Source organism: Psychromonas sp. B3M02 (genome assembly GCF_003318165.1).
Taxonomy (GTDB): Bacteria; Pseudomonadota; Gammaproteobacteria; order Enterobacterales; family Psychromonadaceae; genus Psychromonas.
In genome coordinates this window covers 1-46,351 of sequence record NZ_QOCB01000034.1, presented here as the reverse complement: position 1 = coordinate 46,351, position 46,351 = coordinate 1, and the positions used below count along the sequence as shown (strand labels likewise).

Sequence of the window (46,351 nt, the reverse complement as noted above, 5' to 3'; positions counted from 1 at the left end):
ACTCAGGATGTAATTTCTTTAATATTATTAAGATTAATAGACTTAAAATACTCATTCTTTTAGTTGTAGTAATTTTATATGAATCGAGAGCTAAAAGTATTTTTTTTACTTCTCTAAGAGATGATATTCCATGGTAAATCAAAACCATTTCAATTAGGGATACAACATATTCATGATTCAGTATATTGTCTTGAATTGGAAAGTTGGGGTAATCCAATTCAGATAAATTAACTCGTATATACTCTTTCAATACAGGTGAAGGTAAAGTTACAGAGAGGTCAAAGAATCGACTTAAATAAAGATTAGCATCAAATCCATTACCATAAACCGCCTTTATTGAATGTTGTAGTTGCTCTGAATCTGTTGCAATCACAAATACGAAGTTTTTAGTATTAAAAAAATGTTTAACGCTTTCTATTACTTCTATTGAATAATTCGGTCTACACCGGTCTAGTTCATCAATTAAAATATAAACAGGGTATTTTTTGGGATGATCACCGGATTTGCTGACGTCAATAAAGGCTTCTGCTATAGCTTCTAAGGCAATTTTGAAATCTTTAATACCATTCATTTTTTGACGTTGTTCTAAAACTGTTTTTAATACTTCTTTAAGTGCATCTCCACATTCTTTCTCAGCTATATTTATGCCAAAAGTTGAAGAGATATCTTCAATTAGAGATTCATCGTCAGGGATACCTGTCTTATGTTTTAGATACCCAATTGCTAATGAGGGGATAGATTTCTTTACAAAATGAGTTCCTTTTTCAAAGAAATTTCTAATTAGTGCATTGTTGTCAGATATAGGGTTAGCAAGTTGAGAATGAAAGCAATCGATGAGAGCAGTCATTGGGTCATGGCTAAAATCAGACTTCCAAGCGTCAAAATAAATGACAGGATGATTATGTTTTAATTGATTGTACCAACATTTTAAAAAGGTAGTTTTACCTGCTCCCCACTCCGAATTTAGATTAAGTACGTAGCCTTCAGGCCCTTTAGGAGTTAAAAAAGTTGTTAAATAATCTGCATAAGGTTTACGTTGAATTATTGGATATCTTTCAAATGTTTCTTCTGCACTGATAATTTCTGCCATAGATTTTCTCAATTAATTATTTTTATGTTGTAAATATTATCTGATAGTTACATGCAATGCATAATAAACAATTAAATGTATTAATTAGTTATATTGCATTTCTAGACTCGGAAGTAGCTAGTAGTGCATCACTCAATGTGGTTACTACATCTTCACAGTTGAGTTTTTTGAAGCCATGAAATAGTTTTAGTAAAACTAAATAGGATGTTTGGATTAGCTGGTATGGGGGGATGGAGTGATTTATTCAGTAGCATAGTTATATAAGCGAACTGAGCTCTGTGTCCTCTCTGCAGTCCGAAACGGTAAGTTTAAAATAGAGAAAGTGGCTCGCCGATAAACCGAAACCGCTGTTTGTAAATGTTAATAAAGTAGAGTGAGCGGAGACGACTCTGTCTCAGGATGATTGAGTTCATACATTATCACTAATGCTTAATGTTGTAATCTCGCCTCGTCCTTCAATGAACTCTTTTTGCTAAAGAGGGTCATAACCAACCTGAGTAGATGCTTTATTAATTTAAACGTTAAGTCTTAATAATTTGCATCTTTACTTTCCATTAATTAGCAACGCTGTTTTGTAAAAAATTAATGTCTAATTAATCGATACAATAAAAATTAAGGTAAAAAATGAGTAAAACAACTAAAACGTTAGCGGGTTCCCTGTTATTAGCGACTTTATCTGCGTCTGTATTAGCCGCTCCACAAACAAACTCATCGGCATCAAGTATTAAAGCGGGTGTGGCTTTTGACCAAGGTTTTGGTGTTACCGCTCAATTCAATAATAAAATTAATGCCTTTATAGGTAACGATGGAGTATCAGCTGATTACCTTTTTAAGCAAGGCGCTTTCAACTCTGATATTCCTATTAATTGGTATGTAGGTGTTGGTGGGGCTATTAATTGGGATGATCATGACCACGATAATTCCTATGCTGTCCGTGTGCCGTTAGGTGCTTCAATCCCTTTTGCAAAAAGCTGGGACGTTTATGGACAAGTTGCTCCTGACCTGGCATTTAAAGATAGACATAATGATAACAACGACTTTACATTTGGTGTCGATGTTGCTTTAGGTGTACGTTACGGTTTTTAATTGCTTGATATATGTCTTGTAAAATAGAGGTGGGATGAGGTCCTACCTTTATCTATCCCTTAATAATCAAGCTATACTAATGTGCCCTTGCTTTTTAGATGGCTTAAAAAGAAAGTCGTCTACTATACCAATCACATTAAGTAACTGATCTATTTTACTTGTTAAAATAACTGACTCCCTCGTTGTAATTTTCGCAAATAGAAAAGCTATTTAAGAATTAACATTTTTTAGTTAATTGTCGAGAGGTTTAAATTACGTTTTGAACCAAGCGATTTTTCCTGAGCAAAATGTAGATCACTTATTTAATACAACTGGTATTACTAGCCAAACGTATTATTAGTTTTGGCTATATATTTTAGTTTTCTAGCCATACTGACCGTAAATTACGAAATAGGTTTTGAACTTAGACGCTAAGCGAATTAGTCGCATTTGCTTTATGGCTCCGCTTTATCCAGCTTGTTTTTACTTTGCTTCGGAAGTTGTCAATTATATCTTGGTCTATTTTGTATTTTGTTATGAATGAAGGAAACGAATAAGAATGTGATCTTGATCTTTAATTCAAAAGAGAGATGTTATTTACTGTTATTTTTTTATGGTTATTGCTGATACAAAAAAGTTCAATATTTCATCATGTTTTTTGTGAAAAAATGGAAAAATGATGGATTTAACACTTATTTAGCATTTTGCTTTGATTAAATAATGAGATGTATGTCACATTAAGATTCTTTTTTGTCAAATAATTTGTGACGTCTCGTCATATAAGTGTGTTTGCTATTTCAGCCTTGAGAATTGTGTGGTAATTTTATTTTGCGCTTAAAGAGTTGTAATGCGTTGTTAACATTACATGACTTAAGTATCTAAAGGACTCAATTAAAATTAATAGCCACAAGGTGATGGAAAATGAAAAAAACAATTTTAGCAACAATGCTGACTTCTCTATTCGCAGCAACAGCAGCACACAGCGCAACAGTTTATGAAGCTGATGGCGTAACATTAGATGTTTTCGGTGATATCGAAGTACAAGCTGCAAAGGGCACTGGCGACGACGATCCTAAGATGATCAACCTAGACGATGCTGATTTTGGTATTCAAGCTGGTTACGCATTAACTGAAGATCTAAGTGCAGTTGGTAAAATTTCTGTAACTGGTGAAGATGAAGATATTGATGAAGTTGATGGCGATGTTACTACTACTCCAGAAGTTAACTTAGATGAAGCTTTTGTAGGTTTAAGCTCTGCTCAATGGGGTACGTTAACTGTTGGTCAACAATACATGATTTCTGATGACATCGGCATCGGTAATGATTACGCATTCGGTATTGCAAACTCATACGCTGGTGGTTACTACGACGGTCGTCAAGTTCTAAAATACTCTTTAGATAAAGGTAACTACTACTTTGGTCTATCTTACCTATTAAACACAGATTCTCCTTCTGATAACGTAGAGTCTATCGATGCTAAATTAGGTGTACGTCTTGACGCACTTGATTTAACTGCTTATTTAGGTAAAACAGACGTTGCTGATCAATCATCAACTACTGTTATCTTAGAAGCACGTTACACTATTGATAACCTAGCTTTAGAGGCTGCTGTAGGTAGTGCAGATGGTTACTCTTCTGATGAAGATAATACTTCATTTGGTGTTGCAGCTGCATACACTGTTGATAAAGTAACTTACTCTGGTGGTTACTCAATCTTCGACCAAGATGGCGCTGATGATAAAGTTAACAACTACTTCGTAAATGCTGCATACGCATTCAACAGTAATGTAACTGTATACGCTGAGCTTGGTGGTGACGATACTGATGATTCTGAATTAGGTTACGCTGCTGGTATGGCTGTAACATTCTAATTTAGTTTTTATTAAATAAAGTGTTCTTTTTGTTCTAAACAAAATAAATACTAACTATTTAATAAACAATAAAACTGCTTACTTGTGCAAACAGGTAAGCAGTTTTTTTATGGGTGATCCTTATAAAAGTGAATCACTTATAGAGTGACTATCTAGGTTAGTAACTGTTTTTTGAATAATACCAATCACACTAAGTAACTGATCTATTTTACTTGTTAAAAGAACTGACTGCTTCGTTGTCATTTTTGCCAATAGAACAACTATTCAAGCATTAACATTTTTTAGTTAATTCTTCGCCAGACTATTAACGAAGTTAATTATCGAGAGGTTTACATTACGCCTTGAATTAAGCTATTTTTCCTACACAAAATTTAGATCACTTATTTAATGGATCTAACACATAGATATTATTATTATAAATTTGATATTAAACGCACATTAATACCCATTAGTGGTTATTTGTGGAGTTTGCCATGGGTACAATAGGTTAGTGTCTTTAGAAAAATAAACGAAGATATGGAAGGACCTTTGAAAGTGGGAGGTATCAGTGCCTACTTATTGTTATTAGAGTAAATAATTTGAGGAAGTAATATGTTAGAGCAAGTTGAAAAGGTCATTATGGCGCCACAGGGACCCGCTTTTTCTAAATTAGTACAAGGTTACTGGCGTTTAGGGAGCTGGAATATGTCTGCTCAGCAACGCTTAACCTTCTTAAAACAACATATTGAACTAGGTATCACAACTGTTGATAATGCGGCTATTTATGGTGATAGTGAGGTGTTATTTGGGGAGGCGTTAGCGCTCGATCCACAAGTAAAAGAGCAGATTCAAATTGTGTCTAAATTTGGCATTAATGGTATCGAAGCATCTATAAATGAAAAGCGAGTTTCCCATTACGATAGTAGCAAGTCGGCCATTATTCGCTCAGCTGAGAATTCATTAAAGCGTTTAGGGGTTGAACAACTTGACGCATTACTAGTACATCGACCTGATTATTTGATGGATGCTGACCAAGTTGAAGAGGCATTTTCTGAATTAAAAAAATCTGGAAAAGTGGCTCATTTTGGAGTGTCTAATTTTACACCTTCACAATTTGATTTATTACAATCACGTTTGAACCAACCTTTGATTACTAATCAAGTAGAAATTAATCCTATCAATCTATCTGCACTTGAAGATGGCGTACTGGATCAATTACAGCAATACCGTATTCGTCCGATGGCATGGTCATGTCTAGCTGGTGGTAATATTTTCCAGCATTCAGATTTACAAAATGCGCGCCTACGTGCTTGTTTGGAGCAAATAGCTGAAGAAATTGGCGCGATTTCAATGACTCAAGTTATTTTTGCTTGGGTATTAAAGCATCCTTCAAAAGCAGTTGCTTTACTGGGGACTGGTCAAATAGAAAGGGTGAAAGAAACCGTTGGCGCTTTATCATTAAAAATGAATACCGAGCAGTGGTATCGCATCTTAGTGGCCTCTAAAGGCCAGCCTGTTCCTTAGGGGGATTGTTTAAATAATTGTGCAGCAAGGTGCTTGTTTATGATCTCCTTACTGCACAACTTGAATTATTTCTTATATTAAGCTGAAGAAGAGTTCCCCTGCAAAGATTAATAGTATTCCTCCCATGACACGTTCAAACCAATAGCCTTGTTTTACAAAACGTTGGCGGACGCTCTCTTTGGAGAATAAAAAAGAGACGAGGCTAAACCACGCGGCTGTTGTTAGCACAATCCATATACCATAAATTGATTGGATTGCGATGGGGGTGTTTGGACTGACGATGGTAGTGAAGATCGCTAGAAAAAATAAGGTGGCTTTAGGGTTAAAGACATTGGTCATGAAACCAATGCTAAATGCTTTCTGTTGATCTTTTTTATTACTGTTTGTGTCGAGCGGATTCGCTTGGTTTGTGGTGGCTTTACTACTCAGTAAGTTAATACCTAAGTAGGTCAGATAGGCAGCCCCTAGGACTTTTGCCGATAGCATTAAATAAGAGGATTGTGAGATCAATAAACCTATACCCAATACAGTATATATAACATGAATTGCAATACCTGCACCTATTCCTAAACTGGTAATAATCGCGGTCTTTCGTCCAAAGCTAATGCTTTGCCTAAGTACAATGGCGAAATCAGGTCCAGGGCTGATGACGGCGAGAAAATGAATGAGCGTTAACATTAAAAATTCGTGTAAGTAATGCATATTGTCCTTTCAAAGATAAAGTGAATGAAGAAATAAAACAGATTAAGCTTAGCCATACTTAACCAATACAGTACCAAAGCTAAGTGTTTGAACTAGCTAAATAAACTGGTTTCTATGTTAATTTATTTAAGGCTAAAGACAATAGCGCCTGCTGACTATTTTCAGGTAAAGGATGTCGACCTTTGCCGAGTAAATAGTTTTCTTTAAAGGTATTAAACAGAAGGTGCATGATTTCAGCATTTTCAAACTCTTTTAAGCTGGCTAAGACTAAACTCGCTACTTCAGCAGTGGCTAGTTGGTTGTCTTTTGTTGCTTTGCGTACAAGGTATTCTGATAATTTTTCTGGTGAAAAAGATAACACTGGAAAGTTGTTTAAATAAGGACTTTTACGAAACATTTTTTTTGCTTGTGCCCACGTTCCATCTAATAAGATAAATAGAGGACGTTTATTTTGTATTAACTCTGGAAGTGTTGCTTGTTCGATTATCTGTCGATTTACCTCTGCATACTCCGAAGGAAAAACAACAATCGGCATCCACTTTGTATCCCTTAATAGATTTAACATCTCTGCTTGAGGCTTAGTACGAGACCAAATATAAGCGTAAGTATCGTCAATAAGATCGGCAATCAGTCGACCAGTATTACTGGGTTTCAAAATTTCATCATCATACATCAATAATAAAAATGCACTTTGGCTACTGACGGTTTGTTTAATCTCACATAAGCACAGGTAGGGTAATAGCATACAGTGCTTACAACGGTTAATACTGCCTCCTCTCGCTAGGAAAGGACGGGTGCTTTGACTTAAACGATAATCATATAATGTGTGAACTGCATGGATCCGCATAGTGAACTCTTTGATTGTAAAATGATCCCATTTAATTTTTTATACAACAGCGATGGATTTGTTACTATACGCGAATAGGGCAATATTATTCTAACAATTCCCCTTAAAACCTATTATTAATTATTTTACTGAGAATATAATGGCTGAAAAAAAACGTATTTATATCGCTTACACTGGCGGCACAATCGGTATGAAACCTTCGAAAAATGGCTATATTCCTGTTGCAGGTTATTTATCTGAAACGATTAAAAATATGCCGGAGTTTTTTCATGAAGATATGCCAGATTTTGAAATTCATGAATATGAGCCATTGATTGACTCTGCTGATATCTCTCCACAAGCATGGCAAATATTAGCCAACGACATTCAGCAAAGATACCATGACTTTGATGGTTTCATTATATTGCATGGCACAGACACCATGTCTTATACTGCGTCGGCGTTATCGTTTATTTTTGAAAGTTTAAGTAAACCGGTCATTATTACCGGATCTCAAATTCCGCTTTCCCAGCTTCGTTCTGATGCGCGTGCTAACTTGTTGAACTCTTTATATATTGCGGCTCATCATCCGATTAATGAAGTGTGTTTATTCTTTAATAACCAACTATTCCGAGGTAACAGAACCACTAAACAACATGCAGATGGTTTTAGTGCTTTTGTTTCACCAAACTACCCTGTGTTGTTGGAAGCCGGTATTGATATTAAAAATATCGCAGGAAAGAGGCAGCGTACAGTTAATACTCGTCTCACCATTGGCCAAATCGAAAAACAGTCGATAGCCATACTGCATCTATTTCCTGGATTAGATTGGCAGGTATTGGATAATTTATTAAAAAGCCCATTACAGGCATTAGTACTTTTAACTTATGGTGTGGGTAATGCCCAGCAAGATCCTGAGTTATTGAATACATTAAAAGAAGCCAGTGATCGTGGCATTTTAATTGTTAACTGTAGCCAGTGTTTAAAAGGCAGTGTGAATATGGATGGTTATGCCACAGGGCATGCGTTAAGTGAAGCAGGGGTGATCGGTGGTATTGATATGACAACCGAAGCAGTGATTGCTAAATTACACTATTTATTGAGCCAAGATCTGAGCCATAAAGTAGTGAAGGAGTTATTAACGACTGATTTACGTGGTGAGTTGAGCACTTCTTTTTAAAAAATTTATTTAAAATGCCTCGTTATTTATTAACGAAGCATTTTGATATTCACCTTATTCAGTTGTTAAAATCAATCCAGCATCATCTGCTAAGCTGCTTGCTATTGTAGAGCGCTCTGTTAATTTTTGGTATTGATCAGATAAAATCGTATCAACAAAGTGCCATTCACTTTCTACTTTTTCTGGTGTAAAAGTCAGTGTTAAGAAGCCACGGTCTTTAACATTAACATACTGTAAACCCTCGACTAACGAAATAAAGCCGGCTTCAGTTGCCTCAACAACGGTATTACTAATGCCTAAGTAATATTCAAGCCCTGGCGAGGAAATCGATGGTGCTGCAAATTCAACACCCACAATTGCGTCCTCTGTATTAGATAAGTTATTCGCCCAAGCGTTATGGGTATCACCTGCAACCACAACTAAGTTTTTGTCATTATTATTAAAGATGTCTAATACTTTATCGCGCTCGGTAGCGTACCCATCCCATGCATCCAGGTTGTAGGGAAGTGTTGGGAAAGATAGTTGGCTCAATACCTCGGTTGTTAACTTATCTGCATTCTCTGCGTAATAAGTTTGTTCTGCTGTTGTTAAGGTAGGGTCGCTAGCTTCGATTCGGGCGGCTAGTAATGCTAATCCACCTAACTCTTCGTAATCACTGGTGCTCATTGCATTTAATGCTATCGCACCTGGTAATTTCATCTCACCCATTAAGACTTGTTGTCCCAATAACTGCCAACGGCCTGTATTGGTTATTACGCTATCTTCAAGCCACTGTAATTGCTCTGCACCTAGCATGGTGCGTTCTGTTTCATATAAATCTTGATTAAATGTTTCTTCATCAAAAAACAGGCTACCATCATAGTAATCTGCATAATCTAATTGTTGGTCACGTGCTAATACACGTGTGTCTAACATGTAAAGATCGATGAGATCACCAAAAGCAAAGTGGCGGTAAATTTCTTCATTATTACCTTCACTCCATGGGCGAATCGGTAACCATTCAAAATAAGCTTGTAGGGCGGCGAGTTTTCGCTCTTCGAAACTACCTTCTCCATCATTATGATTACCTGCGCCGTCTCGCCAAGTATCATCAGCAACTTCATGGTCATCCCAGACAGTAATAAAAGGCACTTTACTATGTAGTAATTGTAAATCAGGATCACTGTGATATTGGGCGTATCGAGTCCGATAATCACTTAAGCTAAATAACTCTGTTGCAGGTAATACTTCACGGTCGAGTGCTTCTGCGTTTTCACTTGCATATTCATCTCGCGCATATTCATAAATGTAATCACCTAAGTGTAATACGGCATCTAACGATTCTTGCTGGGCTGCTAAGTTATACACATTAAAAAAGCCTGCAGGGTAATTTGCGCAAGACATTACAGCTAATTTTACAGAATCAGGGGAACCATCACTGATCGTTTTAGTGGTGCCTATGGTCGATGTTACACCATGACTAATAAAACGATAATAATAGGTGGTGTCTGCTTCTAGGCCGATCACATCTATTTTCATCGTATAATCTTTTGCTGCATTGGTGGTGCTGTTGCCTGTGCTGATTAATGTTGTAAAGGTTTGATCTTTTGATACTTCCCATGAAACAGTCAATTCTGCTTCAATATCGGGTGTAATGCGTGTCCATAAAATGACTGAATTAGCCAAGGGGTCACCACTGGCTATTCCATGATTGAAACTAACATTAGCAACGCTCACTTCACTTTCATCTTCTTCGCTAGCACAACCCATCAAACCATAAGAAACAACTGCTGCACCAGCACCTCTCGCCGTCAAGATCAGAAAGTCGCGGCGTGATATAGAACCTTTCATAAAACTATCCCTATTTTAAAAATTAATAGTGTATGGTGCTTTTATGACAACTGAGTTGTTAATTGATTGCTTTTTATTTGATAAATTATAGAAATATATTTAAGTGCACTATGTTGAATAGATAGCTCTGTATTGAATTGTTCGATTAAACTCTAAGTGAGTTTAAGATTAATACCAATTGCATTAAGCAGGGGGATGGCAAAACGATAGGCGGCTTTAGCAAATTGCATGTGGAAAAAGACGCAAAGTAGTGTCATCTACTTAGCATCTTTCATTTTATATACTCATCATTGCAATAATTAGTTACCTAACTCGATATTTTCTGCTCTTTGGAAGGCTGGGTGAGTGGCAAGTTGTTTAGCATAAGCTGATATATGCGGAAAATTAGCTAGTTGACCGCTATTCGCGACCAGTTCAACAATGAACGACATCATAATGTCTGCTCCTGTTAATTTATCAGCAACTAAATAGCGTTTGTCAGCTAGTGAATCATTAAAGTAGCTGATCACTTTGAAGGTTTCTGTATCTGCATAATCTGCTAAAAAGTTAGTGTCACAGCCATCCTTGTTCACAAACATTTTTAATAATAAAGGTAAAATGGCTGAGCTTTCGGCAAAGTGAATCCATTGGCTATATTCAATTTCGTCTGTTGTTGATTTTTCTGGAGCCAGTTGGCCGTTCGAATATTTATTAATCAGGTATTCTGTAATAGCACCTGATTCTGCAATGATTAAACCATCATCTTCAATCACCGGTGATTTCCCTAATGGATGAATGGCTTTTAACTCTGGAGGCGCTAGGAAGGTTTGATTATCTCTTTGGTATTCAATAATACTATAATTCACGCCAAGTTCTTCAAGTAACCAAATAATACGTTTTGATCGAGATTTATTCAGATGGTGTAGTTTAATCATATTTATATGCCTTATTTCGAGGACTACTCTTGCAAGTTATCACACATTTTGTCGCAGCTTTCTTTTAAACTTAATAGTTCTTCAATGGGTAGCTTAGATTTACATAACATCTCATTGGGCACCGCTTCTGCTAGGGATTTTAATTGAGCACCTTGTGCTGTTAAAAATATTTCTCGAACTCGCTCATCTTCTAATCCACGTCGTCGGACAAGTAGTTGCTTGTTTTCAAGTCTTTTTAACAACGGAGTTAGCGTACCTGAGTCTAAATGTAATTTAGTACCTAACGACTTTACGTTAATACCATCATGGCTCCACAGCACTATCATAACCAGATACTGAGGGTAAGTTAAATCTAATGCATTGAGCATTGGGCGATACGCTCTGATGATTGCATTTGCCGCACTATAAAGAGAGAAACAAACTTGTTTTTCGATCACGAGATCTGATGTATCGGATGCCATATTAGTATCTTGTTTTAGTGTGTTGCTAGCCATATTCAATCCTTTAAATAATTATATTGCGCACAATATACTTGCGTTATTGCTTTTATGAGGCATATAATAACGGCCAATTAGATTGTGCGCAATTTATTTTATTGATGTGTTGATCGCTATCTTAGACTGATTCATATTCGATCATCACTTTTTAAAATAGTTAACTAATAATCTATTCTCATCAGATCATATTTTATTAAAACAGCTTAAATAAGCTGTTCTCTAGGAGTCTTCAATGAACAATTTCAGTTACAAAAACACCACAGAAATTCATTTCGGCCAAGGTCAAATTACCGCGATCACTAATAGTATTCCTAAAGATAAAAAAATATTAGTGACTTACGGTGGTGGCTCTATTAAGGGCAATGGTGTTTATGATCAAGTCGTTGCGGCACTGGCTGAGCATAATTGGGACGAGTTTTCAGGCATTGAACCAAATCCACAATATGACACATTAATGAAAGCTGTTGAACGCATTCGTGCTGAAGGGTTTGATTACTTATTGGCTGTTGGTGGTGGATCTGTTGTGGATGGGACTAAATTTATTGCAGCGGCTGTCAACTTCGAAGGTGAAGAGCCCTGGGATATTCTTGCTAAACAAGGCGAGATTAAAACTGCATTACCATTAGGTTGTATTTTAACCCTACCAGCGACGGGGTCAGAAACAAATGCAGGTGCTGTGGTTACTCGTGGTAAAGAAAAATTAGCATTTGGTAATCCGCTTGTACGTCCTCAGTTTGCAGTACTTGACCCACAAACCACGTTAAGCTTGTCTGAACGCCAAACATCTAATGGTGTTGTTGATGCCTTTGTTCATGTAATGGAGCAATACTTAACGTACCCAGTTAATGCAAAAATACAAGATCGATTTGCAGAAGGCATTCTATTAACATTAGTTGAAGAAGGGCCAAAACTGATTGATGATTTACAAGATATGGAAGCGCGTACCAACGTAATGTGGGCTGCGACTCAAGCATTAAGTGGTTTAATCGGTGTTGGTGTTCCTCAAGATTGGGCAACACACATGATTGGTCATGAACTTACGGGTAATTTTGGTGTTGATCATGGTCGTAGTTTGACTATTGTTTTACCTGCTATCATGCAAGTCTGCCGTGAAGAGAAAAAAGTAAAATTATTACAATACGCTGAGCGTATTTGGAACATCACTGAAGGTTCAGATGATGCTCGTATCGACGCCGCTATCGAGCAAACGAAAGTCTTTTTCTCAGCGATGAAAACACCAGTATCGTTAAGTGAAATCGACTTAACTCAAGCAGATATTGATACAGCAATGGTAAGTTTAGAAGCACATGGTATGACTAAGCTTGGTGAAAATGGAACAATAGATTTAGCACGTTCGCGTCAAATTTTAGCAACTGCACTTTAAGTTAAGCGATTGTTTAAATAGTTAGTTTAATGATTGCTTTAAAACCTCATTAGTGGGACTAATGAGGTTTTTTTATTTGTCTGCTCACAACCTTAGCTCAGGTCTATCACTTGGTCACAACATTTCCCAATTAAGACCGGATCATGGCTAACAATCAATAATGCACACTTTTGTTCGCGCGCTAAATTAATTAATAACTCGGTAATTTCTTTTGCGATAAAAGGATCCAAGCGAGAAGTAGGTTCATCTGCAAAGAGAAACACAGGCTCAAGCAATAAAGCCCGCAAAATTGAAAAGCGTTGTAGTTCACCACCAGACACATTTTTTGCACTGCGTTCTAGTAGCGATGAAGTTAAATTAAGCCTTTGCATCAACGGCTTAATTTTATCTACATTAATTTTATGTAGCTTTACCAAGTCATCGAGTAAGGTTTGTAGTTTGACATGCTGACTTAAACTCGATGGAGGATCTTGAAATAGCTTTAACCATTGGCATGTTTTGGTATTGGTCAGTAATTTACTTACCTTTCCCTGTAGCGGTGGGAGCAATCCTAATAGCGTATCACCTAGTGTGCTTTTACCACAGCCACTGTCACCAACAACACCAATAATCTCTCCTGCATGGCAAGTTAGGTTGAGCTGGGATGCAAGTATTTGCGTGCCACGACCTATGCTTAAGCCATTTGTTTCTAAAATTGCTCTTCCAAGCGGTTGCTTAGGTTTATCAATTTGCCAATATTTGGGATCTGCATAAACTAAAGATTGTGTATATTTAGTTTGTGGAGCCTTGAGTACAGCTGCAGACTCTCCGGTTTCGATCATCTCGCCATCCTTTAAAACTAATATATCGCCACCTAACTGCTGAGCGACTTCAATATCATGTGTGATGGTTAATAGGCTGCCACCTAATGTACTTTTTTGTAGTAATTTAACAATGTCATTACGGCGACTAATATCTAAACCTTTAGTTGGTTCATCAGCAATGATCAGATTCGCGCCTGCTGCCGTTGCACTTGCAATCGCTAGGCGCTGCGCCATGCCACCTGAAAGTTCGCTAGGGCGTTGTAATGCTTTATCTTTTAAACCAAGGTGATTTAAGTCCTCGATACTATGTTCAAAAGCTTGTTCGTTATCTAACCCTTGAACCAGTTCATACACTTCAGCGATTTGTTCATAATTAGGCATAAGTGGGTCAAGTGAGTGCCAAGGCTCCTGAGGCAGCATACTAACCTGCTTGCCCCACAAGTTAGCACTATCAGCCGGAGTGACATGATTTCCAAATATTTCGATACTGCCAGAAACGCTTAACGTGTCGGGTAATAATCCCATAATTGCTTTTGCAATTAAGGTTTTACCTGATCCTGTTTGCCCTAATATGGTTAAGGGGCGTCTTTGATATACCGTTAAAGAAATATTATTGAGCAAGCATTTCTGTCCTGCTTTTACCGTTAGTCCTGTGACTTTAATGAGTACTGTCATTTTTATTTCCTGATAAAAGGTGAAAGCCAAAAACGAGTGTTGCAATAGCAATTAACGGCTGAATTAAAATCCAAGGGGCTTGAGCATAATAGGGAAATAACTCTACGCTCATTGGAGGTTTTTCACTTACAGCCAATGTCTATGGCCATGCAGATAAACATTCAATCAATGATGATGCACTGGCGGAGGCAAGTGAAATAGTCAGTTGTACGCTTGAGAATGGTCAGGCATCCGAGTGTGCCAATTATGTTGTAAAGTACCTTCCAGACAGCCTAGAGGTTGGCCCATTTTGCCCATCAATGTTAGATGAGAAAGGCGGAGTTTGGCATTGGGATGGTGACGAAGCGGGTTTGTATCGAATCGATGGCGACTTTTTAAAAATGCTTTCCACCCAAGGTTATACTTTTTACAATGAGGCGGGCGAAGTTTATTCCTTTGATATTCGTACAGAAGGGCCTACAACCTCCAACGAATGTATTCAAGCTACCGTTGATTCTGACGTGAAAATGACGGTGCTTATTCCTATTAATCCAGTGATGGCAGACAAGCTAACAAGCCTAGAAACCGTTTCTCAAGTCGGTATTGCTTTAGATGGTGTACCTATTTTTGGTGATGCACCATCCGTATTGGATACAGGGCATATGCCAGCGCTAGATACTTGTGGCGGGCATATTGATCCGGGGGGGGTATCTTGGCATGCGACAGCGACAGACGTTAATGCTATCTACAAGGCAGAAGGTGTAGACGCAAAGTGTTCAAATGTGACTCAAGATCAAACCGCTCAATTTGGTTATGCATTTGATGGCTTTGCCATGTATGGAACACTCAATTACGACGGTTCTGTACCTGATGATCTTGATCAGTGTGGCGGTCATGTTGGTCTGACGGAAAAAGGCGGTGAAGCGGTTTACCATTACCATGCCCGTGATAGTTTCCCTAACTTGCCAACTTGTTTAGTGGGGGTGGTTGCAAAGGATAACTTTTCTACTAATGCCAGTGGCGGTCTTGGTTCATCTCATGGCGGTGGCGGACCAGGTGGGCCTGGACCAGATTTTGATTCAGTCGCGGAAGCGCTAGGTGTGGATGCTGATCTTCTAGAGCAAGCGATAAAAGAGGCCGGTGGTCGCGATGCAGATTTAAGCCAGGTGGCAGAAGCGTTGAGGGTTTCAGTTGATGCGTTACAAAAAGCAATGCCCAACCCTAAAAAGTAACACCGAGTGGTTTTAAAGAATCATTTGTGTGTTACCTGATAGGTTTCGTAACTAGATAATACTATTGAACCTCAATACTGGATAAGAAAAGCGAGTCAACACCGCTATTTATAGGGATTACTGCGTTAAATTATTGCTCAATAATTTGCCTTGAACTACGCACAACTAGCAGTATTTTCTATTACATGATTTAACTATCTAATTTTATATGATGTTTCGCTTCCATTAACCAGAACTGAGGTTATTGAATAATAAAAATATACTAACTTTAATCTAGATAACAAAGCGCTGCTGCTGGATACGTTTCCTGCACAAAATTTAGAACTCTTATTTAATGCAATTGGTATTACCTTAATTGGTATGGCCTCGTGGTCAAAAATAAACTCACTAAATCCAAGAGATAAAAAAACCTAGCATCGCTAGGTTTTTAACTATGTTTTACTTCTTAAATTATTATTTAGCAAATCGTCTTCCAACAAGTTACTACAAAATAACTCTACTCTAAAAGGGAATGTCGTCATCAAAATCCATTGAAGGCTCGTTAAAGCTAGCTGGTGCTGTCGGTGCTGGTTTTGCCGCTGGTGGCGGTGTTGGAGCAGCAGGGCGAGATGCTGGCGGTGGCGTCGGTTGAGGCGCTTGTTGTGGTTGGTAAGCTGGTGCCATTTGCGGAGCCGCTTGTGGTGCTGGTGGCTGCTGAGGTTGATTACCCCAAGCTTGTTGCGGTGCAGCTTGTTGTGGCGCTTGGTTCGTGTAACCACCTGGTTGTTGACCACCTTGATAAGGTTGGCCTTGCCCTGGTGCTTGGTTACGTGCATCTAGCATTTGGATATCGTTAGCAATGATCTCTGTTTTGTAGCGATCTTGGCCATCTTGACCCTGCCATTTATTGGTTTGTAATTTACCTTCAACATAAACTTTCGCACCTTTTTTAAGGTACTGGCCTACCATTTCGCCGAATTTACCGAAAACAACAATGTTGTGCCATTCTGATTTATTTTCGTATTCACCTGTTTGTTTGTTTTTCCAACTTTCTGTTGTTGCAATTGAAAAGTTAGCTACTGCGCCACCATTTTGGGTGTAACGCATTTCAGGATCTTTACCTAGGTTACCCACTAGGACTACTTTGTTTACACTACGGTTAAACATGTTTTTGCTCCGCTATTTCGACTTTACTTAAAATATTGTTAGTACTTCATTGAGAGAATGAAACACTATAATTTGTTGTGCTTATTGCTGTTCAAAAACCTGTGCATTGCTCTGGCTATTAACAGCTTTATTTCTGATTTTACGCTGATTCGGAGGTTCGAAAAGGGCGATGATTTAATTCAGATGTTGTGCTGTTTTTACTCCACTTTTTTATCATTCTTCAAAAGTGAAAATAGTCAGTTTACTGCGGTTGTAGATACCGAGAGAAAATAAAAACTAGTATTAGTATCAATTCTGCTAGGCATAAAAAACAAGCCACTACTACCGTCTAGTTTATAGGAAAATGCCCCTATAATACTACCGAAAATTCATTTAAAAGGTGAACTGAACCATAAAACTTCGCTATAGCGCTTGGGCCATCTGCTGGGAACAATATAAACAATAATTTTAGTGTAAGGTGAATGGTAAATGTAGTGCCATTTTAGTTTGTATAAGTCAATTAACAGGTTTAAGAGGAGGGCGATTCAGCCTTTTAACTAACTGGTTGAGTCATGTATTGTGTTTATTCTGCTTGAGTCGATGTTTTTCGCGCAATCACTGCGTAAACTATTTATACTAGCCGCGTTATTTTATTCATTTTTTGGAGTTTTTTGTGCTCAGTTACCGTCATTCATACCATGCAGGCAATTATGCAGATGTGTTAAAACATACTGTGGTTGTTTCTATCCTTGATTATCTATTACAAAAAGATAAGGCCTTTTGTTATTTAGATACCCATTCAGGATGTGGAGCTTACCAATTAGACTCTGAACAATCTTTAAAAACTGCTGAGTTTAAAGATGGGATCGCTAAGTTATGGGATCTACAAACCTTACCAGTTCCTGTGTCTCGTTATCTAGAGCAAGTACGTGCATTTAACGGTGTGGAGAAACTAAATTCATACCCAGGATCACCGATGATCTGTAATCAAATGCGTCGTGATGATGACCGTATGTTTTTATTTGAGTTACATCCTAATGAATTCACCAATATGCGTTGCAACTTCTCGGGTGATCGCCGTATTAAAATGGCTAATACAGATGGTTTACAAGGCTTAATCGCTAATATGCCACCGAAAGAACGCCGCGGTTTGGTATTGATTGATCCCTCTTATGAAATTAAAACAGAATATGAAGAAGTGGTGGAAAGTTTAATCGCAGCACATCGTCGTTTTGCCACTGGCACCTATGCATTGTGGTATCCAGTAGTAAAACGTACCGTGATTAATAAAATGGAACGAGCACTTAAAGCCTCTGGCATTAAAAATATTCAATTATTTGAGTTGGGTATTCAAGCTGATTCGGAAGAGCATGGTATGACGTCAAGTGGCATGATAGTGATCAATCCTCCTTGGACACTTTTAAAAGAGATGCAGCATAGTTTACCTTTCTTAGCTGAAACCTTAGGTCTTGATGGCCAAGGCCATTACCGAGTTGAAACATTAGTCGCTGAGTAATAACTGCATAATTAACCTCAGCCCTGGTTAATGGAAGCGAAAAATCAGATAGTTAAATCATGTAATAGACAATACTGCTAGTTGTGCGTAGTTCAAGGCAAATTATTGAAGCAATAACGGGTTATTGAGCAATAATTTAACGCCGAAATCCGTATCAATAGCGGTGTTGACTCGCTTTTCTTATCCAGTGTTGAGGTTAATTAATAACCTAGCTTTTTATTGTTGGGGTTAGGTTATTGTATTATTTACTTCAATAATGACTGTTTTATATTAGCGCTAACCTGCCTAGTTAGTGACTTTCTTGTGAATTAGTTGAACATCTCATTTTATTATTTATCTAAAAACATCCTGTTGCTTAAAAAATTATTGCTATCTCTGCATTTATAGCTACTTTCGCCTCACCCAGTGGCGTGATATATTAGCCTCCATTTATTTTTGATCTGTTTAGGGCTTAAATCCTCCTTGTTTTAAGAAAGCCTAAATCGACACTTTTACACGGAATATATCATGACTAAATCGACCTCTGATATTCGCCAAGGATTCATGGACTTCTTTGGTAAAAAAGGGCATCAGACAGTGAGCAGCAGTTCACTTGTTCCTGATAATGACCCGACGCTGCTATTTACAAATGCAGGGATGAACCAATTTAAGGATACTTTTTTAGGTTCTGAAACAAGATCTTACACGCGTGCAACTTCAAGCCAACGCTGTGTACGTGCTGGTGGTAAACATAACGATTTAGATAACGTGGGTTACACTGCGCGTCACCATACTTTCTTTGAAATGTTAGGTAACTTTAGCTTTGGTGATTACTTCAAAGAGCAAGCCATTGCATTCTCGTGGGAATACTTAACAGAAGAGTTGAAGATTCCAAAAGAAAAACTGTTAGTAACAGTTTACGAAAGTGACGATGAAGCATTTTCATTATGGGCTGATAAAATCGGCGTACCAGAAGATAAAATTATCCGTATCGGTGATAAATCACCTGAGAAAAAATTTGAATCAGATAACTTTTGGTCAATGGGTGATACAGGACCTTGTGGTCCTTGTTCAGAGATTTTCTATGATCACGGTGAGCATATTTGGGGTGGTCCTCCAGGTTCTCCAGAAGAAGATGGCGATCGTTTCATTGAAATCTGGAACCTAGTATTCATGCAATACAATCGTCTTGCTGATGGCACCATGGAAAACTTACCAAAACAATCTGTTGATACTGGTATGGGTCTTGAGCGTATTTCTGCGATCATCCAAAATGGTCATTCAAACTACGATATCGACCTTTTCCAAGGCCTGATCAAAAAAGTAGCGGACGTCACTGGTGCAAAAGATCTTGAAGATAAATCTTTACGCGTAGTGGCTGACCATATTCGTTCATGTGGTTTCTTAATCTGTGACGGTGTCATGCCTTCTAACGAAGGGCGTGGTTATGTATTACGTCGTATTATTCGTCGTGCTGTTCGCCATGGGCATAAGTTAGGCGCACAGGGTGTATTCTTCTATAAAGTTTACGAAGAGCTGATTAACCAAATGGGTCAAGCGTACCCTGAACTTGAAAAACAACGTGAGTTTGTAGAAAAAATATTACGTTTAGAAGAAGAGCAGTTCGGTAAAACACTAGAGCGTGGTCTGCAAATCTTGGATAACGAATTAGAAGCGTTAACTGGCTCTGTTATTCCTGGTGATCTTGTATTCAAACTGTACGATACTTACGGTTTCCCTGCTGATTTAACGGCAGATATCGCACGTGAGCGTGAATTAACTATCGACCAAGATGGTTTTGATGCAGCAATGACTGAGCAACGTACACGTGCTCAACAAGCGAATAACTTCGGTAAAGATTACAACGATGTTTTAAAAGTTGAAGATAAAACTGAGTTTCTTGGTTACCAAACTTTAGAAGCTGAAGGTACTGTTGCTTCGTTAATTAAACAAGGTGAGTTTGTACAAACCTTAGCTGAAGGTGATAACGCGCAAGTTATTTTATCGCAAACACCATTTTACGCTGAATCGGGCGGTCAAGTCGGTGATGCTGGTGTATTAACATTCGGCGATACAAAATTTGTGGTTACTGATACTAAAAAATCAGGTGATGCATTCCTACACATTGGTTACTTAAGCACTGGTACATTAACGGTCGGTGATACGCTGCAAGCACACGTAGAAGCTGACCGTCGTAAAGCAATTGCCTTACATCACTCTGCAACGCATCTATTACACGCTGCATTACGTGAAACGTTAGGTGAGCATGTTACGCAGAAAGGTTCATTATGTGATGCTGAGAAATTACGTTTTGATTTTTCTCACTTTGAAGCGCTGTCAACTGACACATTAAACAAAGTGACTTACTTAGTTAACCAAGCGATTCGCGATAACTTTGAAGTAGTAACTCAGCTGATGGACATTGATCAAGCTAAAGAGAGCGGTGCAATGGCTCTATTTGGAGAGAAGTACGATGACATGGTGCGTGTTGTGACAATGGGCGACTTCTCAGTTGAACTTTGTGGTGGTACACATGCTAAACGTACTGGTGATATGGGCTTATTCCTTATCACATCTGAAGCAGGTACGGCTGCTGGTGTACGTCGTATTGAAGCGGCTGTTGGTGATGCAGCGAGTGACGTATTACAAAATCTTCGAGAGCAATTCAACAAGGCTTGTGATCTAGTTAAAGGTGATACTTTCACATTAGGTGAAAAAATCCTAAGTACGTTAGAGCGTAATAAAGCACTAGAGAAAGAGTTAGCACAATTAAAAGCGAAAATGGCTAGCGAGGCTGGCTCTAATCTAACTGACCAAGCCGTTGACGTGAATGGCGTAAAAGTTGTTGTTGCTCATATGGAAGGGGTAGACCCTAAATCATTACGCACTAGCGTTGATGAGATGAAGAACAAACTACAATCAGGTGTTGTGGTATTAGCAACAACCGTAGGTGACGATAAAGTTAGCCTAGTGGTTGGTGTGACTAAAGACCTAATTGGAAAAGTAAAAGCAGGTGAATTAGTGAATGTTGTTGCTGTTCCTGTTGGTGGTAAAGGTGGCGGCCGTCCAGATATGGCGATGGCTGGCGGAAACAACCCAGCTGCTTTAAAAGATGCATTAGCGTTAGTTAACCCATGGTTAACCGAACGTTTGTAAGAATTTGGAGTCTATACCCGTGAGTATAGCAAGGAAATGAGATGGCACTGATAGTTCAAAAATATGGCGGTACTTCAGTTGGTACTGTTGAGCGTATTAAAGCGGTTGCGGATAAAGTCAAAGCAACGAGAGAAGCGGGTCATGATGTAGTGGTTGTTTTATCTGCAATGTCAGGTGAAACAAACCGTTTAATTGCCTTAGCAAAAGAGTTTATTGAGAAACCAAGTGCACGTGAAATGGATGTGCTGTTAACAACTGGTGAGCAAACGACCATTGCATTATTATCAATGGCGTTGCATAACCTAGACGTTGAAGCAGTATCAATGACCGGTGATCAAATTCGCATGAAAACGGATGCAAGTCACTCTAAAGCACGTATTTTAAATGTTGAGACTGAGAACCTTCAGAAACATTTAAAAGCGGGTAAAGTAGTGGTTGTTGCTGGTTTCCAAGGTCGTAGTGAAGATAACAACATCACCACATTAGGTCGTGGTGGTAGTGATACTTCAGCAGTCGCCATTGCCGCTGCATTAAAAGCCGATGAATGTCAGATCTATACTGATGTTGATGGCGTATATACTACTGACCCACGTGTTGAGCCAAATGCACGTCGTCTTGATAGCATCACTTTTGAAGAGATGTTAGAAATGGCTAGCTTAGGCGCTAAGGTATTACAGATCCGCTCTGTAGAATTTGCAGGAAAATACAACGTGCCACTACGTGTACTTTCTAGTTTTAAAGATGGTGGTGGTACGTTAATTAGTTACGAGGAAAATAAAATGGAATCTCCTGTTATCTCTGGCATCGCATTCAACCGTGATGAAGCGCGTTTAACTTTATCTGGTGTGCCGGATCAGCCAACCATTGCTGCTCAAATTCTTTCTCCTATTGGTGCTGCCAACATTGATGTAGATATGATTGTGCAAAACACACTAGGTGATGGTAAAACTGATTTTACTTTCACTGTACACCGTGATGATTACGAAGAAGCAACGAAACTATTAAATGTAGTATGTACTAAGTTAAGTGCAGATTCAGTACAAGGTAATAACGAAATTGCTAAAGTATCTATCGTTGGTGTAGGTATGTGGAATCATCCTGGTGTTGCACAAAAAATGTTTGAAACATTAGGTGCTGAAGGGATCAACATGCATCAAATTGCTACTTCTGAAATTAAAATCTCAGTATTAGTAGATAGTAAGTATTTAGAATTGGCTGTACGTGCTTTACACAAAGCATTTGAGCTTGAGACTGAACCAAAGCAAGAAAAATAAACTATGTCATAACACAGTAAAATAAATGGTATTTTTACTGTGTTATGAGCCATACTGATTAATCAATATATTCAATCGAATAATTTAGGAGCTTAAATATGCTAATTTTGACCCGCCGTGTTGGCGAAACGCTAATGATCGGTGACAACGTGACTGTGACAGTATTAGGTGTTAAAGGTAATCAAGTACGCGTTGGTGTAAATGCGCCAAAAGACGTATCTGTTCACCGTGAAGAGATCTACATGCGCATTCAAGCAGAAAAGAACGCAACAGCCAGTTAAGTAAGTTTTTAACCTGTTGCCTGTTACTTTTGTGCATAGAGGCTAAAAGCCGCTATTAACAGTAATAAACATGATTTTTGAAAAGAAGAGCTAATTAGCTCTTTTTTTATGTCTGTTGTTTTTTGTTTGGTTGGTTTTGACCTCGGCTTTGACCCTCGACCTTTGGCGCTGAGCGAAAGACGACTGCCTATTACCATGGGCGGAAGAGCTCTGCGATTCCTTTTCTTTTCGTTTATATGCACAACTTACGTAACATCTTTTGAACTTGGGGCGCTGGCTTCAGCCTGCAGTATTTTGAGTGTTGGTTTTTATCTTGGGCCGCTGGGCTAATTAGGCTATAGCCTAGTGCCATAAGCGGAAGAACTCTGCGATTTCTTTTCTTTTCGTTTATATACACAACTTACGTAACATCTTTTGAACTTGGGGCGCTGGCTTCAGCCTGCAGTATTTTGTGTGTTGGTTTTTATCTTGGAATGCTGTCCCTAAGTCGCTTGTTTTGATTTTAAGTCTTGACCTGTTGTATTTGGCTCATCTACGTTCGTCTAGGCTGTTTGATATTTACTAGCAGTGTTTTCGCCATGTCGGCGACACGACTTTCTTTTACCAGAAAAGAAAGTAGGCAAAGAAACTGGCACCGAATCATTTTCTCATCCAAATTCTTTATTACTTTTATAACGTACCGGCTCTTATGGCACATCCCTGTACCAAACGAGCCTAAGCCAAACGTCCTGTTTGGCTTTACTAAAAGTAATAAAGCATTTGGGAAAACGCTACGGCGATGAGTTGTTACCGTAATGCTATAAGGTCATTGTTAAGAGTATTGGTTCCTGCTTTAGTCTGAGGTATCTTGTGTGTTGGTTTTGAACTTGGGGCGCTGGCTTCAGCCTGCAGTATTTTGTGTGTTGGTTTTGACCTTGGGCCGCTGGGCTAATTAGGCTATAGCCTAGTGCCATATGCGGAAGAACTCTGCGATTCCTTTTCTTTTCGTTTATATACACAACTTACGTAACATCTTTTGAACTTGGGGCGCTGGCTTCAGCCTGCAGTATTTTGTGTGTTGGTTTTGATTTTGGGCCGCTGGGCGAATTAGGCTATAGCCTATTACCATGAGCGGAAGAGCTCTGCGATTTCTTTTTAACCTCGTTTTTCATTTTAGGCTTTATTTAGCATTCATTTACGTTAGCGGTTTAATTCCTTTCAGTATTTTCCATGACTTTTAGGGCAAACTTAAATGTGTTGCGCTATTCATTGTCGCTTTCTTTAATTATTTCCGCTGTTTTTAGTTATTACTGGGCTTTTAAATCGAATTTTTGGGAGTGATGCTTAACTTAGTTACACTGCTTTAATAATAAAACCTGTTTTCAGACTGCTTAAAAACACTCCATTTAACCTAAAAAAGCAACACTTTGTTTAATTAGCAAGCAAGCGAAACTTTTTCTTCAAAAAAAGTTTGACTTGTTTTCATAAGACAGTAATATGTGCGCCAACAAGACGACGGTGGGGTGGCCGAGTGGCCGAAGGCGCTCCCCTGCTAAGGGAGTAACGGGTTTATAGCCTGTTCGAGGGTTCGAATCCCTCCTCCACCGCCATTCTTGTAGATTCTTAAAGCGGGTGTAGCTCAGCTGGATAGAGTACCTGGCTACGAACCAGGCGGTCAGGGGTTCGAATCCCTTCACCCGCACCATCTTTCTATTTGCACGAAAAGACGGTGAGCTTAAGAATTGAATAAAAACAAAAGAATATCGCGGCGGGTGTAGCTCAGCTGGATAGAGTACCTGGCTACGAACCAGGCGGTCAGGGGTTCGAATCCCTTCACCCGCACCATTCTTTAAGGCTTACCTTTGGTAAGTTTTTTTGTTTTTAGAGCTTTATTAATATTATTCCCAATAATATTAAACACCAATGCGGGTGTAGCTCAGCTGGATAGAGTACCTGGCTACGAACCAGGCGGTCAGGGGTTCGAATCCCTTCACCCGCACCATTTCTTTATTTTCCTACTATTTCACATAATATTTATTCAATAAATCCGAATTATAATTCAATTTTTGCTTTCCCATTAAATCCCTGTATTTATTTATATTCTTTATACTTTTTGATGTTTTTTATAAATTGCTTGAGCGCTTTTATTACCTTTATTTTCCAGCCTGTTTTTTATTTAGGATAACTGCATGTTTATTTAGTTTGATTGCAAATTAAGTCATGTTTTATATAGGAAATGTGCAGCATAAAATACCTAGAAATAACATTAAATAGTGCACTTTAAATCTCAACTCTGCTTAGTGGGTCAACTTCGTTGACTTTCATTTTATAGGCCAAACCAGTACAATAAACTGCTGCCGGATAATATTTTATTAATAGTGATATATATTAATGAGTTAATTTAATTAAATAACTTATTAATGATTCATTATTACTAAATCGGAACAGATTCTGGCAGGTATTCAAAGTCCACTTTATCGCGACATAAAATATACATTAATTGAATAAATATTCACTTTTGTAGTTGTCATCGGTCAAGTTGGATATTTATAAAAGGATAAGGATACGTCTATGGATATTTCAGGCTCTTTAGTTACTGCTTTAATGTTACTGGGTCTTGGTATGGCATTTGTTTATTTGTTTTTAGGGTTATTATTTATTTGTATTACGTTAATGGCGAAATACATCCCTGCAGATAAACCTGTTGCAACCCCACAAAGAAAAGCACCTGCTGTTCCTACAGCGAGTGACACTCAGGTTAACCCACAAGTCATTGCTGCTATTACCTCAGCAGTGCAACAATACCGTAAAGCACAATCAGCATAATGGACAAGAAATTAATAAAGGAGCAAGTGAATATGTCTAAGCCTCTAGCAATCACAGAAGTTGTGTTACGTGATGCACACCAATCATTATTTGCAACACGCATGCGCATTGACGATATGCTACCCATTGCAGAGAAACTAGATAAAGTAGGTTACTGGTCTTTAGAGACATGGGGCGGCGCTACTTTTGATTCATGTATTCGTTATTTAGGTGAAGATCCTTGGGATCGTATTCGCGCTTTAAAAGCAGCGATGCCTAATACACCACAACAAATGCTATTAAGAGCACAAAACCTATTAGGTTACCGTCATTACGCTGACGATGTGGTGCAAAAATTTGTTGAACGTGCACATACTAATGGCGTTGATGTTTTCCGTATCTTTGATGCGATGAACGATCTTCGTAACTTTGATACGGCGATTAAATCAGCAATCGAAGTTGGCGCACATGCACAAGGTACGCTGTCATACACGACCAGCCCTGTTCATACTATTGATGGTTGGGTAGATATGGCAAAACGTCTTGAAGATATGGGTTCTCACTCTATCTGTATTAAAGATATGGCCGGCCTATTAAAGCCTTATGTGGCAGAAGAGCTAGTAACCAAAATTAAAGCCTGTACTGATATTCCATTAGCGTTACATTGCCATGCAACAACTGGATTAAGTGTTGCTACACAACAAAAAGCGATCGATTCAGGTGTTGATATTATCGATACAGCGATCTCATCAATGAGTATGACTTACGGTCATTCACCAACAGAAACACTGGTTTCTATTGTGGAAGGCACTGCACGTGATACTGGGTTAGATCTGCATCAATTAGAAGATATCTCTTCTTACTTCCGCGAAGTACGTAAAAAGTACGTTAAGTTCGAAGGCGAATTAAAAGGGGTTGATCCTCGTATTTTATTAGCGCAAGTACCTGGTGGCATGTTAACTAACATGGAAAGCCAGCTTAAACAGCAAGGTGCTGGCGATAAAATGGATGAAGTATTAAAAGAGATCCCACGCGTCCGTGAAGATCTAGGCTTTATTCCACTAGTAACTCCAACGTCGCAAATTGTAGGTACACAGTCGGTTATTAACGTATTAATGGGTGAGCGTTACAAAAACATCACGAAAGAAACCGCTGGTGTATTAAAGGGCGAGTACGGAGCAACGCCTGCTGCCGTTAATACTGAACTGCAAGCAAAAGTATTAGATGGAGCGAGTGCCATTACTTGTCGTCCTGCTGATAATATCGCACCAGAAATGGCCTCTATTGAAGCAGAATTCAAGAAGTTAGCAACAGAAAAAGGCATTAAAGTTGCTGAGAACGAAGTGGATGACGCATTGATTTATGCGCTATTCCCTGAGATTGGTTTGAAATTCCTAGAGAACCGTAATAACCCAGATGCCTTTGAACCTGTACCAAGTGCAGACGATATGATGGTCGCGTCAACAGCGAAAGAGCCAGAGGCTTATTCTGTTTCAGTTGATGGTCAATTATATACAGTACAAGTTGGCCCAGAAGGCAGTATTGATGGTATTGCGCCAGTTAAAGCGAATGGTGCTGCGCTTCAAACAACATCATCAGGTTCAGCTCCTGCCGCGCCAGTTGCCACAACGGGAGTAGGCGAAGATGTACCTGCACCTTTAGCGGGTAATATCTTTAAAGTACTGTCAAAAGTTGGTGATCAGGTTAATGAAGGTGACGTTTTATTGATCATGGAAGCGATGAAAATGGAAACAGAGATACGTGCGCCTAAATCAGGCACAGTGCAAGCAGTCAATATCCGCGAAGGTGATGCGGTTGCTGTAGGCGAATCATTGTTCTTAATTGGTTAAGGAAGATAACGTGAATGGATTAATGACACTATGGGCAGATACTGGGATTGCAAATTTCCAGTGGCCCGAGCTAGTGATGATGGCGGTAGGGGCTTTGTTATTGTACCTAGCCATCGCGCGTAAGTTTGAGCCTTTATTACTATTACCTATTGGGTTTGGTGCTATTTTAGCGAATATCCCAAATGCTGGTTTTAATGATGAAGGTGGCATGCTTTATTACATCTACCATATCGGGATTGAAACGGGAATTTTCCCATTAATCATCTTTATGGGGGTTGGGGCGTTAACTGATTTTGGTGCGCTTATCGCAAACCCTAAGACATTATTCTTAGGGGCTGCAGCGCAGTTTGGTATTTTTGCGACGTTATTTGGTGCGATTTTATTAAACTTAGTACCTGGGTTTGAGTTTAGCTTGGCGGATGCTTCAGCGATTGCCATTATTGGTGGTGCAGATGGACCTACAGCTATTTTCTTAGCCTCTAAATTAGCCCCTGATCTGTTGGGCGCGATTGCGGTTGCTGCATACTCATACATGGCCTTGGTTCCGATTATCCAACCGCCTATTATGCGTGCATTAACAACACCTGAAGAGCGCCAGATTAAAATGGAACAGCTACGCCCAGTGAGTAAAAAGGAAAAAATCATTTTCCCACTGGCGGTATTGTTTATGACTATTCTATTTTTACCTGCTGCAACGCCACTAGTTGGCATGTTCTGTTTAGGTAACTTAATGCGTGAGTCTGGTGTAGTGGATCGTTTAAGCTCTACAGCACAAAACGAGCTGATTAACATCGTGACTATTTTCCTAGGCTTAGGTGTTGGTTCTAAATTGTCTGCTGATAAGTTCTTAAACTTAGAAACCTTAGGTATTTTAGGCTTAGGCGCAGTAGCCTTCTCAATTGGGACTGCATCTGGAGTCTTAATGGCAAAAGGCATGGGGCGTTTCTCGAAAAGTCCAATTAACCCTCTGATTGGTGCAGCAGGTGTTTCTGCGGTACCGATGGCCGCACGTGTAGCGAATAAAGTTGGCTTAGAAGCTAATCCACATAACTTCCTACTCATGCATGCGATGGGACCAAACGTAGCTGGGGTACTGGGTAGTGCTGTAGCTGCGGGTGTGTTGTTAGCGATTGTGGGTTAACACATTCATTTAGTACTGTTTAGTCTCTAAGGCCACTATCTTATAGTGGCCTTTTTTATGTTTAATTAATTGGAGTTCGGTAATGAGCGATTACTGGCTGTTATTTAGCAGTGGTTTTATCTCGTCGACATTATTTCCTGGTGGTTCAGAAGTGTTGTTTGTTTATTATCTAAAACAACAGTTGAGTTTAAAGTGGGGATATTTCTTAGCGGTAACCTTTGGAAATAGTTTAGGCGCAGTAACCACTTACTTATTAGGTTATTACTTCTCTTGGGGTCAAGAAAAAGCGGCATTAAAATACCCTAAAACCTTAGCTTTTTGTAAGAAGTGGGGAAACCTTGTTTTACTGTTAAGTTGGTTGCCGGTTATTGGTGATGTTATCTGTTTATTTGCTGGTTGGTTGAGGCTAGCACGTGCGACTGCTTTCTTAAATATTGTACTTAGTAAAAGCATTCGCTATCTGTTTTTGATGTGGTTGTTTATTTTTTAATAATGAATAGCATTTTTCAGCATTATAAATACTCTTTTACAGGTGTGAAATAATGCAAAGAAGCCAATAAATAGGGGGGCCATTGGAACAAATGTTCATGTTCTTGCTTTTACTGGCGACTTTCAGAAAATCCTTATTTAGTTCAATGAAGTTCGGTGGTAAAGTTAGCGCTCTAAAAATTACTCAGGGGCTAACTTTTGTCTAACAATTTTCAACAGCGTATCACTATCCTCAGCAAATACTCTAACAGTCTCACTGAATTTGGTCGCGGTATAGAGCGCGAAACATTACGTGTAAATGAAGACGGAAAATTATCTCAGGAGAAGCACCCAAGTGCTTATGGTTGCGCATTAACGCATGACTCGATCACTACTGATTTTGCTGAAAGCTTATTAGAGTTTATTACGCCTGTTGCTAAGGACGTAGAGCAGCTTTTTGATTACTTAAATGATATTCACCACCATGTGGCTGTAAATTTACCTAGCGAGCAATACTTATGGCCAATGAGTATGCCTTGTTATGTACAAACTGAAGATCACGTTGAATTAGCGCAGTTTGGCACCTCTAATATTGGTCGAATGAAAACCACTTATCGCCAAGGTTTGAAAAATCGCTACGGTAGTATGATGCAGATTATTTCTGGCGTGCATTATAATTTCTCATTGCCAAGTGATTTTTGGGATGTGTGGCCTGAACTACATAACTCTCCATTAACAGGACAAGCTGCACAATCAGCAGGTTACATGGGGCTGATTCGAAATTACTTACGCTATGGCTGGGTTATCCCTTATTTATTTGGCGCTTCACCTGCAATTTGTAAGTCTTTTCTGCAAGGGAAAGAGACTACATTATCTTTTGAAAATACGGGTAAAGGGACTATCTACTTACCTTACGGGACTTCATTACGTTTAAGTGATTTAGGCTATACCAACAGCTCGCAGTCTGGTTTGAATATTTGTTACAACAATTTAGATAATTACCTAACGAGTGTACGTAAAGCGCTATCAATGAAGGACCCTAGCTTCACTGAAATGGGGGTTGTCAAAGATGGTGAGTACTTACAACTAAATGACAATGTGCTGCAAATTGAGAATGAGTTATATGCATCGATTCGTGCAAAACGCGTACAGACTGGCAATGAAACTCCCTCTCAAGCACTTAAAGCTCGTGGCATTGAATACATTGAGATTCGTTCATTAGACGTTAACCCATTCTGTAAGTTAGGCATCACCAAGGAACAAGTACATTTCTTAGATTTGTTCTTAACTTGGTGTGCAAGTGTCGCGTCTCCTGAGTTATCTCAAGAAGAATACAAAGCCTGCGCGAGTAACTTTAACGACGTCGTGACTAGAGGCCGTGATCCTGAATTAACATTAACCATCGCAGAGCAAACATTTGATGTGGCAGGTTGGGGTGAATGGTTAAATTCGCAACTAATGGAAATGGCGATTGTATTAGATAAAAATAATGATGATGATTGCTACCAAAATGCAATGCAGCATATTAGTCCTCGCTTTAGTCACCCAGAGTTGACAAGTTCAGCACGTATTTTAGAGCGCATTAAACAGACGCAAGGCGATAATGGTTCATTAGCGTTACAGTTAAGTAAGCAATACAAAACAGAGCTTACAGAGCAACCTTATGCTGTTTGGTCTGAGCAAGTGTTTGCTGAGCAGAAGCAAGAATCTATCGTTAAGCAAAAGCAAATTGAAGATGCAGATACATTATCTTTCCCTGACTTTTTAGCCAATTACTTTGCTAACGCAAATAAAGCATAATCATTAATAATGGAGTAGATAAGGAGACTTATCTACTTCGACTTCGACTTTATTGATAGTGTTGCATCGCATCATTTTATGATTGGTTTATTTAATAACCTGTAACGTCATCTTATAATGAGTACCTTGCCAGTAAATAGGAAATCAAATCAGATGTATTTAGTTAAAAAATTAAGTCTGTTACTTTTCCCATTATCATTAATGGCTTGTTCTACTGCTCCACCAGAAAACCCTGAAAATATTTGTGATATCTTTTTTGAGTACCGTGATTGGTACACAGCTTCAAAAGAGATGAATGAACGTTGGGGTACGCCTATTCATGTGCCGATGGCCATGATGTATCAAGAAAGTAGTTTTAAACATGATGCTGCTCCACCGATGGAGTATTTTTGGTTTATCCCCATTGGCCGAGTTAGTGATGCCTATGGTTATGCTCAAGCTCGCGATGCGGCTTGGGGCGATTATCAGAGAGAATCAGGCAATAGTTGGTCAGATCGTGATGACTTTGATGATGCCATCGACTTCATGGGGTGGTTTACTTATAAGACCCATAAAATAAATGGTATTTCAAAGTGGGATGCATATAACCAGTATTTGAATTATCATGAGGGCTGGACAGGTTATAAAAATAAAACCTATAACCAGAAGGCTTGGTTGATTAATGTATCAAAACAAGTGAATGCACGTTCCAAGCGTTATGCAACACAGTTAAGAGGTTGCCAGGAAAATTTAGATTCAAGTTGGTTATGGCGTTTATTTTTCACATAACGAGCTGAACACGATTAAAACACCTAACTTAGTAAAAAGGAAAGACCATGCCATTATTAGATAGCTTTACCGTTGATCATACGATCATGAAAGCACCAGCTGTGCGTATTGCTAAAACAATGCAAACGCCAAGCAAAGATACAATTACTGTATTTGATTTACGCTTTACCGCACCTAATAAGGATATTTTATCAGAGAAGGGTATTCATACACTTGAGCATCTTTATGCTGGATTTATGCGTGATCACCTAAACAGCGATAAAGTAGAGATTATTGATATCTCACCAATGGGGTGTCGTACCGGTTTTTACATGAGCCTTATTGGCGCGCCAACAGAAGATCAAGTGGGTAAGGCTTGGTTAGCAGCAATGCAAGACGTATTAAACGTTGCTGATCAAAACGAGATCCCAGAGTTAAACGAATACCAATGTGGTACCTATGCAATGCACTCGCTTGAAGAAGCAAAAGAAATTGCTCAAGCAATTATCGATGCGGGTATTGGTGTAAATAAAAATGATGATATCTCTTTATCAGAAGCGCAATTACAAGCTCTGTAATTCTACAGATTAACCGTTTATTGTTCTAAAAGGCTGCTTTGCAGCCTTTTTATTGTTAGTAAAAACAACCTCCTATCTTCCTTATTTAATCACCTAATATTCAGTTACTTGTTTCATATCAAGTATCAAAATAATTGATAGTTTACATTGATAGCAAATCAACTAGCTATGAAACACTATGAAATACACATTGAAACAACTGCAAGTTTTTAATGCCATCGCCAGTAACCAAGGGGTCAGTAGGGCTGCCGATGAGTTATGCATGACACAATCTGCTGTTAGCATGTCTTTAGCTCAATTAGAAAACCTATTGGATAGGCCTTTGTTTATTCGTCATGGAAACCGCTTAACCTTAAGCCATTGGGGACGTTGGCTAAGGCCACAAGCTAGAAAACTCATTCAAAACGCAGAACAAATCGAACAAGGTTTAAAGGATCAGAATTTGATTAGCGGTTCTTTGTCATTATGTGCAAGCCAAACACCTGCTAAGCACCTCTTACCACGTTTAATCAGCAATATTGATAGTGACTTCCCCGAATTACGTATTGAGCTAACGGTTAAGAACAGTGAAGAGGTGATTCGAGGGTTATTAAATCATGAGTTTGAATTAGGCATTATTGAAGCAAGAAATGATGATAGCAGGGTAATGCAAGAAGCAATCGTAGATGATCATCTAGTGGTTTTCACTAACCCTTATCACCCTTATGCAAACGATCAAAAAGTGAATTTAGCACGTTTGGAGCAAGCTCGTTGGATATTACGAGAACACGGCTCTGGCACAAGAAGGATCTTTGAAAGTGCAGTTTATGGATTAATAGAACAGCTAGACGTGTGGAAGGAATATGAAAGTGTTGCTGTGATCAAGGAGTTAGTCAAAAATGGTGTGTATTTGGGATGCTTGCCGTTATTGGATGTTCATCAAGAAGTCGCTAGTGGGGAGTTGGTTATTTTAGATACGCCGGATTTGAATATGCAACGTAGTTTATCCTTTGTCTGGTTAAATGAGCTAGGGGATAACCCTTTAAAAGAGTGCGTGATGACCGAGGCAAAAAGATTAGTGCGCGACGCAAAAAAAAATAAGGTTAAGCATTTTTATGATTAACCTTATGTTATTCAGCTAGATATAAAGCGTTAAGCTGCTTGGTGCGAATGCTGTGTCGCTGGTTCCGTTTGCTTAGTGTCTGGTGTTAAGTCACTTAATAAATAGTCGGTGATATGTTGGCGGCTAATCGTTGCAACGACTTTATCATTTTCTATTACTGGGTAGATAGAAGGGCGTTTAGCGGCTGCTTTGTTAAGGCGTTGTTGATAGTCTAGATATTGGCTAGAGAGTAATACACCTGAGTCACTGACTGGGTAAAGGATCGTTTTATCTACAGTCATAAACTCAATCAGTTCTGACACGCTTTGCTCCGGTGTCACACTGAGTACTTCTGTTTGCATTACATCGTTTACCGTTAATTCACTGTCTAGTTCAAAATCGTTAGCCCACCATGAGCGTAATAAATCCTGCTCCGAGACAAAACCTACTAAGTTATTGTCTGCATTAACAACCACAGCGCCACGTACCTTATGTGTTGATAATTGAAGTAGCGCGGCTGTGGCACTTTGTTGCGCAGTTAACGTTACTGCTTGTGTGTCCATAAGTTGGGCTACGGTTAATTGTGTAAGTGATGAATTTTTCATGATTGAAACTCCTTGTGATGGAAGGTGAATAGCTGCTGATGTAGCTGTATATATATTTGCTTTATGTGTTGTTGTTGAAGTATCTGTGGGGGTTAAAGGGGTTGGTGTTGCGTCATAAATAAACCAGTACCCTAACCCAACCATCACTCCTCCTCCGACTATATTGCCGAGTGTCACTGGGATTAGATTGCTGGTAATAAAATGGCTCACTGTTAAGTCTGCGAAGCTATTGGCGTTATATCCTAGAGATAGGAGGTATTCAGGTGATACGGTATTTTGTAAAACAATACCCAAAGGCACCATGAATAAATTGGCGATGCTATGTTCAAAGCCACTGCTTACAAACATGGCAACAGGTAATATCAGTAGTAACGATTTAGTGAGCATATCTTTGCTGCTAAATGTCATCCAAATGCCTAAACAAACCAATAGGTTACATAAAACACCTAATGAGAAAGCTTCTAACCAAGTATGATGAATTTTATGCTGGGCAAGCTTGAGGACACTTAATCCCCACTGACCTCCATCGAGTAGATACATTTTCCCACCAACAACTAATAGCAGGATTAACATCGCACCAACAAAGTTGCCGATATAAACGCGTCCCCAACAAGCTAATAGCTGTTTACTGTTGAGCTTACCTTGTGCCCAGGCAACGCTACTGAGTAAGGTGCTAGTAAAAAGTTCTGCACCGCAGACAACCACTAAGATCAGACCAAGACTAAAAGCAATACCGCCTGCTAATCTAGTTAATCCCCAGGATGAGGCATCTGATCCGGTTGTGACGGTAACGTAAAAAACAAAAGCGATGGCAATGAATATTCCGGCAAATACTGATAAGCCAAAAGAGTGCCGAATACTTTTATTAATCTTATGTAATCCATACTGGCTCACCTCTAATAAAGGCGAGGCGAATGGCATTTGTTTGATGGTACTTTCATTTATGCTGCTAGTGGGATGATTCATATTCAATCACTAAGCCTCCGAAGTATGTGTAAAGAAAATGTTTAATTAGCGTTGTAGATTCGCTTTAAAAACAATACGACGATTAGCTTAAGAAGAATATTTGATAGTTTTTATTATCAATATCAGGAATATTGATAATGAGTTTTATGTTGGTAGGTCATATAAAACCAAGCAGGGGATATCACAGCTATTGATTGAGCTGATAAAGGAGTTGTTGTTATGGAGTGTGGTACGGGAGGTGTTCGTTATTAAAAGAGATGTCAACATATCTAGCCGTGAATCTTAAATGACTAGATATGATGTCATCGATTTTTTAAATTCGCTTAGCGATTTAAACCGTTTCTTCTGTATATAGTGCAGGTAGAATTTTAACTAATTTAACCATATTATTTTCTACTTCCATGATCTCCATTGGGTAACCACAAATGCGGGTACTGACAGCAGAAGTAGGGATAGTTTCTAAGTGCTCTAAAATTAATCCATTTAATGTGCGGGGGCCATCGGTAGGTAATGACCAGCCCATCTCTTTATTAAGATCTCGGATACCAATACTACCTTCAATAATATAGCTATCGTCTTGTTGCTTATGTATCTCTTCAGAGCTGTGTGGCTCATGTGTGGTGGTAAAGTCACCCACAATTTCTTCTAGAATATCAGCTAAGGTCACTAGGCCTTGAATATCACCGTATTCGTCGACAACCAAACCCATACGTTCTTTGTTTTGCTGGAATTTGATCAACTGCGTATTGAGTGGAGTGCCTTCGGGAATAAAGTATAACTCACGCACACTTCTCAATAAGGTGGTCTTAGAGAAGTCTTCTTTTAAGAAGTTAAGTAAGGAATCACGTGCATGTAAAAAACCAATCGCCTCATCAATCGTATCGCGATATAACAAGGTCATTGTGTGTGTGCGATGCTTAAGTTGCTTTAAAATAGTTTCCCAATCTTGGTTGATATCAATGGCCGCAATTTCATTTCGTGGCACCATAATTTCATCAACAGTGACTTTTTCCAGCTCTAAAATACTTAATAACATTTGTTGATGGTGCTCTGGGATCATCGAACCCGCTTCATTCACTACTGATCTTAACTCATCACTAGAAAGCGCATGATCGCTTTGTTCGTTAACATTAATGCCAAATATGCGTAACAGGCCGTTAGAGATACCATTAATACACCAAACAAATGGACTGAGTAATTTTTGTAATGGAGCGAGTAACAGCGAACTTGGGAATGCTATTTTTTCAGGGTACAAGACGGCTAACGTTTTTGGTGTTACTTCAGCAAATATAAGTATCACGAAAGTTAATACACCTGTTGCGATAGCAATACCTGCATCACCAAATAAACGTTGCCCAATAATAGTGGCAATTGCTGAGGCTAAAATATTTACCAAGTTATTGCCGATTAGGATCAGTCCAATGAGTTTATCTGGCTTGTTTAATAACATTTCAACACGTACTGCTGTCTTATTTTTATCTTCGGCTAAGTGACGTAAGCGATAACGATTTAAAGACATCATACTGGTTTCTGAGCTTGAGAAATAAGCTGAAATGATGATTAAAATGACTAAGCTAATAAATAGTGCACTTGTAGGTATATCGTTCAAAAGTTGTCTCTATGGTTGCTTTAAAAAATAAACATGAATAACCTCGATATTAGCGAAGAAACACCGATATAACAAAGTAGATTTTCGAAAAATGAAGATTAATAATAAATTTTAGATAGAAACCATAAAAGACTTTGATAAGTTTGATTAAAGAAGAGGATTTGGCTGATTTTTTATATTGAAAAAGGATCATTACCTCCTGCAGGTTAGAAGGTTTTTTGTACAGATTATTAAGGTTAAATTAATTCCTTGTTTGCTTTCTTAATTGCTTGTTTTTTAGGCGCTTTATAGTAGATAATATGCCCTTTTTTTATAAGGGAATATAACTATCAAAACTTTTATTATTTTATCACTGTTGCCACTCTCTTTATCACTCCACGCAGAAAATACACAAATACAGTCTTTTTCCAGTGCCAAGAAGAAATTGGAAAAAGAGATCTATTTAACTTCTCAAGATCGCCATACGGTTTATTGTGATGCTGAATTTGATAGCCAAAAGAATATTATCCCGCCGAATGGATTCGAAAGTGATAAATATCAGAAGAGAGCTAAACGTATCGAATGGGAACATATTGTTCCCGCTGAGAACTTTGGGCGTAACTTTAGCGAATGGCGTAATGGCGCTGCTGTTTGTGTTACCAGTAAAGGTAAAAGCTACAAAGGACGCCGTTGTGCTGAAAAAGCCAATGAAGAATATCGTTATATGCAAGCTGATATGTATAACTTATATCCCGCGATTGGTTCTGTGAATGCAAGCCGTCGTAACTATAACTTTGTTATGTTAGGTGATGTTGAAAGTAGTAGTTTTGGTAGCTGTAAAATGAAAATTGTAAACAGTAAAGCGGAGCCTCCAGAAGCAAGCCGAGGCATTATTGCGCGTACTTATTTATATATGGATGGGTTATATACTCATTATAAAATGAGTAATCAGCAGCGCCAATTAATGAATGCTTGGAATAAAACGTATCCTGTTGATGCCTGGGAATGCGAACGAGCAAGGCGTATTAGTAAGATTCAGGGGAACAGTAATCAGGTACTTGAACAAAGCTGTAGAGAGGCTGGTTTTAATTAAGTAAAAAGGCATTAGATAATTGAGAAAGCAGCAATATTGAGTAAATGCTGCTTTCTCTTGATTGTTAAAGAATAATTTCTCGTACTATTCGACTACCGAAATAAGCGAGTGTTAATAATGAAGAACCGGCAATAGTAATGTAAATGACTAAACGTCCACGCCAGCCATTCTTATAGCGACCCCATAATAACACCGCATAAACAACCCAAGCGATCATGGTTAATAGTGCTTTATGGCCATTCTCAGATTCAAACATATCCTCTATGAAGATAAAGCCTGTGAGTAAGGTGCCGGTTAACAAAATAAAACCAATGAAAATAAGTTGGAATAAGCTTTTTTCTAACGTCATTAATGGTGGAAGATTTACTTTGCATAATAGTGTTTTATGCTTTTTTAAGCGATGATCCACATAAGCTAACTGCAGGGCAAATAAACTGGCAATAGTCATGATCGCATAAGCTAATATCGCTAATATAATATGTATCCCAAGTTGAGGATGATTCTCTAAATGGGTGATGTAATGGCTAGGTAAAAACATCACGACAATAAAGTTAATCGCGTTAAACCCATAAACAACCGGCAATAGCACTCCGGTGTTAACCTTTTTACTCATAGCAAAAGAGAGAAGGGCAATGACAAAAGTCGCTAATGATAAAACATTTAAGATAGGGAGGTTTTGCCCGTTAACCAAGAAGATATGTTGGTATAACCACACTGCATGCGTTAATAAAGCAATACTAGAGAGGCTTATCATTGGCATGCTGAAAGTAGGGTTAGGATTACATGAAAAAAGCTGTCGGCTAGCTAATACGCCACTGAGGACATAAAAAACAATGCTTATAATTGCCAGTAGATCCATATGTTGTTGTACCTATTATCGTAAAGTGAAACTGTTTAAGGCTCACATTATAAGCTTTATTAAACAGATGAGAAGTTAATAGTATTTTTCATTCGTTATAAAAGCAATTATAACTATTATCATTTAGGTGTTTATATGACTGCCACATCAAAATCGCTAAATGTGCTAAATCATAAAGGGTAACGGCATTAGGGGTGAGCTTCAACTAAACAATTCCAATGACTGTTCTTATTTTGCACCTTGGGTGATAACGGGTATAATAAAAGAATCCTAATAATTAATAGCAATGAGTCATAAACATGTTTGAGAACTTAACGGACAGATTGTCGAAAACGCTGAAAAATATCAGCGGCAAAGGTCGATTAACAGAAGATAATATCAAAGGTACATTACGCGAAGTGCGAATGGCACTGTTAGAAGCGGATGTAGCATTGCCTGTTGTTCGTGATTTTATTCAAGCAGTTAAAAAACGTGCTATCGGTAGAGAAGTCACTAAAACACTAAATCCAGGGCAGGCGTTTATCAAGATCGTACAAAGCGAGCTTGAATCTGCAATGGGCGAAGTTAATGAAAACTTAAATCTAGCGACTCAACCGCCAGCAGTCTTATTAATGGCCGGTTTACAAGGTGCGGGTAAAACCACCTCTGTTGCAAAGCTTTCATTATTACTAAAAAACAAAGAAAAAAAATCTGTTTTAGTAGTAAGTGCCGATGTTTACCGCCCAGCGGCGATTAAACAGTTGGAAACCTTAGCATCTGAAGTTGATGTTGAGTTCTTCCCAAGTGATATCACACAAAAGCCTATTGATATTGCAAATGCCGCTATTGCACATGCGAAAAAGAAATTTATTGATGTAGTGATTGTTGATACGGCGGGTCGTTTGCACGTTGATGGCGAAATGATGGATGAAATCAAAGATCTTCATCAAGCTATTAATCCTGTTGAAACCTTGTTTGTCGTTGATGCCATGACTGGTCAGGATGCTGCAAATACAGCACAAGCGTTTAACGAAGCTTTACCACTAACAGGGGTTATCTTAACCAAAGCTGATGGTGATGCACGTGGTGGTGCTGCTTTATCTATTCGTCATATTACTGGTAAGCCTATTAAGTTTATCGGTATGGGGGAGAAGATTGATGCACTAGAACCGTTCTATCCAGATCGTATTGCTTCTCGTATCCTAGGCATGGGTGATGTTCTTTCATTAATCGAAGAACTTGAAACTAAAGTCGATAAAGATAAAGCTGCGAAATTAGCGAGCAAAGTACAAAAAGGTAAAGGTTTTGATCTAGAAGACTTCCGTGACCAGTTAGTGCAAATGAAAAGCATGGGCGGCATGATGGGCATGATGGATAAACTACCTGGTATGTCGAATGTACCTGATGCAATGAAGAGTCAAGTGAACGATAAAGCAACTAATCAAATGGAAGCGATCATTAACTCAATGACTAAAAAAGAGCGTGCTAAACCTGAAATCATTAAAGGTGGCCGTAAGCGCCGTATTGCAGCAGGTTCAGGTACGCAAATTCAAGATGTAAACAAGTTACTTAAGCAGTTTACGCAAATGCAGAAGATGATGAAAAAGATGTCTGGCAAAGGTGGGATGCGTAAAATGATGGGCGGAATGCAAGGAATGATGGGCGGCATGGGCGGTGGTATGCCTGGAATGGGTGGCGGTATGCCTGGTGGCATGAAAATGCCTCCTGGTTTAGGCGGTTTCCGTAAAAAATAAGTACCTATAACGCTTAGTTAAAGCACTCTAAAAGCCCCGTTGGAAGCGATTCAACGGGGCTTTTTGTTTTTTTAGTCTTAAGTACTCTTTGTAAATTGTGATTTTGATTGTTCTTTTCTCAAATAAGAGTATAATTTTGCGGCTTTCTACAGAAGCAGGTGGTCAGAATTCACTGACTTTCGACGTTTAACAATATAAAGAGGACGATATGGTAACTATTCGTTTAGCTCGTGGTGGCGCTAAAAAACGCCCATTCTACCAAGTGGTAGTAACTGATAGCCGTAGCCCACGTGACGGCCGTTTCCTTGAAAAAGTTGGTTTCTTTAACCCAACAGCACAAGGTCAATCAGAAAAATTACGTTTAGATACAGATCGCATCAACCATTGGGTTGGTCTTGGCGCACAGCTAAGTGATCGTGTAGCTAAATTAGTAAAAGATAACGAAGTAGCTGCTTAATTGCAGTTAGGTGAAGGGGATATTCGGTGAGCGATAAAGCACAACCAATAGAGATAGGCAAGTTTGGTGCGGTTTACGGCATCAAAGGCTGGTTAAAAGTCCACTCCTACACCGATGATCCGGAAAGTATTTTTCAATACAAACCATTGTTAATGAAATCTGCTGGTGGAGTTCAAGAAGTAATTATTACTGATTGGAAACGCCACAATAAAGGTTTTGTTGCAAAAGTAGATGGTTATGATGTTCGTGAAGAAGTACAAGCCTTAGTTGGTATTGAGCTTTTAGTGAATCCATCAAGTCTTCCTGAATTGGAAGCTGACTTTTACTGGCGAGATTTGGTCGGGTGTCAGGTTAAAACTGACAAAGGTTATCATCTTGGTGTTGTCACCGATTTGATGGAAACAGGTTCAAATGATGTACTTGTTGTAAAAGCCAACTCGAATGATGCTTTTGGGCAAAAAGAGCGGTTAATTCCGTTCATCGAAGAGCAAGTAATATCCAATGTTGATATTGCAGGCCAACTAATTACTGTTAATTGGGAACCTGATTTCTAATTACCCTAGGAGAAAAGTTATGTGGTTAGGGGTTATTAGCCTCTTCCCGGACATGTTTCGGGCCATTAGCGAAAATGGGGTAACAGGTCGAGCGATTAAAAATAACCTGATCTCTATCGAATGTTGGAATCCTCGTGATTTTACATTAGATAAACATAGAACGGTCGATGATCGTCCCTATGGTGGTGGACCTGGTATGTTGATGATGGTGCAACCTTTGCGGGATGCGATCAACGCAGCAAAACAGAGTGCAAGAGAAGCAGGGCATGAGGCAAAGGTGATTTACCTTTCTCCTCAAGGTCGACGTTTAGACCATCAAGGTGCACAGTCACTATCAAGCTCTGATGCTTTGATATTAGTGGCAGGGCGCTACGAAGGGATAGACGAACGCATAATCGAAAGCTTAATAGACGAAGAATGGTCTGTTGGTGATTATGTGTTAAGCGGTGGTGAGCTACCGGCGATGATTTTAATGGATGCTGTGGTACGTTTTGTACCGGGTGTACTAGGTCATAGTCAATCAGCTGAACAAGACTCCTTTGCGGATGGCTTGTTGGACTGTCCTCACTACACAAGACCCGAGGTGTTAGATGGAAAACAAGTGCCAAGTGTTTTATTGAGTGGTGATCACGAGAAGATTCGTCAATGGCGATTAACTCAATCATTACAACGCACGAAACAAAGAAGACCCGATTTATTACAAAACCTAGCTCTGACTGACGAGCAAGCAAAATTGCTTGCTGCTCTGGACAGTAGCTCCAACTAGACAGCGATGTTATTAGTTAACTAGGCATAAAAAGGTATAAAAATGAGCAAGATTATAGAAGCAATTGAAAACGAACAACTTCGTACAGATATCCCTGAGTTCTCTCAAGGTGATACTGTTGTTGTACGTGTTCGCGTAAAAGAAGGTGAAAAAGAGCGTCTTCAAGCATTTGAAGGTGTTGTTATTGCTAAGCGTAACCGTGGTTTACATTCAGCATTCACAGTTCGTAAAATCTCGAGCGGTGAAGGTGTTGAGCGTGTATTCCAAACTCACAGCCCACTTGTAGGAAGCGTTGAAGTTAAACGTCGCGGTCTGGTTCGCCAAGCTAAACTTTACTACTTACGTGAACTTACTGGTAAAGCTGCTCGTATTAAAGAGAAGCTAGGTAAGTAATTTCATAGTTTTAGCTTAATAAAATAAGCTGAAACATGTAAGTTGCAAATTGCTATAATAAAAAGGTCTGCTGATGCAGGCCTTTTTTTTTGCTTTAATTCTTTAGCGTAATACAAGCTTTTATTATGTGAATTAAGATGTTTCTATTCAGCGAACATTATAATACTTAATGGATAGTTTTCACTTGGCGGAGCTTGCAACCAATTGTTTTTATTCTATTATTTTTTTAATAGTTAATTCGCTAGGCTGAAAACATGAATATGAATACCTACTGGGAGTGGGAATGAGAACGATCTTATTAAAATACACCTTATTTAGCATTGGCCTAATATCGACGATATTAGGTGCGTTAGGTGTTATTTTACCGCTCTTGCCCGCCACCCCTTTTTTTATACTAGCGCTATTTTGTTTTTCAAAAAGCTCTCCTAAGTTTCAACAATGGTTATTAAACTTACCGGGTATTGGTAATGACCTGAGAAACTGGCAGACACATAAAAAAATTCATAAAGAGCGTAAGCCTGCAATCTATTTGAGTGTGGTTATTAGCTTCCTTATCTCAATTACCCTATTAATAGGAAAACCACATTTACAACTTATGTTGATCACCATGATGTGTATATTACTTTTATTTATTAGACGCCTACCTGAGTATTAATCTCCATTTACCTACAAATTTGATGTTTTGAAAATGTGATTTGATGATCTCTGTGATAATCTAAGCCGATATATGGTTTAGAGATAAATAAAATGAAAATAACCCTACCTGAATATGAAAAAGCCAATGTATTAGTCGTTGGCGATGTAATGTTAGATCGCTATTGGCATGGTCCTGCAGCGCGTATTTCTCCAGAAGCCCCTGTTCCTGTTGTTAATGTGAAACAGGTTGAAGAGCGTCCGGGTGGTGCAGCTAACGTTGCCTTAAATATTGCCGCGTTAGGCGCCAAGTCAAATATCATTGGTTTAGTGGGCGCAGATGAAGCTGCTCAAGCAATTAAAGATAGCTTAAGCTCTGTTCACGTTGAAACCGACTTTGTTACGGTAAGCAGTGCGCCAACTATTACCAAGTTACGTGTATTAAGCCGTCATCAACAACTGATTCGTCTGGATTTTGAAACCTCTTTTAGTGATGTTGATAGCGCACCTATGATCGCTAATATGAACAAAGCATTGCGTGCTAAAAATCCTGTTGTGGTGTTTTCTGATTACAACAAAGGCTCTCTGGCTGACGTACAAAAAATGATTCAAATTGCCAAGCAGCAAGGTGCAACAATATTAGTGGATCCAAAGGGGACTGATTTTGAAAAGTACCGTGGCGCTACCTTATTAACACCAAATTTATCTGAGTTTGAAGCTGTGGTTGGCACCTGTGACAATGATCAAATGTTATTTGAACGTGCCGCTCAATTGGTAAAAGATCTAGATTTAGAAGCGATGCTAGTAACACGAAGTGAACATGGCATGACGTTAATACGTGAGAATCAAGCACCTTTCCATCTCCCTACACAAGCACAAGAAGTATTTGATGTAACTGGTGCAGGTGATACGGTTATTGCTGTCTTAGCGGCTTCTATTGCTGCTGGTAGTAGTTTTGAAGATGCCTGTGCATTAGCGAATGCCGGCGCTGGTGTTGTTGTTGGTAAGATTGGTACTTCAACGGTGAATACTATTGAATTAGCTAATGCGGTATTTAGTCAGCAAGAGATTGGTTTTGGTGTCCTGTCTGAAGAGCAATTGAAGTTAGCGGTAAAATTAGCGCAACATCGCGGTGAAAAAGTCGTCATGACAAATGGCTGTTTTGATATTTTACATGCCGGTCATGTTTCCTATTTGAATACAGCAAGAGAGCAGGGTGAACGCCTTATTGTTGCAGTTAATAGTGATCAATCTGTACGCCGTTTAAAAGGTGATGGTCGACCAGTTAATCCTGCAGATCGTCGCATGGCCGTATTAGCGGGCTTAGGTGCTGTGGACTGGGTGGTTGAGTTTACTGAAGATACACCACAGCGTTTGATAGCAGGAGTTTTACCTGATCTATTAGTAAAAGGTGGTGACTATAAACCAGAAGAGATTGCCGGCGGTGAAGAAGTGATTGCTAATGGTGGTGAAGTGCGCGTTTTACAATTTAAAGATGGCTGCTCTACATCAGAAATAATTAAGACTATTCGCAATAATTAAGGCTATTCGCCATAATTAACGACTCATTAAAGCTAGGGCGTTCAGCCAATAAAAAAGGGAAGCAGTTGCTTCCCTTTTATCTATTAAGTTGTTAATTAAGAGCTAGTGTCAGTCTTTTTAATCTCGTTAGTTTGCTTTGATAACCCTGCTGAAATATCAAATAGATCCTGTTCAGTTAATGTACCTGCTGATAGTTTTAGCTGTAACATGTTAATGATGTAATCGTAACGTGCATTAGCTAATAGGTTCTCAGACTCGTATAAGCTATTTGTTGCATCTAGTACATCAACAATTGTACGTGTACCTACTTCAAAGCTTGCTTCGGCGGCATCTAATGCACTTTGTGATGAAATTACACTTTGCTCATAGGCACTGATAGAACTCACAGATGCTTGAACATTGTTGTAACCACTACTAATACTCACTTCTGTACTACGGAAGGTTTCTACTAAATCTTGGCTAGCCATGACGTAGCTGTATTGTGCTTGTTTTACCTGTGATGTAATTGAACCGCCAGAGTAAATCGGCACATCTAGACTTAACCCAGCTGTTGCAGACTTTGCAGCATAAGAGCCTGAATCGTAATCATCGTAGTTATAATCGTCGTAATCTAAATCTAATGTGAAATCAATCGTTGGACCATGCCCGGTTTCAGCTAAGTCGATATTCATTTTTGCTAATTCTTTAGCGATACGCATCGAGTGAAGCTCTAAATTATGTTCAATCGCTCTATTGCGCCACACGCTTACGTCACCTTCCAATGGTGTTGCTTGGAAGTTTTCAGTATCAAGGTAAGTGACTTGTTTTACATCTTCGCCAGTTAACTGACGTAATAGGTAGTAATTATTGGCTAAGGTGTTTTTGGCTATAATTAAATCGGCAACCGTTGTGTCGTATTCGGCCTGTGCTTCATGCACGTCTGTGATAGCAATTAAACCGACATCAAAACGTTGCTGAGTTTGCTCTAATTGACGTTGAACAGCACGCTTATTTGCTTCAATAGATTTTACTGCCTCATCAGCACTCAATACATTAAAGTACGCAACTGCAACACGGTAAATTAAGTTCTGTGCTGCGTAACCATAAATCGCAGAATATTGTACTGCTTGTTTTTCAGCAATATCTGCATTTTGCCAATAAGTACCATTGTAAATCGACTGTGTTAGATCAAAGCCTGCACCGAAGTAATTATATCGGCTAGTATCTCGACTTGATTGTACTCTGTTTGCATCTAACCCAAACCCTATTTGTGGCAACAAGTCTGCTTTTGACTCATTTACTTGCTCTTTAAAAAAGTCATATTCAGCTTTGCTTTTTAAAATAACAGGATCTTTTAGTTTCGCGGCTTCGTAAACTTGTTTTAAAGTATCTGCATTAGCAGCTAGGCTTGATAAACCTAGTAAGGTCGCTATATAAATGCGTTTTAGAGTCATGGTAAGAAGATCCTATTGGGTATATTGTTATGATACTTATTATCTTAGTAAGCTTAACAAGCACAAAGTTAAGCATGGGTTAAGCATATTATAAACTATTTTTTGTTATCTTTATTATTGTAAATTTAAACTGAATATAAGGAATAATTAACGATCTATATTAAAAATGATGCTCAGCCTCTAATGTCTGATCCTGTTTATAAAGATTATTTAAATGCAATAAATTGATTATTCATTCTAAGCGATTGACTTAGAGTGAAGTAAATCCATTCAAAGATAATGTTTTTAGCATGGTGGTTTGCTTTATGTTAATGATTTTAATGGTGTTTTTGTAAGGTTATTTACATACATAATCATTAAGTTAAATCATTAAATTGTGACCAATATCCTATATCTG

The 46,351-nt window shown here is 38.7% G+C and carries 38 protein-coding genes and 4 tRNA genes; 30 read left to right on the top strand and 12 right to left on the bottom strand.

Annotated elements, in window-relative coordinates:
• A partial coding sequence (locus tag DS885_RS05140) for a KAP family P-loop NTPase fold protein (RefSeq protein WP_113818331.1) occupies window positions 1-1,090 on the bottom strand: 1,090 nt, incomplete at its 3' end.
• Between the two features lie 624 nt (window positions 1,091-1,714).
• Here DS885_RS05140 and DS885_RS05135 point away from each other — a divergent pair.
• From DS885_RS05135 to DS885_RS05125, 3 genes are all read left to right on the top strand, one after another.
• Window positions 1,715-2,176 carry an outer membrane beta-barrel protein gene (locus DS885_RS05135; RefSeq protein ID WP_113818330.1) on the top strand — a complete coding sequence of 154 codons (462 nt, stop codon included), beginning with the start codon at window positions 1,715-1,717 and terminating at the stop codon, window positions 2,174-2,176.
• Window positions 2,177-3,076: 900 nt separating this feature from the next.
• Window positions 3,077-4,027: a porin gene (locus DS885_RS05130; protein ID WP_113818329.1), complete on the top strand. Its 951-nt coding sequence runs from the start codon at window positions 3,077-3,079 to the stop codon at window positions 4,025-4,027.
• Between the two features lie 591 nt (window positions 4,028-4,618).
• Window positions 4,619-5,530, top strand: coding sequence for an aldo/keto reductase (locus DS885_RS05125; RefSeq protein ID WP_113818328.1), 912 nt, complete (start codon window positions 4,619-4,621; stop codon window positions 5,528-5,530).
• Window positions 5,531-5,602: 72 nt separating this feature from the next.
• Here the strand turns inward: DS885_RS05125 and DS885_RS05120 are convergent, their stop codons facing one another.
• Complete coding sequence (locus DS885_RS05120; RefSeq protein ID WP_113818327.1) at window positions 5,603-6,232, bottom strand: LysE family translocator; 630 nt, start codon at window positions 6,230-6,232, stop codon at window positions 5,603-5,605.
• A 112-nt stretch (window positions 6,233-6,344) separates the two neighbouring features.
• Window positions 6,345-7,079, bottom strand: a complete 735-nt coding sequence (locus tag DS885_RS05115) for a tRNA-uridine aminocarboxypropyltransferase (RefSeq protein ID WP_113818326.1) — start codon at window positions 7,077-7,079, stop codon at window positions 6,345-6,347.
• Window positions 7,080-7,218: 139 nt separating this feature from the next.
• Here DS885_RS05115 and ansA point away from each other — a divergent pair, with 139 nt between their 5' ends.
• Window positions 7,219-8,238 carry an asparaginase gene (gene ansA, locus DS885_RS05110; RefSeq protein WP_113818325.1) on the top strand — a complete coding sequence of 340 codons (1,020 nt, stop codon included), beginning with the start codon at window positions 7,219-7,221 and terminating at the stop codon, window positions 8,236-8,238.
• Window positions 8,239-8,292: 54 nt separating this feature from the next.
• Here ansA and DS885_RS05105 read toward each other — a convergent pair whose 3' ends face one another.
• The 3 genes from DS885_RS05105 to DS885_RS05095 form a co-directional block, all read right to left on the bottom strand.
• Window positions 8,293-10,068: an alkaline phosphatase D family protein gene (locus tag DS885_RS05105; protein WP_113818324.1), complete on the bottom strand. Its 1,776-nt coding sequence runs from the start codon at window positions 10,066-10,068 to the stop codon at window positions 8,293-8,295.
• A 299-nt stretch (window positions 10,069-10,367) separates the two neighbouring features.
• Entirely contained in the window at window positions 10,368-10,982 is a 615-nt protein-coding gene (locus DS885_RS05100) for a glutathione S-transferase family protein (RefSeq protein ID WP_113818323.1), read from the bottom strand.
• A 23-nt stretch (window positions 10,983-11,005) separates the two neighbouring features.
• A complete protein-coding gene (locus DS885_RS05095) occupies window positions 11,006-11,476 on the bottom strand; it encodes a MarR family winged helix-turn-helix transcriptional regulator (RefSeq protein ID WP_113818322.1) in 471 nt (156 codons plus the stop codon).
• Window positions 11,477-11,711: 235 nt separating this feature from the next.
• Here DS885_RS05095 and DS885_RS05090 point away from each other — a divergent pair, with 235 nt between their 5' ends.
• Window positions 11,712-12,863 (top strand): iron-containing alcohol dehydrogenase, encoded by a 1,152-nt coding sequence (locus DS885_RS05090; protein ID WP_113818321.1) that lies wholly within the window; start codon window positions 11,712-11,714, stop codon window positions 12,861-12,863.
• 92 nt (window positions 12,864-12,955) lie between these two features.
• Here the strand turns inward: DS885_RS05090 and DS885_RS05085 are convergent, their stop codons facing one another.
• Entirely contained in the window at window positions 12,956-14,341 is a 1,386-nt protein-coding gene (locus DS885_RS05085) for an ABC transporter ATP-binding protein (RefSeq protein WP_113818320.1), read from the bottom strand.
• A 299-nt stretch (window positions 14,342-14,640) separates the two neighbouring features.
• Between DS885_RS05085 and DS885_RS05080 the strand changes: the two genes are divergently transcribed.
• On the top strand, window positions 14,641-15,552 hold the full coding sequence (locus DS885_RS05080; RefSeq protein ID WP_113818319.1) for a YHYH protein: 912 nt from the start codon (window positions 14,641-14,643) through the stop codon (window positions 15,550-15,552).
• A 501-nt stretch (window positions 15,553-16,053) separates the two neighbouring features.
• Here the strand turns inward: DS885_RS05080 and DS885_RS05075 are convergent.
• Window positions 16,054-16,698, bottom strand: a complete 645-nt coding sequence (locus DS885_RS05075; RefSeq protein WP_113818318.1) for a single-stranded DNA-binding protein — start codon at window positions 16,696-16,698, stop codon at window positions 16,054-16,056.
• Window positions 16,699-17,350: 652 nt separating this feature from the next.
• On the opposite strand from DS885_RS05075, the gene DS885_RS05070 reads away from it, so the two are divergent.
• The 16 genes from DS885_RS05070 to DS885_RS04995 all read left to right on the top strand — a co-directional run bounded on the left by DS885_RS05070 (window position 17,351) and on the right by DS885_RS04995 (window position 33,353).
• The gene (locus DS885_RS05070) at window positions 17,351-18,193 is read left to right on the top strand and encodes a 23S rRNA (adenine(2030)-N(6))-methyltransferase RlmJ (protein WP_113818317.1); all 843 of its coding nucleotides are present in this window, start codon (window positions 17,351-17,353) and stop codon (window positions 18,191-18,193) included.
• Between the two features lie 507 nt (window positions 18,194-18,700).
• On the top strand, window positions 18,701-21,328 hold the full coding sequence (gene alaS / locus DS885_RS05065; protein WP_113818316.1) for an alanine--tRNA ligase: 2,628 nt from the start codon (window positions 18,701-18,703) through the stop codon (window positions 21,326-21,328).
• A 41-nt stretch (window positions 21,329-21,369) separates the two neighbouring features.
• Window positions 21,370-22,602 carry an aspartate kinase gene (locus DS885_RS05060; protein ID WP_113818315.1) on the top strand — a complete coding sequence of 411 codons (1,233 nt, stop codon included), beginning with the start codon at window positions 21,370-21,372 and terminating at the stop codon, window positions 22,600-22,602.
• 98 nt (window positions 22,603-22,700) lie between these two features.
• Complete coding sequence (gene csrA, locus DS885_RS05055) at window positions 22,701-22,883, top strand: carbon storage regulator CsrA (protein ID WP_113818314.1); 183 nt, start codon at window positions 22,701-22,703, stop codon at window positions 22,881-22,883.
• A gap of 1,496 nt (window positions 22,884-24,379) precedes the next feature.
• A tRNA-Ser gene (locus tag DS885_RS05050) sits at window positions 24,380-24,472 on the top strand.
• 18 nt (window positions 24,473-24,490) lie between these two features.
• A tRNA-Arg gene (locus DS885_RS05045) sits at window positions 24,491-24,567 on the top strand.
• A gap of 63 nt (window positions 24,568-24,630) precedes the next feature.
• Window positions 24,631-24,707: transfer RNA gene (locus DS885_RS05040), tRNA-Arg, on the top strand.
• An 80-nt stretch (window positions 24,708-24,787) separates the two neighbouring features.
• Window positions 24,788-24,864 (top strand) — tRNA-Arg (locus tag DS885_RS05035).
• 569 nt (window positions 24,865-25,433) lie between these two features.
• Window positions 25,434-25,688 (top strand): OadG family transporter subunit, encoded by a 255-nt coding sequence (locus DS885_RS05030; RefSeq protein WP_113818313.1) that lies wholly within the window; start codon window positions 25,434-25,436, stop codon window positions 25,686-25,688.
• Between the two features lie 32 nt (window positions 25,689-25,720).
• On the top strand, window positions 25,721-27,517 hold the full coding sequence (gene oadA / locus DS885_RS05025; protein WP_113818312.1) for a sodium-extruding oxaloacetate decarboxylase subunit alpha: 1,797 nt from the start codon (window positions 25,721-25,723) through the stop codon (window positions 27,515-27,517).
• A 22-nt stretch (window positions 27,518-27,539) separates the two neighbouring features.
• Complete coding sequence (locus DS885_RS05020) at window positions 27,540-28,658, top strand: sodium ion-translocating decarboxylase subunit beta (protein WP_413694287.1); 1,119 nt, start codon at window positions 27,540-27,542, stop codon at window positions 28,656-28,658.
• Window positions 28,659-28,740: 82 nt separating this feature from the next.
• On the top strand, window positions 28,741-29,148 hold the full coding sequence (locus DS885_RS05015; RefSeq protein WP_113818310.1) for a YqaA family protein: 408 nt from the start codon (window positions 28,741-28,743) through the stop codon (window positions 29,146-29,148).
• 197 nt (window positions 29,149-29,345) lie between these two features.
• Window positions 29,346-30,926: a glutamate--cysteine ligase gene (gshA, locus tag DS885_RS05010; RefSeq protein ID WP_113818309.1), complete on the top strand. Its 1,581-nt coding sequence runs from the start codon at window positions 29,346-29,348 to the stop codon at window positions 30,924-30,926.
• A 153-nt stretch (window positions 30,927-31,079) separates the two neighbouring features.
• Window positions 31,080-31,694: a transglycosylase SLT domain-containing protein gene (locus DS885_RS05005; protein ID WP_113818308.1), complete on the top strand. Its 615-nt coding sequence runs from the start codon at window positions 31,080-31,082 to the stop codon at window positions 31,692-31,694.
• Window positions 31,695-31,741: 47 nt separating this feature from the next.
• Complete coding sequence (gene luxS, locus DS885_RS05000; RefSeq protein ID WP_113818307.1) at window positions 31,742-32,251, top strand: S-ribosylhomocysteine lyase; 510 nt, start codon at window positions 31,742-31,744, stop codon at window positions 32,249-32,251.
• Window positions 32,252-32,429: 178 nt separating this feature from the next.
• Window positions 32,430-33,353, top strand: a complete 924-nt coding sequence (locus DS885_RS04995; RefSeq protein WP_113818306.1) for a LysR substrate-binding domain-containing protein — start codon at window positions 32,430-32,432, stop codon at window positions 33,351-33,353.
• 29 nt (window positions 33,354-33,382) lie between these two features.
• Here DS885_RS04995 and focA read toward each other — a convergent pair whose 3' ends face one another.
• Both focA and DS885_RS04985 read right to left on the bottom strand, forming a co-directional pair.
• Complete coding sequence (focA, locus tag DS885_RS04990) at window positions 33,383-34,903, bottom strand: formate transporter FocA (RefSeq protein ID WP_113818305.1); 1,521 nt, start codon at window positions 34,901-34,903, stop codon at window positions 33,383-33,385.
• A gap of 331 nt (window positions 34,904-35,234) precedes the next feature.
• A complete protein-coding gene (locus DS885_RS04985) occupies window positions 35,235-36,512 on the bottom strand; it encodes an HlyC/CorC family transporter (protein WP_113818304.1) in 1,278 nt (425 codons plus the stop codon).
• Window positions 36,513-36,840: 328 nt separating this feature from the next.
• Between DS885_RS04985 and DS885_RS04980 the strand changes: the two genes are divergently transcribed.
• Window positions 36,841-37,584 carry an endonuclease gene (locus DS885_RS04980; RefSeq protein WP_220149645.1) on the top strand — a complete coding sequence of 248 codons (744 nt, stop codon included), beginning with the start codon at window positions 36,841-36,843 and terminating at the stop codon, window positions 37,582-37,584.
• Window positions 37,585-37,648: 64 nt separating this feature from the next.
• Here DS885_RS04980 and DS885_RS04975 read toward each other — a convergent pair whose 3' ends face one another.
• Window positions 37,649-38,443, bottom strand: a complete 795-nt coding sequence (locus DS885_RS04975) for a cytochrome C assembly family protein (protein ID WP_113818302.1) — start codon at window positions 38,441-38,443, stop codon at window positions 37,649-37,651.
• A 299-nt stretch (window positions 38,444-38,742) separates the two neighbouring features.
• On the opposite strand from DS885_RS04975, the gene ffh reads away from it, so the two are divergent.
• The 7 genes from ffh to hldE all read left to right on the top strand — a co-directional run bounded on the left by ffh (window position 38,743) and on the right by hldE (window position 44,521).
• A complete protein-coding gene (gene ffh, locus DS885_RS04970) occupies window positions 38,743-40,176 on the top strand; it encodes a signal recognition particle protein (RefSeq protein ID WP_113818301.1) in 1,434 nt (477 codons plus the stop codon).
• Window positions 40,177-40,384: 208 nt separating this feature from the next.
• Window positions 40,385-40,633, top strand: a complete 249-nt coding sequence (gene rpsP, locus DS885_RS04965; RefSeq protein WP_113818300.1) for a 30S ribosomal protein S16 — start codon at window positions 40,385-40,387, stop codon at window positions 40,631-40,633.
• Between the two features lie 26 nt (window positions 40,634-40,659).
• Complete coding sequence (gene rimM / locus DS885_RS04960; RefSeq protein ID WP_113818299.1) at window positions 40,660-41,187, top strand: ribosome maturation factor RimM; 528 nt, start codon at window positions 40,660-40,662, stop codon at window positions 41,185-41,187.
• 19 nt (window positions 41,188-41,206) lie between these two features.
• On the top strand, window positions 41,207-41,953 hold the full coding sequence (gene trmD, locus DS885_RS04955) for a tRNA (guanosine(37)-N1)-methyltransferase TrmD (RefSeq protein WP_113818298.1): 747 nt from the start codon (window positions 41,207-41,209) through the stop codon (window positions 41,951-41,953).
• Between the two features lie 42 nt (window positions 41,954-41,995).
• The gene (gene rplS / locus DS885_RS04950; protein WP_113818297.1) at window positions 41,996-42,346 is read left to right on the top strand and encodes a 50S ribosomal protein L19; all 351 of its coding nucleotides are present in this window, start codon (window positions 41,996-41,998) and stop codon (window positions 42,344-42,346) included.
• A 283-nt stretch (window positions 42,347-42,629) separates the two neighbouring features.
• Window positions 42,630-43,001: a YbaN family protein gene (locus tag DS885_RS04945; RefSeq protein ID WP_113818296.1), complete on the top strand. Its 372-nt coding sequence runs from the start codon at window positions 42,630-42,632 to the stop codon at window positions 42,999-43,001.
• A gap of 92 nt (window positions 43,002-43,093) precedes the next feature.
• On the top strand, window positions 43,094-44,521 hold the full coding sequence (gene hldE, locus DS885_RS04940; RefSeq protein WP_113818295.1) for a bifunctional D-glycero-beta-D-manno-heptose-7-phosphate kinase/D-glycero-beta-D-manno-heptose 1-phosphate adenylyltransferase HldE: 1,428 nt from the start codon (window positions 43,094-43,096) through the stop codon (window positions 44,519-44,521).
• Window positions 44,522-44,616: 95 nt separating this feature from the next.
• Here the strand turns inward: hldE and DS885_RS04935 are convergent, their stop codons facing one another.
• Window positions 44,617-45,954, bottom strand: coding sequence for a TolC family outer membrane protein (locus tag DS885_RS04935; RefSeq protein ID WP_113818294.1), 1,338 nt, complete (start codon window positions 45,952-45,954; stop codon window positions 44,617-44,619).
• Window positions 45,955-46,351: the final 397 nt, after the last annotated feature.

Excerpts from the sequence above, each read along its gene's own strand:
- DS885_RS05100 (WP_113818323.1), bottom strand. The coding sequence starts at position 10,982 with ATGATTAAACTACACCATCTGAATAAATCTCGATCAAAACGTATTATT.
- DS885_RS05020 (WP_413694287.1), top strand. The coding sequence starts at position 27,540 with ATGACACTATGGGCAGATACTGGGATTGCAAATTTCCAGTGGCCCGAG.
- DS885_RS05120 (WP_113818327.1), bottom strand. The coding sequence starts at position 6,232 with ATGCATTACTTACACGAATTTTTAATGTTAACGCTCATTCATTTTCTC.
- rplS (WP_113818297.1), top strand. The coding sequence starts at position 41,996 with ATGAGCAAGATTATAGAAGCAATTGAAAACGAACAACTTCGTACAGAT.
- DS885_RS05125 (WP_113818328.1), top strand. The coding sequence starts at position 4,619 with ATGTTAGAGCAAGTTGAAAAGGTCATTATGGCGCCACAGGGACCCGCT.
- ffh (WP_113818301.1), top strand. The coding sequence starts at position 38,743 with ATGTTTGAGAACTTAACGGACAGATTGTCGAAAACGCTGAAAAATATC.
- focA (WP_113818305.1), bottom strand. The coding sequence starts at position 34,903 with ATGAATCATCCCACTAGCAGCATAAATGAAAGTACCATCAAACAAATG.
- oadA (WP_113818312.1), top strand. The coding sequence starts at position 25,721 with ATGTCTAAGCCTCTAGCAATCACAGAAGTTGTGTTACGTGATGCACAC.
- DS885_RS04945 (WP_113818296.1), top strand. The coding sequence starts at position 42,630 with ATGAGAACGATCTTATTAAAATACACCTTATTTAGCATTGGCCTAATA.
- DS885_RS05085 (WP_113818320.1), bottom strand. The coding sequence starts at position 14,341 with ATGACAGTACTCATTAAAGTCACAGGACTAACGGTAAAAGCAGGACAG.
- alaS (WP_113818316.1), top strand. The coding sequence starts at position 18,701 with ATGACTAAATCGACCTCTGATATTCGCCAAGGATTCATGGACTTCTTT.
- DS885_RS05075 (WP_113818318.1), bottom strand. The coding sequence starts at position 16,698 with ATGTTTAACCGTAGTGTAAACAAAGTAGTCCTAGTGGGTAACCTAGGT.
- DS885_RS05105 (WP_113818324.1), bottom strand. The coding sequence starts at position 10,068 with ATGAAAGGTTCTATATCACGCCGCGACTTTCTGATCTTGACGGCGAGA.
- DS885_RS05095 (WP_113818322.1), bottom strand. The coding sequence starts at position 11,476 with ATGGCTAGCAACACACTAAAACAAGATACTAATATGGCATCCGATACA.
- DS885_RS05135 (WP_113818330.1), top strand. The coding sequence starts at position 1,715 with ATGAGTAAAACAACTAAAACGTTAGCGGGTTCCCTGTTATTAGCGACT.
- luxS (WP_113818307.1), top strand. The coding sequence starts at position 31,742 with ATGCCATTATTAGATAGCTTTACCGTTGATCATACGATCATGAAAGCA.
- csrA (WP_113818314.1), top strand. The coding sequence starts at position 22,701 with ATGCTAATTTTGACCCGCCGTGTTGGCGAAACGCTAATGATCGGTGAC.
- hldE (WP_113818295.1), top strand. The coding sequence starts at position 43,094 with ATGAAAATAACCCTACCTGAATATGAAAAAGCCAATGTATTAGTCGTT.
- DS885_RS05015 (WP_113818310.1), top strand. The coding sequence starts at position 28,741 with ATGAGCGATTACTGGCTGTTATTTAGCAGTGGTTTTATCTCGTCGACA.
- DS885_RS04975 (WP_113818302.1), bottom strand. The coding sequence starts at position 38,443 with ATGGATCTACTGGCAATTATAAGCATTGTTTTTTATGTCCTCAGTGGC.
- DS885_RS05030 (WP_113818313.1), top strand. The coding sequence starts at position 25,434 with ATGGATATTTCAGGCTCTTTAGTTACTGCTTTAATGTTACTGGGTCTT.
- DS885_RS04995 (WP_113818306.1), top strand. The coding sequence starts at position 32,430 with ATGAAATACACATTGAAACAACTGCAAGTTTTTAATGCCATCGCCAGT.
- ansA (WP_113818325.1), top strand. The coding sequence starts at position 7,219 with ATGGCTGAAAAAAAACGTATTTATATCGCTTACACTGGCGGCACAATC.
- DS885_RS04935 (WP_113818294.1), bottom strand. The coding sequence starts at position 45,954 with ATGACTCTAAAACGCATTTATATAGCGACCTTACTAGGTTTATCAAGC.
- trmD (WP_113818298.1), top strand. The coding sequence starts at position 41,207 with ATGTGGTTAGGGGTTATTAGCCTCTTCCCGGACATGTTTCGGGCCATT.
- DS885_RS05080 (WP_113818319.1), top strand. The coding sequence starts at position 14,641 with ATGTTAGATGAGAAAGGCGGAGTTTGGCATTGGGATGGTGACGAAGCG.
- DS885_RS05115 (WP_113818326.1), bottom strand. The coding sequence starts at position 7,079 with ATGCGGATCCATGCAGTTCACACATTATATGATTATCGTTTAAGTCAA.
- DS885_RS05130 (WP_113818329.1), top strand. The coding sequence starts at position 3,077 with ATGAAAAAAACAATTTTAGCAACAATGCTGACTTCTCTATTCGCAGCA.
- DS885_RS05060 (WP_113818315.1), top strand. The coding sequence starts at position 21,370 with ATGGCACTGATAGTTCAAAAATATGGCGGTACTTCAGTTGGTACTGTT.
- DS885_RS05005 (WP_113818308.1), top strand. The coding sequence starts at position 31,080 with ATGTATTTAGTTAAAAAATTAAGTCTGTTACTTTTCCCATTATCATTA.
- DS885_RS05090 (WP_113818321.1), top strand. The coding sequence starts at position 11,712 with ATGAACAATTTCAGTTACAAAAACACCACAGAAATTCATTTCGGCCAA.
- rpsP (WP_113818300.1), top strand. The coding sequence starts at position 40,385 with ATGGTAACTATTCGTTTAGCTCGTGGTGGCGCTAAAAAACGCCCATTC.